Source organism: Hydrogenophaga luteola (genome assembly GCF_042648585.1).
Lineage (GTDB): Bacteria > Pseudomonadota > Gammaproteobacteria > Burkholderiales > Burkholderiaceae_C > Hydrogenophaga > Hydrogenophaga luteola.
Genome location: NZ_JBHRXX010000004.1, coordinates 1 through 54,561 on the forward strand (window position 1 = coordinate 1; position 54,561 = coordinate 54,561).

55 protein-coding genes (1 of these 55 only partly in view) are annotated in these 54,561 nt (G+C 69.2%); 38 read left to right on the forward strand and 17 right to left on the reverse strand.

Translation table 11 applies throughout. The annotated features are described in order from the left end of the window. The coding region (gene pgk, locus ACFOPI_RS09145) for a phosphoglycerate kinase (protein WP_382173173.1) at positions 1-464 on the forward strand (464 nt) is incomplete at its 5' end. A 10-nt stretch (positions 465-474) separates the two neighbouring features. On the opposite strand, the gene ACFOPI_RS09150 is transcribed toward pgk, so the two are convergent. Together ACFOPI_RS09150 and ACFOPI_RS09155 are read right to left on the reverse strand one after the other, a co-directional pair. Beyond that, positions 475-2,511, reverse strand: a complete 2,037-nt coding sequence (locus ACFOPI_RS09150; RefSeq protein WP_382173174.1) for a 4-oxalomesaconate tautomerase — start codon at positions 2,509-2,511, stop codon at positions 475-477. Between the two features lie 7 nt (positions 2,512-2,518). Next, a complete protein-coding gene (locus tag ACFOPI_RS09155; protein WP_382173175.1) occupies positions 2,519-3,475 on the reverse strand; it encodes a Bug family tripartite tricarboxylate transporter substrate binding protein in 957 nt (318 codons plus the stop codon). Between the two features lie 128 nt (positions 3,476-3,603). Here ACFOPI_RS09155 and ACFOPI_RS09160 point away from each other — a divergent pair, with 128 nt between their 5' ends. After that, positions 3,604-4,533, forward strand: a complete 930-nt coding sequence (locus ACFOPI_RS09160; protein ID WP_382173177.1) for a LysR family transcriptional regulator — start codon at positions 3,604-3,606, stop codon at positions 4,531-4,533. Between the two features lie 16 nt (positions 4,534-4,549). Here ACFOPI_RS09160 and ACFOPI_RS09165 read toward each other — a convergent pair whose 3' ends face one another. The 3 genes from ACFOPI_RS09165 to ACFOPI_RS09175 form a co-directional block, all read right to left on the reverse strand. Beyond that, on the reverse strand, positions 4,550-4,960 hold the full coding sequence (locus tag ACFOPI_RS09165) for a YbaN family protein (RefSeq protein WP_382173179.1): 411 nt from the start codon (positions 4,958-4,960) through the stop codon (positions 4,550-4,552). After that, complete coding sequence (locus ACFOPI_RS09170; protein ID WP_382173180.1) at positions 4,957-5,367, reverse strand: SirB2 family protein; 411 nt, start codon at positions 5,365-5,367, stop codon at positions 4,957-4,959. The genes ACFOPI_RS09165 and ACFOPI_RS09170 overlap by 4 nt, the downstream gene beginning before the upstream one ends. Before the next feature lie 118 nt (positions 5,368-5,485). Continuing rightward, positions 5,486-6,589, reverse strand: a complete 1,104-nt coding sequence (locus ACFOPI_RS09175) for an alkene reductase (protein ID WP_382173182.1) — start codon at positions 6,587-6,589, stop codon at positions 5,486-5,488. A gap of 140 nt (positions 6,590-6,729) precedes the next feature. Here ACFOPI_RS09175 and ACFOPI_RS09180 point away from each other — a divergent pair, with 140 nt between their 5' ends. Further along, positions 6,730-7,764, forward strand: coding sequence for an LLM class flavin-dependent oxidoreductase (locus tag ACFOPI_RS09180; protein ID WP_382173184.1), 1,035 nt, complete (start codon positions 6,730-6,732; stop codon positions 7,762-7,764). On the opposite strand, the gene ACFOPI_RS09185 is transcribed toward ACFOPI_RS09180, so the two are convergent. Continuing rightward, positions 7,727-8,611: an AraC family transcriptional regulator gene (locus ACFOPI_RS09185; RefSeq protein ID WP_382173185.1), complete on the reverse strand. Its 885-nt coding sequence runs from the start codon at positions 8,609-8,611 to the stop codon at positions 7,727-7,729. The two genes, ACFOPI_RS09180 and ACFOPI_RS09185, sit on opposite strands and share 38 nt — an antisense overlap. Before the next feature lie 130 nt (positions 8,612-8,741). Between ACFOPI_RS09185 and ACFOPI_RS09190 the strand changes: the two genes are divergently transcribed. Next, positions 8,742-9,509, forward strand: coding sequence for a hypothetical protein (locus tag ACFOPI_RS09190; RefSeq protein ID WP_382173186.1), 768 nt, complete (start codon positions 8,742-8,744; stop codon positions 9,507-9,509). 64 nt (positions 9,510-9,573) lie between these two features. Here ACFOPI_RS09190 and ACFOPI_RS09195 read toward each other — a convergent pair whose 3' ends face one another. Then, positions 9,574-10,860, reverse strand: coding sequence for an acyl-CoA dehydrogenase family protein (locus ACFOPI_RS09195; RefSeq protein WP_382173187.1), 1,287 nt, complete (start codon positions 10,858-10,860; stop codon positions 9,574-9,576). Positions 10,861-11,134: 274 nt separating this feature from the next. Between ACFOPI_RS09195 and ACFOPI_RS09200 the strand changes: the two genes are divergently transcribed. Genes ACFOPI_RS09200 through ACFOPI_RS09225 form a run of 6 tightly spaced genes read left to right on the forward strand, consistent with a single transcriptional unit; the run spans position 11,135 to position 16,836 of the window. Further along, positions 11,135-12,331 (forward strand): NAD(P)H-dependent flavin oxidoreductase, encoded by a 1,197-nt coding sequence (locus tag ACFOPI_RS09200; RefSeq protein ID WP_382173468.1) that lies wholly within the window; start codon positions 11,135-11,137, stop codon positions 12,329-12,331. Next, entirely contained in the window at positions 12,328-14,775 is a 2,448-nt protein-coding gene (locus ACFOPI_RS09205; RefSeq protein ID WP_382173188.1) for an adenosylcobalamin-dependent ribonucleoside-diphosphate reductase, read from the forward strand. The genes ACFOPI_RS09200 and ACFOPI_RS09205 overlap by 4 nt, the downstream gene beginning before the upstream one ends. Further along, positions 14,732-15,385 carry a nitroreductase family protein gene (locus tag ACFOPI_RS09210; protein WP_382173190.1) on the forward strand — a complete coding sequence of 218 codons (654 nt, stop codon included), beginning with the start codon at positions 14,732-14,734 and terminating at the stop codon, positions 15,383-15,385. The genes ACFOPI_RS09205 and ACFOPI_RS09210 overlap by 44 nt, the downstream gene beginning before the upstream one ends. Before the next feature lie 25 nt (positions 15,386-15,410). Continuing rightward, positions 15,411-15,815: a ribonucleotide reductase subunit alpha gene (locus ACFOPI_RS09215; protein ID WP_382173191.1), complete on the forward strand. Its 405-nt coding sequence runs from the start codon at positions 15,411-15,413 to the stop codon at positions 15,813-15,815. Positions 15,816-15,819: 4 nt separating this feature from the next. After that, positions 15,820-16,386, forward strand: coding sequence for a hemerythrin domain-containing protein (locus ACFOPI_RS09220; RefSeq protein WP_382173193.1), 567 nt, complete (start codon positions 15,820-15,822; stop codon positions 16,384-16,386). Between the two features lie 57 nt (positions 16,387-16,443). Continuing rightward, on the forward strand, positions 16,444-16,836 hold the full coding sequence (locus ACFOPI_RS09225) for a hypothetical protein (RefSeq protein WP_382173195.1): 393 nt from the start codon (positions 16,444-16,446) through the stop codon (positions 16,834-16,836). Between the two features lie 109 nt (positions 16,837-16,945). Here the strand turns inward: ACFOPI_RS09225 and ACFOPI_RS09230 are convergent, their stop codons facing one another. Together ACFOPI_RS09230 and ACFOPI_RS09235 are read right to left on the reverse strand one after the other, a co-directional pair. Further along, complete coding sequence (locus ACFOPI_RS09230; RefSeq protein WP_382173197.1) at positions 16,946-17,647, reverse strand: fumarylacetoacetate hydrolase family protein; 702 nt, start codon at positions 17,645-17,647, stop codon at positions 16,946-16,948. Between the two features lie 17 nt (positions 17,648-17,664). After that, positions 17,665-18,702: a cupin domain-containing protein gene (locus tag ACFOPI_RS09235; RefSeq protein ID WP_382173199.1), complete on the reverse strand. Its 1,038-nt coding sequence runs from the start codon at positions 18,700-18,702 to the stop codon at positions 17,665-17,667. 126 nt (positions 18,703-18,828) lie between these two features. On the opposite strand from ACFOPI_RS09235, the gene ACFOPI_RS09240 reads away from it, so the two are divergent. Beyond that, on the forward strand, positions 18,829-19,302 hold the full coding sequence (locus tag ACFOPI_RS09240; protein ID WP_382173201.1) for a MarR family winged helix-turn-helix transcriptional regulator: 474 nt from the start codon (positions 18,829-18,831) through the stop codon (positions 19,300-19,302). A 24-nt stretch (positions 19,303-19,326) separates the two neighbouring features. Here ACFOPI_RS09240 and ACFOPI_RS09245 read toward each other — a convergent pair whose 3' ends face one another. After that, the gene (locus tag ACFOPI_RS09245; protein WP_382173203.1) at positions 19,327-20,046 is read right to left on the reverse strand and encodes a siderophore-interacting protein; all 720 of its coding nucleotides are present in this window, start codon (positions 20,044-20,046) and stop codon (positions 19,327-19,329) included. A 97-nt stretch (positions 20,047-20,143) separates the two neighbouring features. Here ACFOPI_RS09245 and ACFOPI_RS09250 point away from each other — a divergent pair, with 97 nt between their 5' ends. The 7 genes from ACFOPI_RS09250 to mgrA all read left to right on the forward strand — a co-directional run bounded on the left by ACFOPI_RS09250 (position 20,144) and on the right by mgrA (position 26,799). Next, positions 20,144-20,581, forward strand: coding sequence for a MarR family winged helix-turn-helix transcriptional regulator (locus ACFOPI_RS09250; protein WP_382173204.1), 438 nt, complete (start codon positions 20,144-20,146; stop codon positions 20,579-20,581). Positions 20,582-20,674: 93 nt separating this feature from the next. Beyond that, positions 20,675-22,108: a pyruvate kinase gene (gene pyk, locus ACFOPI_RS09255; protein ID WP_382173206.1), complete on the forward strand. Its 1,434-nt coding sequence runs from the start codon at positions 20,675-20,677 to the stop codon at positions 22,106-22,108. 32 nt (positions 22,109-22,140) lie between these two features. Then, positions 22,141-22,782 (forward strand): alpha/beta hydrolase, encoded by a 642-nt coding sequence (locus ACFOPI_RS09260; protein ID WP_382173207.1) that lies wholly within the window; start codon positions 22,141-22,143, stop codon positions 22,780-22,782. 304 nt (positions 22,783-23,086) lie between these two features. After that, entirely contained in the window at positions 23,087-24,151 is a 1,065-nt protein-coding gene (gene fba / locus ACFOPI_RS09265) for a class II fructose-bisphosphate aldolase (protein ID WP_382173209.1), read from the forward strand. Positions 24,152-24,256: 105 nt separating this feature from the next. After that, on the forward strand, positions 24,257-25,165 hold the full coding sequence (locus ACFOPI_RS09270; RefSeq protein WP_382173211.1) for a phosphoribosylaminoimidazolesuccinocarboxamide synthase: 909 nt from the start codon (positions 24,257-24,259) through the stop codon (positions 25,163-25,165). A 26-nt stretch (positions 25,166-25,191) separates the two neighbouring features. Next, positions 25,192-25,659: a DUF2721 domain-containing protein gene (locus ACFOPI_RS09275; protein WP_382173213.1), complete on the forward strand. Its 468-nt coding sequence runs from the start codon at positions 25,192-25,194 to the stop codon at positions 25,657-25,659. A 99-nt stretch (positions 25,660-25,758) separates the two neighbouring features. After that, positions 25,759-26,799 carry an L-glyceraldehyde 3-phosphate reductase gene (mgrA, locus tag ACFOPI_RS09280; protein ID WP_382173215.1) on the forward strand — a complete coding sequence of 347 codons (1,041 nt, stop codon included), beginning with the start codon at positions 25,759-25,761 and terminating at the stop codon, positions 26,797-26,799. A 100-nt stretch (positions 26,800-26,899) separates the two neighbouring features. On the opposite strand, the gene ACFOPI_RS09285 is transcribed toward mgrA, so the two are convergent. Beyond that, the gene (locus tag ACFOPI_RS09285) at positions 26,900-27,790 is read right to left on the reverse strand and encodes a LysR family transcriptional regulator (RefSeq protein ID WP_382173216.1); all 891 of its coding nucleotides are present in this window, start codon (positions 27,788-27,790) and stop codon (positions 26,900-26,902) included. A 180-nt stretch (positions 27,791-27,970) separates the two neighbouring features. Here ACFOPI_RS09285 and ACFOPI_RS09290 point away from each other — a divergent pair, with 180 nt between their 5' ends. Then, positions 27,971-28,900, forward strand: a complete 930-nt coding sequence (locus ACFOPI_RS09290; RefSeq protein WP_382173218.1) for a dihydrodipicolinate synthase family protein — start codon at positions 27,971-27,973, stop codon at positions 28,898-28,900. A 58-nt stretch (positions 28,901-28,958) separates the two neighbouring features. After that, positions 28,959-29,927 (forward strand): Bug family tripartite tricarboxylate transporter substrate binding protein, encoded by a 969-nt coding sequence (locus tag ACFOPI_RS09295; RefSeq protein ID WP_382173220.1) that lies wholly within the window; start codon positions 28,959-28,961, stop codon positions 29,925-29,927. Positions 29,928-30,038: 111 nt separating this feature from the next. On the opposite strand, the gene trxA is transcribed toward ACFOPI_RS09295, so the two are convergent. After that, complete coding sequence (gene trxA / locus ACFOPI_RS09300) at positions 30,039-31,013, reverse strand: thioredoxin (RefSeq protein ID WP_382173222.1); 975 nt, start codon at positions 31,011-31,013, stop codon at positions 30,039-30,041. 141 nt (positions 31,014-31,154) lie between these two features. Here trxA and purE point away from each other — a divergent pair, with 141 nt between their 5' ends. From purE to ACFOPI_RS09320, 4 genes are all read left to right on the forward strand, one after another. Next, positions 31,155-31,643: a 5-(carboxyamino)imidazole ribonucleotide mutase gene (gene purE, locus ACFOPI_RS09305; protein WP_066259437.1), complete on the forward strand. Its 489-nt coding sequence runs from the start codon at positions 31,155-31,157 to the stop codon at positions 31,641-31,643. A 4-nt stretch (positions 31,644-31,647) separates the two neighbouring features. Beyond that, positions 31,648-32,883, forward strand: a complete 1,236-nt coding sequence (locus ACFOPI_RS09310) for a 5-(carboxyamino)imidazole ribonucleotide synthase (protein WP_382173224.1) — start codon at positions 31,648-31,650, stop codon at positions 32,881-32,883. 11 nt (positions 32,884-32,894) lie between these two features. Beyond that, positions 32,895-33,899 carry an L-threonylcarbamoyladenylate synthase gene (locus ACFOPI_RS09315; RefSeq protein WP_382173470.1) on the forward strand — a complete coding sequence of 335 codons (1,005 nt, stop codon included), beginning with the start codon at positions 32,895-32,897 and terminating at the stop codon, positions 33,897-33,899. Positions 33,900-34,007: 108 nt separating this feature from the next. Beyond that, on the forward strand, positions 34,008-34,253 hold the full coding sequence (locus tag ACFOPI_RS09320; RefSeq protein WP_382173226.1) for a hypothetical protein: 246 nt from the start codon (positions 34,008-34,010) through the stop codon (positions 34,251-34,253). Positions 34,254-34,272: 19 nt separating this feature from the next. Here the strand turns inward: ACFOPI_RS09320 and dacB are convergent, their stop codons facing one another. After that, positions 34,273-35,889 (reverse strand): D-alanyl-D-alanine carboxypeptidase/D-alanyl-D-alanine endopeptidase, encoded by a 1,617-nt coding sequence (dacB, locus tag ACFOPI_RS09325; RefSeq protein WP_382173228.1) that lies wholly within the window; start codon positions 35,887-35,889, stop codon positions 34,273-34,275. A 45-nt stretch (positions 35,890-35,934) separates the two neighbouring features. On the opposite strand from dacB, the gene tsaB reads away from it, so the two are divergent. The 4 genes from tsaB to ACFOPI_RS09345 all read left to right on the forward strand — a co-directional run bounded on the left by tsaB (position 35,935) and on the right by ACFOPI_RS09345 (position 38,980). After that, complete coding sequence (gene tsaB / locus ACFOPI_RS09330) at positions 35,935-36,687, forward strand: tRNA (adenosine(37)-N6)-threonylcarbamoyltransferase complex dimerization subunit type 1 TsaB (protein ID WP_382173229.1); 753 nt, start codon at positions 35,935-35,937, stop codon at positions 36,685-36,687. After that, positions 36,684-37,253 carry a ribosomal protein S18-alanine N-acetyltransferase gene (rimI, locus tag ACFOPI_RS09335; RefSeq protein ID WP_382173230.1) on the forward strand — a complete coding sequence of 190 codons (570 nt, stop codon included), beginning with the start codon at positions 36,684-36,686 and terminating at the stop codon, positions 37,251-37,253. The genes tsaB and rimI overlap by 4 nt, the downstream gene beginning before the upstream one ends. Further along, positions 37,250-38,125, forward strand: coding sequence for a uracil-DNA glycosylase (locus ACFOPI_RS09340; protein ID WP_382173231.1), 876 nt, complete (start codon positions 37,250-37,252; stop codon positions 38,123-38,125). Before rimI ends, ACFOPI_RS09340 begins: the two co-directional genes overlap by 4 nt. 87 nt (positions 38,126-38,212) lie before the next feature. After that, complete coding sequence (locus ACFOPI_RS09345; RefSeq protein ID WP_382173233.1) at positions 38,213-38,980, forward strand: alpha/beta fold hydrolase; 768 nt, start codon at positions 38,213-38,215, stop codon at positions 38,978-38,980. A 1-nt stretch (position 38,981) separates the two neighbouring features. On the opposite strand, the gene ACFOPI_RS09350 is transcribed toward ACFOPI_RS09345, so the two are convergent. Both ACFOPI_RS09350 and ACFOPI_RS09355 read right to left on the reverse strand, forming a co-directional pair. Next, complete coding sequence (locus ACFOPI_RS09350; RefSeq protein WP_382173234.1) at positions 38,982-39,869, reverse strand: DMT family transporter; 888 nt, start codon at positions 39,867-39,869, stop codon at positions 38,982-38,984. A gap of 33 nt (positions 39,870-39,902) precedes the next feature. Then, positions 39,903-40,328 carry a hypothetical protein gene (locus ACFOPI_RS09355; RefSeq protein ID WP_382173236.1) on the reverse strand — a complete coding sequence of 142 codons (426 nt, stop codon included), beginning with the start codon at positions 40,326-40,328 and terminating at the stop codon, positions 39,903-39,905. 224 nt (positions 40,329-40,552) lie between these two features. Between ACFOPI_RS09355 and ACFOPI_RS09360 the strand changes: the two genes are divergently transcribed. The 6 genes from ACFOPI_RS09360 to ACFOPI_RS09385 all read left to right on the forward strand — a co-directional run bounded on the left by ACFOPI_RS09360 (position 40,553) and on the right by ACFOPI_RS09385 (position 46,514). Further along, positions 40,553-41,116: a DUF4956 domain-containing protein gene (locus tag ACFOPI_RS09360; protein ID WP_382173238.1), complete on the forward strand. Its 564-nt coding sequence runs from the start codon at positions 40,553-40,555 to the stop codon at positions 41,114-41,116. Beyond that, entirely contained in the window at positions 41,106-41,930 is an 825-nt protein-coding gene (locus ACFOPI_RS09365; RefSeq protein WP_382173239.1) for a polyphosphate polymerase domain-containing protein, read from the forward strand. Before ACFOPI_RS09360 ends, ACFOPI_RS09365 begins: the two co-directional genes overlap by 11 nt. After that, the gene (locus ACFOPI_RS09370; RefSeq protein WP_382173241.1) at positions 41,927-44,125 is read left to right on the forward strand and encodes a CotH kinase family protein; all 2,199 of its coding nucleotides are present in this window, start codon (positions 41,927-41,929) and stop codon (positions 44,123-44,125) included. The genes ACFOPI_RS09365 and ACFOPI_RS09370 overlap by 4 nt, the downstream gene beginning before the upstream one ends. A 9-nt stretch (positions 44,126-44,134) precedes the next feature. Continuing rightward, positions 44,135-44,974, forward strand: a complete 840-nt coding sequence (gene pyrF / locus ACFOPI_RS09375) for an orotidine-5'-phosphate decarboxylase (RefSeq protein WP_382173243.1) — start codon at positions 44,135-44,137, stop codon at positions 44,972-44,974. Positions 44,975-44,987: 13 nt separating this feature from the next. Next, positions 44,988-45,617 (forward strand): glutathione S-transferase family protein, encoded by a 630-nt coding sequence (locus ACFOPI_RS09380; protein WP_382173244.1) that lies wholly within the window; start codon positions 44,988-44,990, stop codon positions 45,615-45,617. Positions 45,618-45,686: 69 nt separating this feature from the next. Continuing rightward, positions 45,687-46,514, forward strand: coding sequence for a MipA/OmpV family protein (locus ACFOPI_RS09385; RefSeq protein ID WP_382173246.1), 828 nt, complete (start codon positions 45,687-45,689; stop codon positions 46,512-46,514). A gap of 3 nt (positions 46,515-46,517) precedes the next feature. Here the strand turns inward: ACFOPI_RS09385 and uvrA are convergent, their stop codons facing one another. Further along, positions 46,518-49,562 (reverse strand): excinuclease ABC subunit UvrA, encoded by a 3,045-nt coding sequence (gene uvrA / locus ACFOPI_RS09390; RefSeq protein WP_382173248.1) that lies wholly within the window; start codon positions 49,560-49,562, stop codon positions 46,518-46,520. A gap of 148 nt (positions 49,563-49,710) precedes the next feature. On the opposite strand from uvrA, the gene ACFOPI_RS09395 reads away from it, so the two are divergent. Continuing rightward, positions 49,711-50,883, forward strand: coding sequence for an MFS transporter (locus tag ACFOPI_RS09395; protein WP_382173472.1), 1,173 nt, complete (start codon positions 49,711-49,713; stop codon positions 50,881-50,883). Between the two features lie 3 nt (positions 50,884-50,886). On the opposite strand, the gene ACFOPI_RS09400 is transcribed toward ACFOPI_RS09395, so the two are convergent. After that, complete coding sequence (locus ACFOPI_RS09400; protein ID WP_382173249.1) at positions 50,887-52,245, reverse strand: chloride channel protein; 1,359 nt, start codon at positions 52,243-52,245, stop codon at positions 50,887-50,889. Between the two features lie 140 nt (positions 52,246-52,385). Here ACFOPI_RS09400 and ssb point away from each other — a divergent pair, with 140 nt between their 5' ends. The 3 genes from ssb to ACFOPI_RS09415 form a co-directional block, all read left to right on the forward strand. Next, a complete protein-coding gene (ssb, locus tag ACFOPI_RS09405; RefSeq protein ID WP_382173251.1) occupies positions 52,386-52,886 on the forward strand; it encodes a single-stranded DNA-binding protein in 501 nt (166 codons plus the stop codon). Positions 52,887-53,021: 135 nt separating this feature from the next. After that, entirely contained in the window at positions 53,022-54,266 is a 1,245-nt protein-coding gene (locus ACFOPI_RS09410) for a sensor histidine kinase (protein ID WP_382173253.1), read from the forward strand. A 49-nt stretch (positions 54,267-54,315) separates the two neighbouring features. Then, positions 54,316-54,561 carry the 5' end (the start) of a DUF3422 family protein gene (locus ACFOPI_RS09415; RefSeq protein ID WP_382173254.1) on the forward strand. It continues 1,074 nt past the right edge of the window, so the window shows 246 of its 1,320 coding nt (coding positions 1-246); the start codon lies at positions 54,316-54,318; the stop codon falls past the right edge of the window.

A 54,561-nucleotide genomic window follows, 5' to 3' on the forward strand; every position in this document is an offset into this window, starting at 1 on the left:
TGCTGGGCGAAGCCACGGCGGTGATCGCCGCCATGAAGGCGCGCGGCGCCGAGGTGCCGATCCCTGAGGACGTGGTCTGCGCCAAGGCCTTCGCTGCCGACGCACCGGCGACGGTCAAGGCGGCGACCGACGTGGCCGACGACGACCTGATCCTGGACATCGGCCCCAAGACCGCGGCCAAGCTGGCCGAGCAGCTCAAGCAGGCCGGCACCATCGTCTGGAACGGCCCGGTGGGCGTGTTCGAGTTCGCGGCGTTCGAGAACGGCACCAAGGTGATCGCGCACGCCATCGCCGAATCGAGCGCCTTCAGCATCGCCGGTGGTGGCGACACGCTGGCGGCCATTGCCAAGTACGGCATCGAGAAGGACGTGGGCTACATCTCCACCGGTGGCGGCGCCTTCCTGGAAGTGCTGGAAGGCAAGACCCTGCCGGCGTTTGAGGTGCTGGCGCGCCGCGCCGCCTGACCAACCCCGCTCAGTCGGCGGCCATGTTCAGGCGCAGGCCGGTCTGACGCACCACATCCTGCCAGCGCTCGCCCTCGGCGAGCAGCAGGTCGTGCAGCTCACCCGGCGTTGAAGTCTGCACCTGCGCACCTTCGGCCTGCATGCGGGCCGCCACCTCCGGGTCGCGCAGTACTGTGTTGAGCGCGGTGTTGAGCTGGCGCGTCACGCTGTGCGGCGTCTTGGCCGGCGCGAACAGCGCGTACCACTGCGTCATCGCCACACCCGGCACCCCCGCCTCTGACAGCGTCGGCACATCGGGGCAGGCCGCCAGTCGTTCGGTGCCCGCCACCGCCAGGGCCTTCAGCCGCTTGCTGCGCAGGTACGGCAGGGCCGTGAACAGGCTCGGGAACATCAGCTGCACCAGGCCGTTGGCCACATCCGCAATCGCCGGTCCGGCGCCCGAGAAGTCGGCGCGGGTCAGGCGCGTGCCGGTCTGCAGCTGGAACAGCTCGGCAGCCAGATGCGGCACCGTGCCCTCACCGGCCGAGGCGTAGGCCATGGGCGACGGCGCGTCGCGCAGCAGCCGCACCAGCGAGGCCACATCGTCCACCGGCAGCGCCGCCGGCACCACCAGCAGGGTGGGTGAATAGCCGATCAGGCCCACCGGCGAGAAGTCTGCCACCGGGTCGTAGCGCAGCTTCTGCATCGCGGGGTTGATGCCGTGGGTGGCGATGTAGCCGAACATCAGGGTGTGGCCGTCGGGTTCGGCCGCGGCCACGTATTCGGCGGCGATGCTGCCGTTGGCGCCCGCCCGGTTGTCCACCACCAGCGGCTGGCCCAGCAGCGGCCCCAGCTTGCGCGTGAGCGTGCGCGCCATGGTGTCGTTGCCGCCGCCCGCGCTGGTGGGCACGATGATGTGCAGCTCATGCTGCGGGAAGTTGCGCACGGCGCTCGAAGCGGCGGGCGATGCGCTGCCGGGGACCGGTGCGGCGGGCGGGAACACGTAGCCTGGCAGGTGCAGCATGCCCTGCATGATCTTGCGCGCGGTGCGCACCAGCGCCGCGCTCTTGACCTCGATGGTCTCGCCCTCGCCTTCGATGTCCACCGCCACGTCGATCTGGCCGGCCGGGTGCAGCACCACCAACGCGTGGCGGCCCGCCTTGCGCGCGATGCCGCTGGCCACCGTGCCCGGCAAGGCAAACGCGGTGGCGACGCCGATGGCACCGGTGACCGCGTGCGAGGCGTGGCACTTGTGCGGCGTGAAGTAGCGCGAGGTGATGCTGTCAAGCGTGTCGCCGGCGCTGATCAGCACCGGCTTGGGCACCACGCTGTTCGTCACGTCGCCCAGGCCCATGCGCCGGCCGGCTTCCAGCCGCAGCGCCTCGATGCGCTCCAGCAGCGCCTTGTTGGCGTCCAGCTCGGCCGGCCGTTCGCGGCCGGTGAGGCCGAGGTCGATGGCGCGCAGCACCATCAGCGGCATCGCCGCGTCGATGCAGGTCACCTCCAGGCCGTCGATCAGGTCGATGCGCTGACCGGTGGGGAAGACCTGGCCGGTGACCGCGCCCCAGGCGTCCAGGAAGTTCAGCAGGATGGGCGCCGCAGTGCCGGCCACACCATCAATGCGCGCGTCGCCGTCGTAGCTGACCTTGCCGCCCGGCGTGCGGACCGTGGCCTCGATCTGCGAGCCGGTGTTGACGTTGTGGATGCGGACCGTGGTCGTGCCGTCTTGCGCGGAAATCAGCCCCTGTTCGATGGCAAACGGCGCCACGCCCGAGAGCATGTTGCCGCAGTTGGGGCGCGTGTCCACCGAGCGATGGCCGACGCCGACCTGGGCGAACAGGTAGTCCAGGTCACAGCCCGGCACGCTCGAGCGCGAGACGATGGCGACTTTGCTGTTGAGCGTGCTGCCGCCTCCCAGCCCGTCCAGCTGCAGCGGGTCGGAGGCTCCGATGGCGCCGATCAGTGCCTGGTCGCGCGCCTCGTCGCCTTCGGGCAACCAGTCGCGCAGAAAGAACGGGCCGCGCGAGGTGCCGGCGCGCATCAGCACGCAGGGAATCGAAAGTGACATGGCGTGCTCAATCCGCCGTGATCTTGGCCTTGACCACCACGTTCTTCCACTTGGCCAGCTCGGACTTCACCAGGCCGCCGAGCTCCTCGGGCGTGCTGGTCTCGACATCAGCGCCATGGTCTTCCATGCGCTTGATGACCTCCTTGTCGGACAGCACCTCGTTGATGGACTTGTTGAGCTTGGCCACCACGTCCTTGGGCGTCTTGGCGGGCGCGAAGATGGCGTACCACTGCTGCACCTCGACGCCGTCGACACCGGCTTCCTTCATGGTCGGCACGTCGGGCAGCAGCGGCGAGCGCTTCGGACCGGCGATGGCCAGCGCCTTGAGCTTGCCGCCTTTGACGTGCGGCAGCGCGGTGAACAGGCTGGGGAACATGAACTGCGTCTGGCCGCCCAGGGTGTCGTTGACGGCAGGGGATGAACCCTTGTAGGGCACGCCGATCATTTCGACACCCGCGTTCAGCTTGAACAGCTCACCGGCAAAGTGCGGTGCGGTTCCGTTGCCTGCGGTGGCGTACACATATTTTTCCGGTTTGGCCTTGAGCTGGGCGACGAGGTCTTTGACGTCTTTCACCGCCACATTGGCGTTGGCCACCATCAGCGTGCCCGAGTAACCCACCAGGGCCACGGGTTCGAAGTCCGTCACCGGGTCGTAGCGCAGCTTCTGCAGCGCCGGGTTCATGGCATGGGTGGCGATGTAGCCCAGCATCAGGGTGTGGCCGTCGGGTGTGGCCCGGGCCACGAACTCGCTGGCGATGGCGCCGTTGGCGCCGGCCTTGTTCTCCACGATCACGCTCTGGCCCAGCATGGGCGCCAGCTTCTGCGCGATGGTGCGGGCCATCAGGTCGTTGCCGCCGCCGGCCGCGGTGGGCACGACGATGGTGACGTTCTTGCTGGGGAAACCCTGGGCGTTGGCGGTGAGTGCGGTCAGGGCGAGGGCGATGGCGGTGAGGGTGGACTTCATGGGTTTGTCTCCGGTGTTGGGGGAAGTGGGCGAATGATCCGTCGCCCGGAGATGTCTGTGAATTGCATAGTTGGGATTGATTGATCCACAATGTGCATCAATCAGAAACCTCGTGTCCAGCACCTCTCATGTCCTCCCATTTCGATCTCAACGACCTCATGGCGTTCCGCGCGGTGGCCGAACTCGGCAACTTCCGCAAGGCCGCCGAATCGGTCCACATCTCACAGCCGGCCTTCAGCCGCCGCATCGACAAGCTGGAGCAGGCGCTGGGCGTGCGGCTGCTGGAGCGCAGTACGCGGCGCGTCAGTCTCACGGTGGTCGGGCGCGACTTCGACCGGCAACTGCGCCAGATCCTCGACGCGCTGGACACCACGCTGCTGGGCATCCGCGGCGTGGCCGCCACGCGCATGGGCGAGGTGACCATCGCGGCCGTGCCCTCGGCGGTGAACTACTTCCTCTCCAGTGTGATCGCGCGCTACCACGAGCGCTACCCGCGGGTGCGGGTGAAGATCATCGACGAGAGCGCCAACACGGTGCTGCTGGCGGTGGCGCGCGGCGAGGCCGACTTCGGCCTGAACTTCGTGGGATCGCAAGAGGGCGACGTCGAGTTCAAGCCGCTGGTGGAGGAGCAGTTCGTAGCGGCCTGCCGCCGCGACCATCCGCTGGCCAAGAAGCGCCAGGTGCGCTGGGCCGAACTCGCGCAGTACGACTACATCGCGGCCGACAAGGTCTCGGGCAACCGCCTGCTGCTGGACCAGGCCCTGGCCGGCATGGCCGAGCAGCCGCACAGCTTGTACGAAACGCGGCACGGCACGACCATGATCGGTCTGGTGGAAGCGGGGCTGGGCGTGGCGGTGGTGCCCTCGATGGCCATGCCGGCCAAAGACCACCCGCTGCTGGCCAGCGTGCCGCTGGTGGACCCGGTGGTCAAACGCATGGTGGGCCTGATCAAGCGCCGCTCCACCGTGCTCACGCCGGCGGCGCAGGAGTTCTACAACCTCTGTGCCGAGATGCAGACCGACAAGCCACGTCGACGCGCGCGCAAGACCGCGGCCTGAAACGGTCTGCGGTGGCTCAGGGCTTGCGCGTCGGAATGCGCAGCACCACCCAGGCGCCCACTGCGCCCAGCACCACCAGCACCACCTGCGCGATCCAGCGGTGGCGGAAGCTCCAGATCGAGAAGCTCACCATCACCAGCATCGAGACCACGGCGATGGTTTTGGTGCGCCGGGTCAGGCTGCGGTTCGCCTCCCAGTCGCGCAGCATCGGGCCGGTGAGCCGGTGGTTGAGCAGCCAGGCGTGCAGCCGCGGCGAGGCTTTGGCGTAGCAGGCGGCGGCGAGCAGGATGAAGGGTGTGGTGGGCAGACCCGGCACCACCACACCGATGAGCCCAAGCACCAGCGACACCGAGCCGGCCAGCCAGAGCAGAGCGCGCACCAGGCGCGAGTGGTGGACCGTTGCCGCACCCTGATCGCCTCGGCTCATGACGCGAACAGGCCCAGCGGGTGGCGCGCCATGGCGATGCTGGCCATGAACCCGACCACCGCCAGCGCGGCGATGAAACACAGGGCCTTGCTCGCGCGTGTGGGTGCCCGCTTGAGCGCCAGCGTGCCGAGCACGATGTAGACGATCAGCAGCACCAGCTTGGCCAGCAGCCAGTGGTTCTGCGTGGGGTTGAGCTGCAGCAGCCACCACAGCGTGCCGCCGGCCAGCAGCAGCAGCGAGTCGATGACCGGCGCCAGGCCACGCGCCCAGCCCGCCATGGGCCAGGCCTGCTTCGCCAGCACGCCCAGGCCGCGCGCGGCGAACCACAAGACGCTGAGCGTCACCAGGGTGATGTGCAGCGGCAGCAGCCAGGGATAGATCGCGGCGACCAGTTCGGGGGAGGGCATGGTCCGCGCATCATAGGTCGCAGCGCGGGGGCTCAGACGGGTCAGCCGCCGGGCCGCCCCAAGGCTGGCCCAGCCCCCTCGGGGGGCAGCGACCCGCGCAGCGGCGGAGCGTGGGGGCTCAAGCTTCCAGAAACGGGTAGTCGGTGTAGCCCTTCTCGCCGCCACCGTAGAAGGTCATCTTGTCGGGCTTGTTGAACGGGCCGCCAGCCTTCAGTCGCGCCACCAGATCGGGGTTGGCGATGTAGGCCTTGCCGAAGGCCACCAGGTCGGCGCCATCGGCCAGGGCCTGCTGCGCCAGCTCGAGGTCGTAGCCGTTGTTCACCATCCAGGCGCCGGTGCCGCCGGTCGCGCGGTAGGCGGCTTTGAACGCGGCGTAGTCGAACGGCCGGTCGGGCAGTTCGCGCGGGCCGCCGGTGGCGCCTTCGATCACATGCACATAGGCCAGCCCATACGGCGCCAGCTTGCGCGCCACGTGGTCGAACAGCGGCTGCGGGTCGTCGTCCACGATGTCGTTGGCCGGGGTCACGGGCGAGAGGCGGATGCCGGTGCGGCCACCGCCGATGGCTTCGGTCACCGCGGCCACCACTTCCAGCAGCAGGCGCGCGCGGTTGGTGATGCTGCCGCCGTAGTCGTCCTTTCGGTGGTTGGCGCCGGTCTTGAGGAACTGGTCGATCAGGTAGCCATTGGCGGCGTGAATCTCCACCCCGTCGAAGCCGGCGCTGATGGCGTTCTGGGCCGCATGCCGGTAGGCCTGCACGATGCCGGGGATTTCCTCGGCGTCCAGCGCGCGCGGCTCGGAGGTGTCGACAAAGGTCGGCACGCCGTCCTTGATCAGCACGGTCTTGGTGTGGGCGCGGATGGCCGAGGGCGCGACCGGCTTCTGGTAATGCGGCTGAAGCTCCACATGCGAGACGCGGCCCACGTGCCAGAGCTGGGTGACGATCTTGCCGCCCAGATCGTGTACGGCTTGGGTCACACGCTTCCAGCCGTCCAGCTGCTCGGTGCCGTACAGGCCGGGCACATCGGCGTAGCCCTGGCCCTCGGGACAGATGGCGGTGGCCTCGGTGATCAGCAGGCCTGCGCTGGCGCGCTGCGCGTAGTACTCGGCCATCAGCGGCGTGGGGATGGCCTCGGGCGCGCGGTTGCGCGTGAGCGGCGCCATGACGATGCGGTTGGCCAGGTGCAGGTCGCCGGCTTGAATGGGGTCGAAGAGGGTGGTCATGGTCGGTGGAGGTGGAATGGTTGGCAGAGCCTACGCCGAGCGGCGCGGCATTGCCATCACGTTCCGGACAGGGCTTGCGTTGCGTCAGGGTTTGATGGGATCGGCAGCGCTTGGGCGCCTGCAAGCCCACAATCGGGCGCATGAAAGCCCTGTCCTCCATCCGTTTGTCCATGCTCGACCTGGTCGCCGTGCGCGAGGGCGGCAGCGTTGCCGACGCGCTGGCGATTGCCCTGCGCACCGCGCAGCACGCCGAGCGCCTTGGCTTCACCCGCTACTGGCTGGCCGAGCACCACAACATGAGCGGCATCGCCAGTTCGGCCACGGCCGTGCTGGTGGGCCACATCGCGGGCGGCACGCAGCGCATCCGCATCGGGTCCGGCGGGGTGATGCTGCCCAACCACGCGCCGCTGGTGGTGGCCGAAGCGTTCGGCACGCTGGCCGAGCTGTACCCCGGGCGCATCGATCTGGGCCTGGGCCGCGCGCCCGGCACCGACCCGCTGACCATGCGCGCGCTGCGCCGCGACCGCGTCGAGACCGAAGAAGACTTCCCGCGCGACGTGGCCGAGTTGCAGCGCCTGCTGGACGACCCGCAACCCGGCCAGCGCCTGATCGCCATGCCCGGCGCGGGCACCAAGGTGCCGATCTGGCTGCTCGGCTCCAGCCTGTTCTCGGCCCAGCTCGCGGCCGAGCGCGGCCTGCCGTACGCCTTCGCCTCGCACTTTGCGCCGCGCTACCTGCTGCAGGCGCTGCAGCTGTACCGGCAGAACTTCAAGCCGTCGAAGACGCTGGACAAGCCCTATGCCGTCGTCGGCGTGCCGCTGATCGCTGCGCCCACCGACGACGAGGCGGAGTACCTGGCCAGCAGCACCTACCAGCGCGTGCTGGGCATCCTGACTGGCCGGCGCGGCCAGCTGCCGGCGCCGGTCGAGGGCTTCATGGACCGGCTGGACACGCAGGCGCGCGCGGCCATTGCCGACTTCCTGGCCTGCGCCGTGGTGGGCGGGCCGCAGACGGTGCGCGCCGGCCTGCAGCAGCTGGCCGACGCCACCCAGGCCGACGAGTTCATGTTGGTGAGCGACGTGTTCGACCCCGCGCTGCGGCTGCGCTCGCTGGACATCGCGGCCGAGGCGATGCGGGTCAGCGCGCCGGTGGCGCCGGCGGCAACGATCCCCTGAGCCACTCGCGCGGCGAGTGCCCGGTCTTGGCAGCGAAGGCGCGGCTCAGGGCCGAAGGGTTCGCGTAGCCCAGCTCGCTCGTCAGCTGCTTGATGGAGCTGCCCCGCGCCAGGCCCGTCTGGGCCAGCCCGATGCGCCAGTCGCTCAGGTAGTCCGCCGGCGTCTGGCCCACCAGTTGCCGGAACAGGCTGGTGAAGCCGGTGCGCGACATGCCGGCCACCACCGCCAGCTGCTCCACGCTCCAGGGTTCGCCGGGCGCGTCGTGCATGGCCACGATGGCCCGCGCCAGCCGCGGGTCCGACAGGCCCGTGACCAGCCCGGGCGGCACTCCGGCTTCGCGCGGGTGGTCGAGCAGCCAGCGCAGGGTCTGGATCAGCACCACCTCGAACAGCCGGTCGGCCAGCAGCCGGTGGCCGCAGCGCACACGGGCGGTCTCGGCGAACAGCAGCTCCAGTGAGGCGCCCAGTCCCTCCACCTCGTCCAGCGACAGCACGATGGCGCCGGGCAGGGTGCGCACCAGCGGGTGGGCTTGGCCGCCCTCGAACCACAGCTGCGCACAGGTGAAGTCGGCGCCTTCGATGGGCGGGTTGTGGAAGTGGTGGGCGATGGCGCGCGGGTAGAACAGCAGTGCGGGTGCGCGCAGGTGCAGGCGCAGCGGCACGGCCTGCCGCGGCGGGTGGGTTACATCGAGCGTGCCCCGGCGCAGCAGGTGCAGGTAGCCCATGCCCGGCGGCGGCGTGAAGCTCTGCACACCGCAGAGCGTGCCGGTGAACGACAGCTCGGCGCGCACGGGAAAACGCTCCAGCAGGCTGGACAGGCGGTCAATGGGCGGGGGCGTGACGGTCATGCCGGCGGTTGGACGAAAGGGTATGAATTCTGTACGAAATGATCCCATCTGAACAGGTTGCGGCCAGACACTGGGTGCCACGGATCGCCGCCCGGCGGTCCGCTTCCCATCCCCTACCCAGGAGTTCTCCATGCGTTCTGTCTGTCTGCCCACCCCCTTGAACACCGCCTTGCTGGCGGCCGCCCTCGTCACGACCGGCCCGGCCCTGGCCGACGGCGGCCACAGCCACAGCGGCGGCATCGCCAGCGCAACGGCCAAGGCCGTCCACGCGCCCTTCGACGTGGTGCACACCCGCATCACCACCGAGGACAACGCCTTGGTGTTCCACATGCAGGTCTCGGGCAAGGCCGGGCGCACGCGGCCGACGAAGTCGGGCCAGTTGGCCGGCAGCCGCGTGTTCTCCTACGTCTGGCCCACCAGCCTGGACCCGGCCGAGGTCGGCTTCGAGCCCAAGGCCGGCATCCTGGCCTTTGCCGTCACCGCCCACCCCGACTTCGACGACACGCCGCTGTTCGACGAGAACGGCGACGGCCACCTGAAGAACGACGGTGGCGTTTGGCACTCGCACTGGGTGGTGCTGCAGCCCGACGAGGCTTGCGGCAAAGGGTCGCTGAAGGTGGTCGACATCCCCGAAGGCAGCCAGCCGCGCCTGCCCAAGACCTGGCCCGGACTGCCGCTGCTGATCGACAGCCCCGGCTGGAGCCCGTCGTTCGAGCGCGGCAGCGTGAACGTACGCGTGCCATTCGACAACGTGTCGGCGCTGCAGGCCCTGAAGTTCGACGGCGTGACTGCGGCGCTGCGTGTGAACGCCAGCGTGCACGCACCCCTGCTGTGCGTGGCCCAGGTGTTCAAGGTGGCGTCGGGCGACCTGTCGCTGCCGGGAGCACTCGATCGCTGAGCATGCGCGCTGCGCGGGGACAGGAATCCCGCGCAGCGGCGGAGCGTGGGGGCCACAGCGCTGTTCAGTTCAGATGTGGTGGTGTGCGCATCTGCTCCGGCGTCGTGAAGTACGCCGACAGTGAGCCCAGCCGCTCGCGCGCCCGCGCGAACTCGTGCCGCGCCACACTGCGCAGGTGCACCTCGTCGGGTCCGTCGAGCAGGTGCAGCGCGCGGCCCCAGGTCCAGAACTGCGCCAGCGGCGTGTCGGGTGACAGGCCCATCGCGCCGAAGATCTGCATGGCGCGGTCCACCACGCGGGTCTGCAGGCCGGCGGCCACCACCTTGATCGCGGCCACCTGCGCGCGCACGGTGGCCGGTTCGGCCTGCTCCGGGTGGTCCAGCAGCCAGGCGCAGCGCAGCACCAGCAGGCGCGCCTGGTCGATCTCGATGCGCGAGTGCGCAATCCACTCCTGCACGTTGGCGTAGTCGGCCAGGTGATGGCCGAAGCTGCGCCGCTCCAGCGCGCGCTCGGTGGCCAGCGCCAGGGCCAGCTCGCACTGGCCGATGGTGCGCATGCAGTGGTGCACCCGGCCCGGGCCCAGCCGCGCCTGCGCCATCGCGAAACCGTGGCCCCATGTGCCCAGCAGATGGTCGGCCGGCACGCGTACGCCGCGCAGCACGATCTCGCAATGGCCTTCGGGCGCGTGGTGGTGCACCACGCTGATGTTGCGCACGATCTCCATCCCCGGCGTGTTCATGGGCAGCAGCACCATGCTGTGCTGGTGGTGCAGGTCGTCGCCTTCCCCGTCTGCGTTGCGCGCCATCACGATCAGCACGCGGCAATTCGGGTGCGCCACGCCGGTGATGAACCACTTGCGGCCACTGAGCACGAGTTCATCGCCCTCGCGTCGAACGGTCGTCTGCAGGTTGGTCGGGTCGGACGAGGCCACGTCGGGCTCGGACATGGCGAACGCCGAACGGATGTCGCCGTTCAACAAGGGCAGCAGCCACTGCGCGCGCTGCGCCGGTGTGGCGAAGCGGTGCAGCAGTTCCATGTTGCCGGTGTCGGGCGCGCTGCAGTTGAAGACCTCGGCGGCCCAGCTCAGCCGGCCCATGGCCTCGGCCAGCGGCGCGTAGTCGAGGTTGCACAGGCGTGTGCCGAGTTCGTCCTCGCGCAGGCCGGGCAGGAACAGGTTCCACAGGCCCTCTTCGCGCGCCAGGGTTTTCAGGTCTTCGAGGAAGGGCGGTGGGTAGTGCCCGTCCTGCACCGCCTGGTGCCAGGCCGCGTTGTGCGGCAGCACATAGGTCTGCAGAAACTGGTCCAGCTGGCGCAACAACGCCTGCGCGCAGGGGCTTTGTTCGAAGTCCATGGCCTGGATTCTGGAAAGGCCCTTTGAACCTTGGGGGCGCCTGGGCGACAGGCCGTGTCTGGAATACCCCATCCGACGGCCGGTTGGGGTGGTTCTTGACCCAGAACAAGGCGGCGCGGCGCCGTCGCCGGTAGTCTCCACCAGCGGTTTTTTGCGCCGTCCTATGGGAAATCAGACGATGAATGCACGAGATGTGATGGGGGCGGTGGCGCCTGGAGACGGCGAGACCGCCGAACGCGCGCGGGCGCTGCTGCGCCAGGCGGGCGAGAACGGCATGCGCCCCTGGCGGCTCAAGGGCCGCGAGCTGCTGCCGGTCGTGCAGGGCGGCATGGGCGTGGGCGTGTCGGCCGGCGGCCTGGCCGGCGCCGTGGCCGCGCTGGGTGGGGTGGGCACCGTGTCGTCGGTGGACCTGCGCCGCCTGCACCCCGACCTGATGGCCCAGACCAGCCACCTGGAAAGCGGCAAGGAACCCGACGCGCGCGAGCGCATCAACGCCGCCAACCTGGTCGCGCTGGACCGCGAGATCCAGCGCGCGCGCCTGATTTCGCAGGGGCGCGGCATGGTGGCGGTGAACATCATGAAGGCCCTGTCGGCCTACGAGATCTATGTGCGCCAGTCGCTGGAAAGCGGCGCCGACGCGGTGGTGGTGGGCGCGGGCCTGCCGCTGGACCTGCCCGAACTGGCCAAGGACCATCCCGGGACCGCCCTGATCCCCATCCTGTCCGACGCGCGAGGCGTGCAGCTGATCGTCAAGAAATGGGAGAAAAAGGGCCGCCTGCCGGACGCCATCGTCATCGAGCACCCCCGGCTGGCCGGGGGGCACCTGGGCGCGGCCAAGGTCGCCGACCTGCAGGACCCGCGTTTCAATTTCGAGAACGTGATCCCCCAGTCCCTGGAATTTTTCAAATCGGCTGGGCTGGAAGGAAAGATTCCATTGATCGCCGCCGGCGGCATTTCCAGCCGCGAAGACATCCTGCGTCTGCAGGGTCTGGGCACCGCCGCGGTGCAGATGGGCACGGCCTTCGCGGTGACGCAGGAATGCGACGCCGACCCCGCCTTCAAGCAGGTGCTGGCCAACGCGACGCCGGAAGACGTGGTGGAGTTCATCAGTGTGGCCGGGCTGCCTGCGCGAGGTGTGCGCACACATTGGCTCAACAAGTACCTGCGCGTGGAGCCCAAGCTCAAGGCCGTGGCGCACGTCAAGGACCGCTGCAACATGGCCTTCGACTGCCTGGCGCATTGCGGATTGCGAGATGGCAAGTCGGACATGGGCCAGTTTTGCATCGACCAGCAGCTGGCCCACGCTTGGGAAGGTGATCAGCAGCGCGGACTTTTTTTCCGGGGGGCCGGTGCCCTGCCGTTTGGCAAGGACATCCGTTCGGTCCATGATCTGCTGTCCTGGATGGTGGCCGGCAACCGGCCGGCGGAGCCTGTACCATCCGACGCCTTCAAAACCGGAGCCCTTGCATGAAGCGTGACCCCCAACCCGGAGCCCAGAATCTCCGGGAACCCCAGCCGATCAGCCTCGATGTGCTGGAAGAAAAATACCTGAAACCCGGGGAGACCGGCATCGACGACCTCTACCGCCGCGTGGCCCGCGCCCTGGCCTCGGTGGAAAAAGAGCCGATCCGCGCCGAATGGGAACGTAAGTTCCTCGACAACCTGTACGCGGGTGCCATCGGCGCCGGCCGCATCATGAGCGCCGCCGGGACCGACATCCAGGCGACCCTGATCAACTGCTTCGTGCAGCCCGTGGGCGACTGCATCCAGGGCTTCGACGACGAAGGCTTCCCGGGCATCTACGAGGCCCTGCGCGAAGCCGCCGAAACCATGCGCCGCGGCGGTGGGGTGGGCTACGACTTCTCGCGCATCCGCCCGCGCGGTGCCGAGGTCAAGGGCACGCACTCGATGGCCTCGGGGCCGTGCAGCTACATCAACGTGTTCGACCAGTCGTGCTCGACGGTCGAGAGCGCCGGTGCGCGCCGTGGCGCCCAGATGGGCGTGCTGCGCATCGACCACCCGGACGTGCTGGACTTCATCACCGCCAAGCGCACACCCGGCCGCTGGAACAACTTCAACGTGTCCGTGGGCGTGAGCGACGCCTTCATGGAAGCCGTGGCCGGCGACCAGCCCTGGGAATTGGTGCACAAGGCCAAGCCCGGGAGCAAGGTCATGGACAAGGGCGCCTACCAGCGCGCCGATGGCCTCTGGGTCTATCAGAGCGTGTCCGCGCGCGAACTGTGGGACACCATCATGAAGTCGGCCTACGACTTCGCGGAGCCCGGCATCCTGTTCCTGGACAAGATCAACCAGGACAACAACCTGCGCTACTGCGAAGGCATCGCCGCCACCAACCCCTGCGGCGAACAGCCGCTGCCGTCCTACGGCTGCTGCGACCTCGGCCCCATCATCCTCACGAACTTCGTGCGCAACGCCTTTGGTTTCGGCGGCGTGCCCTCGTTCGACTTCGCCGCCTTCGAGCAGGCGGTGGCGACCCAGGTGCGTGCGCTGGACAACGTGCTGGACGTGACCTTCTGGCCGCTGGAACAGCAGCGCAAGGAAGCGCAGGACAAGCGCCGCATCGGCGTCGGCTTCACCGGCATGGGCAACACCCTGGCCATGCTGTGCGTGCGCTACGACCGCGAGGACGGCCGCAAGGTCGCCGCGAAGATTGCCGAGCACATGCGCGACGCGGCCTACCGTGCCTCGATCGAGCTGGCCAAGGAAAAGGGCGCCTTCCCCAAGTTCGACGCCAACGGCTACCTGGAGCGCGGCACCTTCGCCAGCCGCCTGCCCGAGTCCATCCGCCAGGCCATCCGCGAACACGGCATCCGCAACAGCCACCTGCTCTCCATCGCCCCCACCGGCACAGTGAGCCTGGCCTTTGCCGACAACGCCTCCAACGGCATCGAGCCGCCGTTCTCCTGGATGTACCGCCGCAAGAAGCGCGAGCACGACGGCTCCACCCGCGAGTACGCGGTGGAAGACCACGCCTGGCGCCTCTACCGCGACCTCGGCGGTGACGTGGACCACCTGCCCGAGTACTTCGTCAACGCGCTGGCGATGACCGCGGGCGAGCACATCGCCATGATGGAAGCGGTGCAGCCCTTCGTGGACACCGCGATCTCCAAGACGGTCAACGTGCCGGGCGACTACCCCTACGAGGACTTCAAGAACCTGTACCTGCAGGCCTGGCGCGCCAGCCTCAAGGGCATGGCCACCTACCGGCCCAACACCATCCTGGGCTCGGTGCTCGACACCGGCGCGCCGGTGGTCGAGGCCAAGCCAGCCCCCGCGCCTGCGGCGGCGCCGGTGGACCCGATGCGTACCGTGATCGAGAGCCGTCCCAAGGGCGCGCTCTCGGCGGTGGCCGACAAGATCGAGTACTGGACGCAGGAAGGCCATAAGACCCTGTACATCGTGGTCTCCTTCCTGCCGGTGCCGGCCGCCGACGGCAAGGGCACGGTCGAGCGCGCCATCGAGTTCTTCATGCCCGTGGGCCAGAACGGTGAGTCGCAGCAGTGGATCACCTCCACCATGCGCATGCTGTCGCTGGCCGCGCGCGGCGGTTTCCTGGGCCGGGCGCTGTCCGACATGCGCAAGGTCGCCTGGGACCGCGGCCCGGTGCGCCTGGGCACCTACGAGAAGGCCGACGGCACCCACGTGCCGATGTGGCACGACTCGGAGGTGGCCGCCATTGCGTTCGCGCTGCAGAACATCATTGCCCGCCGCAACCAGCAGACCGACACCGCCGCAGTCGCCACACCCCACGCCCCGGCCGCGCCAGAGCTGGTGGGCATGTCGTCCAGCGTGATGGCCGGCAAGAAGTGCCCCGAGTGCGGCGCACACGCCATGATCCGCAAGGACGGCTGTGACTACTGCACCTCCTGCGGACACCTCGGCAGCTGCGGCTGAGCCCGACACCGGCGTGACCGACTGGGCGGCGCTGGCCGCCGAGCTGATGTCGGCGCGCCGCACGGTGCTGCCGTTCCGCCTGGGTGAGCCCGGCCCCGACGCCACGCAGCTGCAGGCCATCCTGTCGGCCGCGGCCTCGGCGCCCGACCACCGCAGCCTGCTGCCCTGGCGCTTCATCGCCGTGCCGGGCGACCAGCGCGAGGCCTTGGCCGAGGTGTTCGTGCAGGCCTTGCTGGAGCGCGATCCGCAGGCCGAACTACACGACATTGCCAAGGCGCGCGAGAAGGGATTCCGCTCGCCTTTCCTCGCGCTGCTGGTGGTCGACGAGACCAAGGGTGATGCCGAGATCGGCCTGGCCGAGCGGCTGATCTCCGCCGGCTGCGCGGCGCAGAACGTGCTGCTCATGGCCACGGCCCTGGGCTACGGCTCGGCACTCACCGCCGGACAGTCGGTGCGTTCGGCCGCGCTGCACCGCTTCTTCGGCCTGGGCGAGCGCGAGCAGGCCGTGTGTTTTCTGAGCATCGGCACCGCACTCTCGCGCGGCAAGACCGTCGTGCGCCCCACGGTGGCCGACTACGTCTTCACCCTGAACCCCGTCGGCCCTGGCTGACACGTTTTTCCCAACCGGATTTTTCATGGACATCCGCACCTTCGACGACTTGCTCGCCGCCGCGCGCGCCCAACCCCTGCCCCAGCGCCTGCTGATGGTGTTCGCCGCCGTCGAGCTGCCCGACGACGCCACGCCGGCCGAACGCGCCGCGTTCGACAAAGGCCAGGGCGGTGCGCTGGTGCCGCAGATGTGCGTCGACAAGAGCCCCGACGAGCTGGCCTCGTTCGAACAGCTCAAAGAGGAGGCTGCGGGCTTCGGCCAGCCCTGGGGCATGATCTTCGCGGCCGCCATGTCGGGCAGCGCTGGCCAACCACCCACCAGCGCCGACGCCGACGCGCCGCTGCAGAAGATGGTGGAGGCCATCCGCCAGGGCCGCATCCAGCACTTCATCCCGTTCGACCCGCAAGGGCGCGCGGTGCTGCTGGACTGACCCCATGGCCGGCATTCACCTGCACCAGATCACCCAGCCCGGGCAACAGGCTCCGAGCGTGGGTTTCGAGGCGCCGTTCGAGATGCTCGACGCCTGCCACGAGCGGGTCGAGCGCATGCTGCGCCTGTTGGGCAAACTGCGCGGCCACGTGAAGACCCACGGCGCCGACGCCCAGGCCCGCGACGCCGCGCGCGACGTCATGCGCTACTTCGACCAGGCTGGCCCGCACCACCACGAGGATGAGGAGCGCCATGTGTTCCCGGCGCTGCTCGCGCAGCGCGAGCCGGCGGTGGTTGCGGTGGTCATCCGCCTCAAACAGGACCACCGGGAGATGGCCGTGCAGTGGGCGCAGGTGCGCGCGGCCTTGTCGGGGCTGGTGGACGCCGGCGAAGGCTGGGCGGGGTTTTCAGCGGAGGACCAGCAGCGCTTCGACGCCTACGACGCGCTGTACCGGCGGCACCTGGTGGACGAGAACGGCGTGGTCTATCCGGCGGCGCGGGCCATTATCCGTGGGGAAGCGCTGCAGGCAATGAGCGCGGACATGATGGCCCGGCGGGGTGTTGCAGGCTAAGGCTTGGCATGACTTTTCTCTGCAAGAAGGTGCTCCCAGAGTGAACAGCGTTGTTGTGTGAAATCGAAACTGGAGCGATGTCAAATGCGAGTGATTTGTTCAGTTTTTCTTGCACTGCTGTTATCAGGCTGTGTCGTTTTCCTTGATCACCCGGATGCTGAATTCGTCCAAGGAGTGGTCGTTCGAAGTGACAACGGAAAACCCGTTCCCCACGCAGAGGTGGTGGTTTGGGAGGGACGCCGATTCTTCACACTCTTTCCAGTTTCCTATCCGCCGGCAGCAAAGGCGACCGCCGACGCCGATGGCGTGTTTTCCATTCGTGTGGCGAACCGTTGGCCAGCGCGAATCACGGCGCACGCAGGTGCCCTTTGGGGCTATGTGGAACCCGACCAAGCAGGTATACGGGCGGTTGTTTTGCGTTTGTCAGAGGAAAAGCCCGTCTGGCGGTAGCCTGCGTCAGCGCCAAGACGGCAAGGAGCCGCTGTCCTATTGACTCACGCATCGTATGCTCATGCGCTGATGTGCTTCCAAATCCAAAGGACAGCCCGTTGCCTTGTTGCTACTCACTGGGTCCGACGCTCAACGCCACCTCGGCCACCCCCTCCACCCGCCCCGTGATCCGGTCCCCGCTGACCACGGGGCCCACGCCGTCGGGCGTGCCGGTGTAGATCAGGTCGCCGGGTTGCAGGTGGTAGAACTGGGACAGGTCCGCGATGATCTCGCGGATGTTCCAGATCAGCTTGTCCACGTCGGACGACTGCTTCGTGGCCCCGTTGACCTCCAGCTCGATGGCGCCCTTTTCGATCACCACACCTTCCATCGGCACGATCTCGCTGCAGACCGACCCTTGTTCGATGTCCTTTCCCAGGTCCCAGGGCCGGCCCTTGTCGCGGGCGACCAGTTGCAGGTCGCGGCGCGTCATGTCCAGGCCGGCGGCGTAGCCGTAGATCACTTCATGCGCCTGGTCGGCACTGATACGGAAACCGGCCTTGCCCACGGCCAGCACGAGTTCCATCTCGAAGTGGTAGTTGTTCGTGCCGGGCGGGTAGGCCACGGTCGCGCCCGAGGGCGTGAGGGTCTGTGGCGACTTGGTGAAGTAGAACGGCCGCTCGGCGCTCTTGTCGACCGGCTTGCCCATCTCGACGGCGTGCGCGTGGTAGTTGCGGCCAACGCAGAAGATGCGATTAATCGGGAAGCGTTCGGCCCGGCCACGGATCGGCAGGGACTGGACGGCGGGTGGTGCGAAGAGGTACTGGGTCATCGGGTGTCTCTGAAAAATCAACGGGTCTCGTACACACCGAGCTTGCGGTGCAGCGGGGATTCGTCGGCGATGAAGACGAAGGCGGGCTGGTCGGCCGCGCGGTTGCTCAGCGTCACGGCCTCGTAGCCCGGCGCGCAGCAGGTGTCGGCCTCGACCAGCCCAAAGCGCTTGCCGCAGGTGGACACGTCGACGCCGCCTTCGATCAGGTGGAACACTTGCGCCGGCGAGCGTGCCGGCAGCGTGAGCGTCTGGCCGGGCCTGAGCATCAGCGCGTAGAAGCCCAGGATGTTCTCGGCGTCTTCGCCCGTCTCGGGGTTCACGTAGGTCACCTGCACGCAGTCGAGGTCGGGCTGGTTGTCGGCCATCGCCAGCAACGCGGCGCGCGTGTCCATCCAGGGGTAGCGCAGCATGGGGTAGCGCCGGTCGCTGCGGTTGAAGACCTGGGTGGGCACCACGCCGGCGCGGGTCCAGGCGCGGTCGCCGCTGCCGGGCTTGACGGTCTGGCGCTCACCGTTGATGTGGTAACTCGCCTCCATGTAATAGACCAGCGGCAGGTCCAGCACGTCCAGCCAGACCACCGGGTCGCTGCCATCGTGACCGTGCTCGTGCCACAGGCCTGTCGGCGTCAAGATCAAATCGCCGCGGCTCATCGGGCACTTCTCGCCGTCCACCGTGGTCCAGGCGCCTTCGCCCTCGACCACCATGCGCACCGCGTTGGGCGTGTGGCGGTGGCTGGGCGCCCACTCGCCGGGCAGCAGCAGCTGCATGCCCAGGTAGATCGCGGGACTGGCCTTCATGTTCTCCAGGCCGTGACCGGGGTTGGCCAGCACCAGCACGCGGCGCTCGGCCTTCTCGATCGGCGTGAGTTCGCCGGCCTTGAGCAGCAGCGGCTTGAGCGTGGCGTAGGGCCAGTGCACGGCCTGCGTGGCGCGCGTCGGCACTTTGGGCGGCAGCACGGCGCGCAGGCTGGGCCAAAGCGGCACCAGGTTGAGATTCTTGAGGTCGTCGCGGTAGTCCTGCGGCAGGTCTTCCAGGCGGCCGAGTGGGTGGCTCATGGCTTGTCTCCGTGCGATGGGCTTTGTTCGGCCGCATGCTGATAATGAGTATGCTGATGATAAGAGGGCGGTTAGACTGGGTCAACCACCGACCATCTGTTGTCCCCCACACCTGACCTGTTTGCCATGGACACCCCCGAAACCACCGGAATCCAGATCGACCAGCAGCCCGGCTACGCGATCCGGCGCCTGCACCAGATCGCGGTCGGCATCTTTCTCCAGGAGGCGGGAGAACTGGGCGTGACGCCGGTGCAGTACGCCGCCTTGCAGGTGGTGGGCAACCAGCCGGGCATCGATCAGCGCACGCTGGCCCGCAGCATCGCGCTGGACACCTCGACCACCGGTGGCGTGGTGGACCGGCTGGAGGCGCGGGGCTGGCTGGAGCGGCGCCTGTCGCCGCAGGACCGGCGCGCGCGCCAGCTGTTCCTGACCCCGGCGGGCGAGCAGGGGCTGGCCGAGACTGTGCCCGCCATGCTGCGCGCGCAGGAGCAGATCCTGGCGCCGCTGACTCCGCGCCAGCGCACCGAGTTCATGCGCCTGCTGCAGGTGCTGGTGACGCAGAACAACGACCTGAGCCGGGCACCAGCCGAGGCGCGGTAGGCGCGGTAGGCGCGGCTCGCCTTCTCAGGCCAGGTCTTCGTGAAAGTCGCTGGCGCCGGGTTTCCAGTAAGCCGAGACCTTGACATGGTTGCGTGGCCGTTCGCGTTCGTTCAGCAGGATGTCTCGCAGCCGCGTCATGCAACCGGCTTCGCCCGCGCACCAGATGAAGCCGTCGCCTGCGGGCAGGTCCACCGTGCGCACCGCCTCGCACAGCGCCTCGTCGGTCGGCAACCAGCGCAGCTTCAGACCAGGGCGCTCGGGCAGCGCCTGCAGGTCCTGCTCGTGCGGGGTGTGAAGCAGCACCGTAGTGGGCGTGCCCACCGGCAGTTCGTCGAGTCGCCGCGCGATGGCGGGCAGCGCCGTCGCATCGCCTGCCAGCAGGTACCAGGGCAGGTCGTCCGCAATGATGATGGATCCGCGGGGGCCGCCGATCACCGCCGCGTCGCCCGCCCGGGCGCGCTGCGCCCAGTCGCTGGCCGCACCCCCTGCGTGCAGGGCGAACACCAGGGTCAGCTCCTGGCGGGCCGTGTCGAAGTGGCGAGGTGTGTAGTCGCGCCGCTGCTCCTGTCCGTCGGCGTCGGTGAAGACGAACTTGACATGGTCGTCGAACGACAGCGAGACGAAGCTGGCCAGCGCCGGCCCGCCGAAGGTCACGGCCAGCAGGCCCGGGCTCAGTGGCTGGACATGGCGCACGCGCACGTCGCGGCGCAGCAGCTCGTGGCGCACGCGTCGCGTCGGGCCCATGGGGCGCTCTGTAGAAGAAACGGAAGAGGACATGGGATGGTCTAATTGATTGATAATGTCATCTATTCTGATGTAATAAGTTGATAAGGTCAACAAAATGACAAAGCTGTCCGACGACGACCTGATGGAGGCGGTGCACGACCTGATGCACCTGGCCCGCGCGCAGCTGCTGCGCCAGATGCCCGATGACGGGCTGGGGCCGATGGAAGGGCGGGCGCTGGGCTTCTTCGTGCGCCACCCGGGCAGCACGCAGACCGATCTGGTGCAGCACGCGGGGCGGGACAAGGGCCAGTTGGCGCGCCTGATCGCGGTGCTCAAGGACAAGGGCCTGCTGGTGGCCCGGCCGGACGAGCACGACCGCCGGGTGATCCGGCTCTACCCGACCGAAGCGGCGCAGCGCCGTCACGAATCCGTCATGCGCCAGCGCCGCCAGGTGGCGGCCCGGGCCGCCCGCGGGCTGGATGCGCCGGAACGGCAGGCGCTGCTGCGCGCGCTGCGCCACATGCAGGACAACCTGCGCGACGCCGGTTTGTAACCGAGGAGTAACTGGTTTCCTGGATAATTGAAACCAAATTACAGGGCGGCGTTCCCAGACCGGCCTGAAACATTCGCCATCCAGGAGACACCCATGCCCCAGCGCGCCACCAAAATCGTCGCCACCCTCGGTCCTGCGTCCAGCGATCCCGCCCTGCTCGAAGCCATGATCCGCGCCGGCGTCAATGTCGTCCGGCTGAACTTCTCGCACGGCAAGGCGCAGGACCACATTGACCGCGCCAACCTCGTGCGCGAGGCCGCGCGCCGCGCCGGCCGCGAGGTCGGCATCATGGCCGACCTGCAGGGCCCGAAGATCCGCGTCGGCAAGTTCGCCGAAGGCAAGGTGATGCTCGAACCCGGCCAGCCGTTCGTGCTGGATGCCTCGCGCACCGAGCCAGGCGACATCGGCGGCGTGGGCCTGGACTACAAGGAACTGCCGCGCGACGTGAAGGCCGGCGACACCCTGCTGCTCAACGATGGCCTGATCGTGATGACGGTGGACAAGGTGGTCGGCGACGCGGTGCACACCACGGTCAAGCTCGGCGGCGAGCTGTCCAACAACAAGGGCATCAACAAGCAGGGTGGCGGCCTGACCGCGCCCGCGCTGACCGCCAAGGACATGGAGGACATCAAGACCGCCATGAGCCTGCAGGCCGACTACGTGGCCGTGAGCTTCCCCAAGAATGCGACCGACATGGAACTGGCGCGCCAGCTGTGCAACATGGCTGCGGCCCAGTACAACCACAAGCCCGGCCTGATCGCCAAGATTGAGCGCGCCGAGGCCATCCCCGAGCTGGACAACATCCTGAGGGTGTCCGACGGCATCATGGTCGCGCGCGGCGACCTGGCGGTGGAAGTGGGCAACGCGGCGGTGCCCGGCCTGCAGAAGCACATGATCAAGCGCGCCCGCGAGATGGACAAGGTGGTGATCACCGCCACGCAGATGATGGAGTCGATGATCGTCAACCCGGTGCCCACGCGCGCCGAGGTGAGCGATGTGGCCAACGCCGTGCTCGACGGCACCGACGCCGTGATGCTCAGCGCCGAAACCGCGGCCGGCAAGTACCCGCTGGAGACGGTCCAGCAGATGGCCGCGATCTGCGAGGAAGCCGAAAAGACCGACCACGACCCGCTGGACGACGATTTCGTGGGCGCGCACTTCACCCGCATCGACCAGGCCATCGCCATGGGCGCGCTGTTCACCGCGCACCACCTCAAGGCCAAGGCCATCGTCGCGCTGACCGAGTCCGGCTCGACCGCGCTCTGGATGAGCCGCCACAGCGTGCGCATGCCGGTCTATGCCGTCACCTCCAAGCTGTCCTCGCAGCGCAAGATGACGCTCTACCGCAACGTGCGCCCGCTGCTGGTCGACACCAGCGCCGACCGCGACACCGCGCTGGCCGAAGCCGAGGCCGATCTCAAGCAGCGCGGCGTGATGCAGAAGGGCGATGTCTACGCGATCACGGTCGGCGAGCCCATGGGCACGCCGGGCGGCACGAACACCCTGAAGATCTGCAGGGCCACCTGAATCCGGGCCGGCCCCGCCTGCGTACCCGGGAGATGAGCCTTCTCCCGAACCTCCCCCGCCGCCGCTGGCTGGCCAGCCTCGGCCTGCTGCCCCTGTTGCAGGCCTGTTCACCGCTGTCGCTGATCAACGCCACGGTGCCAACCGGCACCCACCGCGCAATCACCGACCAGATCTACGGGCCCGACCCGAGACACCGTCTGGACGTCTACCTGCCCCCGCCGCCCGTGTCCGGTGCGCCCGCGGTGCTGTTCTTTTACGGTGGCACCTGGAGCAGCGGCCGGCGGCAGGACTATCGCTTCGTCGGCGAGGCGCTGGCCTCGCGGGGCATCGTGGCGCTGGTGGCCGACTACCGCCTCAGCCCGCAGGTGAGCTACCCCTCCTTCGTGCAGGACAGCGCGCTGGCGCTGCGCTGGGCCTGGGACCGGGTGGAGCGGCTGGGCGCATCGCCCGGGCGCCTGTTCGTGCTGGGCCACAGCGCCGGGGCCTACAACGCCGCCATGCTGGCCCTTGACCCACGATGGCTGGGGGCGGTCGGCCTGGCGCCGCGGCAGCTGGCGGGCTGGATCGGGCTGGCAGGGCCTTACGACTTTCTGCCCATCGAGGTGCGCGAAGCGCAGCTGGCATTCGACTGGCCGGGCACCCCGCTCGATTCCCAGCCCATGTTCCACGCCTAGAGGGCGCAGCCGGCGCAAACCCCGCCAGCCCTGCTGCTGGCCGCTCGCCAGGACACCCTGGTCGATCCGCTGCGCAACAGCCAGGGGCTGGCAAGAGCCCTGGCGCGGCAAGGGGTACCGGCCGACCTGGCGTTGCTGGAGCGGGTCAGTCACACCACACTGATTGGCTCGTTCGCGGTGCCGTTGCGCGGTCTGGCGCCGACACTGGACCGGGTGAGCGACTTCGTCAGGGGGCCGTTGGCCTGAGGGCTTTAAAATTCCCCTTAGTTACATACCGGTTACCAACTTTGACTAGGGGATTCTCATGGCGCTCGTTTCCATGCGCGAACTGCTCGACCACGCTGCGGCCAACGGCTACGGCATTCCGGCGTTCAACGTCAACAACCTGGAGCAGGTGCAGGCCGTCATGGCCGCGGCCGACGAAGTCGGCGCGCCCGTCATCCTCCAGGCCTCGGCCGGCGCCCGCAAGTACGCCGGCGAAGCCTTCATCAAGCACCTGATCCAGGCTGCTGCCGAGATGTACCCGCACATCCCCATGGTCATGCACCAGGACCACGGCACCAGCCTCAAGGTCTGCGAAGGCGCCATTGCGCTGGGTTTTGGCTCGGTCATGATGGACGGCTCGCTGATGGAAGACGGCAAGACGCCGGCCAGCTTCGACTACAACGTCGACGTGACCCGCAAGGTGGTCGAACTGGCCCACAAGACCGGAGTGACCGTGGAAGGCGAACTCGGCTGCCTGGGCAACCTGGAAACCGGTGACGCCGGCGAGGAAGACGGCATCGGCGCCGAAGGCAAGCTGGACCACAGCCAGATGCTGACCGACCCCGAGGAGGCCGCCCAGTTCGTCAAGGCCACCCAGCTGGACGCGCTGGCCATTGCCATCGGTACCAGCCACGGTGCCTACAAGTTCAGCCGCCCGCCCACCGGCGACATCCTGGCCATCAGCCGCGTCAAGGAAATCCACGCCCGCATCCCGAACACCCACCTGGTGATGCACGGTTCGTCGTCGGTGCCGCAGGAGCTGCGCGCCATCATCAACCAGTACGGCGGCGCGATGAAGGAAACCTACGGCGTACCGGTGGCCGAGATCCAGGAAGCCATCAAGCACGGCGTGCGCAAGATCAACATCGACACCGACATCCGCATGGCCATGACCGGCGCGGTGCGCAAGTTCATGGCCGAGAACCCCGAGAAGTTCGACGCTCGCGAGTGGCTCAAGCCCGCCCGCGAAGCTGCCAAGGCGGTGTGCAAGCAGCGCTACCTGGAATTCGGCTGCGAAGGCCAGGGCGCCAAGATCAAGGGCGAGACGCTCTCCGTGATGGCCGCCCGTTACGCCAGCGGAGAGCTGGCGCAGAAGGTGGTCTGATCCCGCCGGGACCGACCTGCGATAATCCGCCGGAATGGTTCAAAGCCCGTTGACTGTTCGGTCACCGGGCTTTTTTCTTGGCTGCCACTTTCCTTGCGACCGATCATGAGCACCGCCCTGCACACCTCCGCCCTCAAGTCCCTGCCCCTGCTCGCGCGCGGCAAGGTGCGCGACAACTACGCTGTGGGCGACGACCGCATCCTGATGGTGGCGTCCGACCGCATCAGCGCCTTCGACGTGATCATGGGCGAACCCATTCCCGGCAAGGGCGCGCTGCTGACCACGCTCAGCCTGTTCTGGTTCGACCAGCTCGGCCCCAAGGGCCTGAACATCTGTCCCATCCACCTGACCGGCGACGCGCCCGAGAGCGTGGTCTCGGCCGACGAGGCGGACCTGGTCAAGGGTCGTTCGATGCTGGTGCAGCGCCTCAAGCCCATCCCGGTGGAGGCTGTGGTGCGCGGTTACCTGGCCGGCAGCGGCTGGAAGGAATACCAGGAGAGCCACTCGGTCTGCGGCGTGAAGCTGCCCGAGGGCCTGCAGAACGCCAGCAAGCTGTCCGAGCCGATCTACACCCCGGCCGCCAAGGCCGAGATGGGCGAGCACGATGAGAACATCACGTTTGAAAAGACGGTGGAAATGGTCGGAGCCGACATCGCCGCGCAGATCCGCGACAAGGCCATTGCGCTGTACAAGGCCGCGGCCGAGATCGCGCTCAAGAAGGGCATCATCATCGCGGACACCAAGTTCGAGTTCGGCCTGGACAAGGCCGGCAACGTGGTGCTGATGGACGAGGTGCTCACGCCCGATTCCTCGCGCTACTGGCCCGCCGACCAGTACGCCGTGGGCAGCAACCCGCCCAGCTATGACAAGCAGTTCCTGCGCGACTGGCTGGAGACCGCCAAGGTCAATGGCCAGCCCTGGGACAAGGCGCCGCCCGCGCCGCGCCTGCCGCGCGAGGTGATCGAGAAGACTGCCGCCAAGTACCAGGAAGCGCTGACGCGGCTGATGGGCTGAGCGCTGAGCCGCATCCCTGCACCGCCATGAGCCTGCCCGTCGATGTCGCCTCGGTCACCCACAGCGTGCAGCTGGCCGTGGCCCCCGTGTTTTTCCTGACCGCCGTGGCCGGCATGATCAGTGCCGTGGCGGCGAGGCTGGCCCGCATCATCGACCGTGCGCGGGTGCTTGAAGAGCGGGTGCGCAGCTGCTCCGACCAGGAGCTGATCGCACGGCTGCTGCACGAGCTGGTGCTGTTGCGCAAGCGCGGTCGCATCGCCAACTTCTCCATCGGGTGCTTGGCGCTGTGCGGCTTTTTCATCGGCGTCACCATCGTGTCCCTGTTCCTGGGACAGACCTGGGAAATGCAGTGGTCGCTGGTGGCCGTGAGCTGCTTCCTGCTGGGTGTGGGCTCGTTCCTTTTGGCGCTGGGCTGTTTTCTGTGGGAAACCGTGCTGGCCACGCACCTTCTGAACTTCAAGGTGCTGGAGATGGGGCGCGAGTACCAGCGCTGAGCGCAGCGGCCCAGCGAGACAAGGGTTGTTCGGCCGGTGGCTCCGGTTACGGGGAGGTTACTGGGTAGAGTGCGGTCACCGAACACCAGGAGACGCCCCGTGTACACCGCCCATCCCCAGCGCTACGAGCGCATGCCCTACCGCACCGTCGGCAAAAGCGGCCTGAAGCTGCCCAGCATCACGCTGGGCCTGTGGCACAACTTCGGCGACACCACGCCGATGGAAACGCAGCGCGCCATGCTGCGCACCGCCTTCGACGCCGGCATCACCCATTTCGACCTGGCCAACAACTACGGCCCGCCGGCCGGCAGCGCCGAGACCAATTTCGGTGAACACCTGCGCCGCGATTTCCGGCCTTACCGCGACGAGCTCATCATCTCCAGCAAGGCTGGCTACGATATGTGGCCTGGCCCTTACGGGCAGGGCGGTGGCTCTCGCAAGTATGTGCTGGCCAGTCTGGACCAGAGCCTTAAGCGCATGGGGCTGGACTACGTGGACATCTTCTATTCCCACCGCTTCGATCCCGACACCCCGCTGGAAGAAACCATGGGCGCGCTGGCCACGGCGGTGCAGCAGGGCAAGGCGCTGTATGTGGGTATTTCCAGCTACTCCGCCGGCAAGACCCGCGAGGCCGCGGCCATCCTGCGGCAGATGGGCGTGCCGCTGCTGATCCACCAGCCGTCCTACAGCCTGCTCAACCGCTGGGTCGAGGAGGCGCTGCTCGACACCCTGCAAGCTGAGGGCATGGGTTGCATCGCTTTCAGCCCGCTGGCGCAGGGCCTGCTGACGAACAAGTACCTGAACGGCGTGCCGCAGGACGCGCGCATCCACCGCCCGGGTGGTGGCTCGTTCAAGCAGGAACACCTGAGCGAACAGAACCTGGCTCATGTGCGCGCACTCAACGACATGGCGCAGGCGCGCGGCCAGAGCCTGGCGCAGATGGCCGTGGCCTGGGTGCTGCGCCATCCGGGCATGAGCTCGGCGCTGATCGGCGCCAGCAAGCCCGAGCAGATCGCCGAGCTGGTCGGCGCGCTGCAGAACCTGCACTTCAGCGCCGACGAACTCGCCGCCATCGACCAGCACGCGGTGGACGGCGGCCTCAACCTCTGGAAGAAGCCTTCGACCGACCAGAGGCTGTGACGAGCGAAGTGCCTTCATCAGGGATGCGGTGGAACCGACTCCGCCGGGACACACGCATCGTCCCCCTCAGAGGGAAGCGCCGCAGGCACGCAGGGGGGATTCAAATGTCCTGGGCGAGCGCCAGCGACTCCTGCATCACCGCGCGTGTCGCCGGGCTGAGCGGGCCGGTGCGTGCCAGCGCCAGCGCGATGTGGCGCACGATGGGCGGGTCCACCAGGCGCGCGGCCTGGAAGCGGTGCTGGCTGCGCGCCACGTCGATGGCGTAGGACCCCAGCAGCGCGTAGGCGCCGCCCTGCGAGGCGATGCCCAGCTGCAGCGCCAGCGAGTCGGCCTCCAGCACCACGTTGAGCTGCACGCCGCGCTGGCGCGCGACCTGTTCCAGCTGGTCGCGCCAGCTGCTGGGACGGCAGAACGCCACCAGTGGCAGGCCATCCAGCGCCTTGAATTTCACCGTCGGTTTCGCGGTCACCGGGTCGCCCTCTGGGCCGACGAGGAAGGTCTGCGCCTCAGCCAGCGACAGCGCGTCGCTGCCGTTGGGCTGGCCGTGGCGGAACAGCAGGGCCAGGTCCAGGCTGCCGTCCTCCAGCCAGGTCTCCAGCTGCGCGCCCTGGCCCTCTCGCACGCTCAGCTGCACCAGCGGGTGCTGCTGGCGCAGGCGGGCGAACAGCGTGCTCACGAAGGGGTGGGCCAGCGAGGGGATGGTGCCCAGGCGCACGCGGCCCATGGTCTGGCCGGCGGTGGCGCGGACGTCGTTCTCCAGCTGCTCGGTGCTGCTGAGCCAGACTCGCACCTTGGGCGCGATGCGCTGGCCGAAGGCGGTGAGGGCGACGCCGCGCCCTGTGCGCTCGAACAGGCGCCCGCCGCACCGCTGCTCCAACTCGGCGATCTGCCGGCTCACATGCGGCTGGCTGGTGCCGTGCAGCAGCGCGACCTTGCTCAGGCTGCCGGTTTCGGTGGCGTCGAGGAACAGCTTCCAGAGCGCGGGATTCATGGATGAGATATGCGGAATGGGTATGTCTGAAATGTACCGTCAGACAGTTCCGCTATGACTGGCATTGGCCGACAGTCCGTTCCACGGCGGCGGACCTGCAGGGCCCCGCCGCCCAGGCGGTCACCGGGCAGAAAGCACGGCGGCTGTGCCGAACGAACCCATTCACCCGAGGACACCGACATGAAAGCCCTTGATCTGCGCGGCCTGAACCCCGCCCCCGTGACCCCCTTCACCCGTGACGGCGCTGTCGATTACGCGGCCATCCAGCGCCTGGGCCGCTGGCTGGCCAGCGTGGACGGCGTCAAGAGCCTGACCGTGCTCGGCCACGCCGGCGAAGGCACTTTCCTGGAACGCGACGAGCAGTTCAAGGTCATCGAAGCCTTCCGCAAGGCGGTGGACGACAAGCTGCCCATCATCGCGGGCATCACGCTCGAAGGCACGCAGGTGGCGGCCGCTGAAGCCAGGCGCGCCGTGGACGCAGGCGCCGCGGCCGGTCTGGTCTATCCCTCGCACGGCTGGCTGCGCTTCGGCTACCAGAAAGGCGCGCCGCAGGACAAGTACAAGGCCATCTACGAGGCCAGCGGCCTGCCACTGATCCTGTTCCAGTACCCCGACGCGACCAAGTGCACCTACGACCTGGAAACGCAGCTGGACATTGCCGCGCTGCCTGGCGTGTTCGCCATGAAGAACGGCGTGCGCAACATGAAGCGCTGGGACCGCGAGATCCCGGTCATCCGCGCCGAGCGCCCGGACCTGCAGATCCTGACCTGCCACGACGAATACCTGCTGCACACCATGTTCGACGTGGACGGCGCGCTGGTGGGGTACGGCTGCATCGCGCCCGAGCCGCTGGTCGAGATGATCAAGGCCGGCAAGGCCAAGGACTACAAGAAGGCGCGCGAACTGCACGACCGCCTGCTGCCGGTGACCGCCAACGTCTACCACCGCGGCTCGCACATGGAAGGCTCGGTGGCGCTGAAGTGGGCGCTGGTGGCGCGCGGCATCCTGGAGCACGCCACGGTGCGCAGCCCGTTGCTGCCGCTGGCCGAAGGCGCCGAGCAGGAAATCGCCGCCGCCATGCGTGCCGCCGGGCTGGGCCTGGCGCAGTGAGTCACCTATGGGCGCGTCGGGCCGGCGCGCCTACCATCCACCCGTGGAGACAAAAACCATGAAAACCAAGACCTGGATGGCCGCCCTGGTGCTGGGGCTGTCGCTGACGGCGCCGGTGCAGGCGCAGGGCAAGTTCCCTGAGGGCACGCTGAAACTGGTAGTGCCCTTTGCCGCCGGCGGTGGCGTGGACCAGGCGGCGCGGCTCTTGGGCCGGCAGCTGCAGGCCGACCTGGGCGTGACGGTGATCGTGGAGAACAAGGCGGGCGCCAGCGGCACCATCGGCGGCAAGGCCGTGCAGACCGCCGCGCCCGATGGCATGACCCTGCTGTTCTCGGCCGCCACCCATGTGCTGGCGAAACAGGTGCTGGCCAGTCCGCCCTACGACCCGCAGACCGACTTCGCGCCGGTGGCGCGCGTGGGGGAGGCGCCGCTGCTGCTGGTGATCCCGCCGACCGCACCGCAGAAGAACCTCAGGGAGGTGCTGGATGCGGCCCGCACGCAGCCGGACAAGTGGACCGCTGCCGTGCCGGCGCTGGGCGCGCCCAGCCACCTCGCCACGCTGCTGCTGGCTCAGCAGGGCAAGCTCACGCTGACCATGACGCCCTACAAAGGCACGGCGCCAGCGCTGGCCGACGTGGCCGGCGGACATGTGCAGCTGCTGATGGACTCGATCATTTCTCTGCAGGGCATGGCTCGTAGCGGCAAGGTCAAGCCGATTGCGGTGACCTCGACCCAGCGCAGCGGCGTCGCGCCCGAGGTGCCCACAGCCGTGGAAAGCGGCTTCCCGGGCATGGTCTACAACTCCTGGTACGGCGTCTGGGCGCCCAAGGGTACGCCGGCCGATCGCGTGCAGATCCTGAACAAGGCCATCAACAAAGCCACGGCCGGGCTGGCGCGCGCCGGCGCGTTCACCTCTTTGGGCATCCTGCCCGTGCTGGAGACGACAGACCAGTTCCGCCAGTTCGTGGCCGCCGATGTGGCGCGCAGCGCCGACCTGCTGAAGGAAGCGGGTTTCAGGCCTGAATAAGCCTGGCCGGAGCGACATGTCTGCGTCGAGAGATGCGGTGGAACCGGCTTCGCCGGGCCACTCGCATCGCCCCCTTGAGGGGGTGACGCCGCAGGCGGCGCAGGGGTGGGCTTAGTTCAGCGCCATGCTGAGCTTGCGCCGGTACTGCGAGACCAGCTGCGCCTGCGGGTCTTCCTGCACCGCCGCCTTACCGGCCAGCTCGATGCCGCCGGCGCTCTTGCCGGCCGCGGCCGGGTCGGCCTTGGGCTTGGGCGGGGTCATGAGTTCGAGAAGGCCGACGTAGGTCTTGCGCGGGGCCTCGTCGTCCCACTTCTTGTCGCGCATGATGATTTCCAGGAGCTCTTCCAGTGCGGCCGGCCATTCACCCATGGCGATCAGCACGCGGCTCTTGGCGAAGCGGGTCTCGAAGTCGCGCTTGTTCTGGCCGATCAGCTCGTCGAACTTCTCCAGCGGCCACTGGCCGCGCGGGTCGGTGCCGACGAATTCCAGCGCGTTGAGCCACTGGCTCAGGGCGTCGAAGCGCAGAGGCACCGGGATGCGGGCCATGGCCGGCGCCAGCGCGCCCGCCGCCTGCTCGAACAGGCCGTGGCTGATGCACTGGCGGACCAGCTCGAAGCGCAGGTCGTCGTTGTCGGGAGCCTGTTCGACGGCGCGGGCCAGCTTTTCCAGCGCCGAGGCGGGATCGGCCGCCTCGCCTTCTCCGCCCTGTGCCAGCATCTGCTGCGCCTCGTCGGCCTCTGCCAGCGCCGCCAGCTCGTCCTCGCTGGGCAGGTGCTTGTCCAGGAAGGCCTTGATCTGGCCTTCGGGCAGCGCGCCCATGAAGCCGTCCACCGGCTGGCCGCCGATCAGCAGCACGCAGGTCGGGATGCTGCGGATGCCGAAGGCCGCGGCCAGCTGCTGTTCCTGGTCGGAGTCGATCTTGACCAGCTTGAAGCGCCCGCCGTACTCGGCCTCGATCTTCTCCAGGATGGGGCCGATCACCTTGCAGGGGCCGCACCAGGTGGCCCAGAAATCGACCAGCACCGGGGTGTGCATGGAGGCTTCGATGACCTCGGCTTCGAAGTTGGCGACGGTGACGTTGATCATGGCGGGGAGCGTTGGAAATGGGGGGCGGACGGGCGCGAAACGTAAAATCCGCACTTTACCGGAGCCGCCTGCCGGCGTCCTCCGGCCTTCCCCGAGTCTTCTTCCAACAGCGCCAGCCTGGCGCTTACGAGAGCCTTCCCCATGAGCACACCCCTGGTTGGCGTCGTCATGGGTTCCAGCAGCGACTGGGACACCATGCAGCACGCCGTGCAGATCCTCAAAGACTTCGGTGTCGCGCACGAGGCGCGCGTGGTCTCGGCCCACCGCATGCCCGACGACATGTTCGCCTACGCCGAAGCCGCCGCTGGCCGGGGTCTGAAGGCCATCATCGCCGGGGCCGGCGGCGCCGCCCACCTGCCGGGCATGATCGCCGCCAAGACGGTGGTGCCGGTGCTGGGTGTGCCCGTGATGTCCAAGGCGCTGTCGGGCGTCGACTCGCTGCACTCCATCGTGCAGATGCCCAAAGGCGTGCCGGTCGCAACCTTCGCCATCGGCCCCGCCGGTGCCGCCAACGCGGCGCTGTTCGCCGTGGCCCTCTTGGCCAATGAAGACCCGGCCCTGCGCCAGTGGTTGCTGGCCTTCCGGGCCGAGCAGACCGAAGCGGCGCGCAACATGACCTTGCCTGTCTGATCCCATGAGCCTCAAACCCCTCCTGCCCGGCGCCCTTTCCGACCGTGGCCAGCAGATGACCCTGGGCGTGATGGGCGGCGGCCAGCTGGGCCGCATGTTCGTGCAGGCCGCCCAGGCCATGGGCTACTTCACCGCGGTGCTGGACCCCGATCCGGCCAGCCCGGCCGGCCTGGTGGCGCATTTCCACATCGAGACCGCCTACGACGACGAGCAGGGTCTGGCCCAGCTCATGCAGCGCTGCGACGCCATCACCACCGAGTTCGAGAACGTGCCTGCGCCCGCGCTGATCACCCTGGGCGCGCACCGCCCGGTGGCACCGTCGGCCAATTGCGTGGCCGTGGCGCAGGACCGCATCCAGGAAAAAGCCCACTTCGTGCAGTGCGGCCCCATCAGCGGTGTGTATCCCGCGCCCTATGCGGCCATCGAGACGCCCGAGCTGCTGGCGGCCGTGCCGGCCGACCTGCTGCCCGGCATCCTCAAGACCGCGCGCCTGGGCTACGACGGCAAGGGCCAGATCCGCGTGAAGGACCGCGCCGAACTGGCGGCGGCCTGGGACCGGCTGGGCCAAGTGCCCTGCGTGCTCGAAAAGCTGATGCCGCTGCAGAGCGAGTGCTCGGTCATCGTGGCGCGCGGCGCCGACGGCCAGGTGGTCGCTTTCCCGGTGCAGAAGAACACCCACCACGACGGCATCCTGGCCATCACCGAGGTGTTTGAAGGCGCCGTGCCGGCCGAACTGGCGGCGCGCGCGCAGGCCTCTACGGTGGCGATTGCTAACCACCTGAACTACGTCGGCGTGCTCTGCGTCGAGTACTTCGTGGTGGACAACGGCCAGGGTGGTTCGGACCTGATCGTCAACGAGATGGCGCCGCGGCCACACAACAGCGGCCACTACACGCAGAACGCCTGCGACCTCTCGCAGTTCGAGGCGCAGGTGCGAGCGCTGGCCGGTCTGCCGCTGCCCAGGCCGCGCCAGCACAGCCCGGCCATCATGGTCAACCTGCTGGGTGACCTCTGGTTCAACGCCAATGGCGTGCGCAGCGCTGCCAGCGAACAGCCGGTGGCGCCGCCCTGGGCGCAGGTGCTGGCCCTGCCGGGCACCCACCTGCACCTGTACGGCAAGCTCAGCGCCCGCCCGGGCCGCAAGATGGGCCATCTGAACATCACCGGCGCAAGCGTGGCGCAGGTGCGCGAGACGGCTTCCAAAGTCCTCGCCCTGCTCGGCCTGCCCGCGCTGGACTGAATCCCGTGCCCCTGACCCTGAACGCCCGCGACCCCGCGGCCATCGAGCAGGCCGCGTTGCGCCTGGCCGCGGGCGGCCTGGTCGGCATGCCGACCGAAACCGTCTACGGCCTGGCGGCCGACGCCGGCAACGCCAGCGCGGTGAGCGGCATCTTCGCGGCCAAGGGCCGGCCCAGCGACCACCCGCTGATCGTGCACATCCCCCCGGCCGACGCCGGTGACTGGCGCGCGGCGGTGGCGCCGCTGGCGCACGGCGTGCCGGACTTCGCCGTGGCGCTGATGGCCGCCTTCTGGCCGGGGCCACTGACCCTGATCCTGCCGCGTCGGCCCGAGGTGGCCGCGGTGGCGGCCGGTGGCCAGGACTCGGTGGGCGTGCGCTGCCCGGCGCACCCGGTGGCGCAGGCGCTGCTGAAGGCAGCAGGTCGGCACGGCGTGATCGGCGTGGCCGCGCCCAGCGCGAACCGCTTCGGCCGCGTCAGCCCGACCACGGCCGCGCACGTGGCCGAGGAGTTTGCCGAACTGGGCGACGATCAGTTGCTCATCCTCGATGGCGGCGCCTGCCCGGTGGGCATCGAATCGACCATCGTGGACTGCTCGCGCGGGCACCCGGTGCTGCTGCGCCCTGGCATGCTCACGCCGACGCAGATCGAGGCCGCCTGCGGTCAGCCCCTGCGCGAGCGCGACGAGACCGCGCCCCGCGCCTCGGGCACGCTGGAATCGCACTACGCACCGCGCGCCAAGGTGCGGTTGATGTCGGGCGAGCAGATCCAGGCCGCGCTCGATGTGCTGGGCCCGGACGCGAAGCACATTGCCGTGTACACCCGCACCACGCAGCGGGCCGCCCGCGCCGTGGTGCAGCGCCGCATGCCGGCGGACGCCGCCGCCTGCGCGCAGGAATTGTTCGCGGTGCTGCGCGAGCTGGACGCCACCGGCGTGAAGCTGATCTGGGTCGAGACGCCGCCAGAAGGCAGCGAGTGGGACGGCGTGCGCGACCGGTTGCAGCGCGCCGCGGCCTGACGCGGGCGAATCGCTCCCTCAAGTTCGGCGGCGGCCGGCCGATAGCTCTTGCAGGATGCCCGTCAGGGCGTCTGTACCACCGTCTGCCGAACCACCTGCGAGCCCGCCGTGAACCGCAACCACTTCGCTTTCCAGAGCGTCAGCGACGACCGCCTGGCCATCAACGACGCCACGAGACACCAGTACTACAGCACCATGCAGGCTGAGACCTGCGACGACGACATGGTGCTGGCCGCGCTCAACCGCCGCAAGGCGCGCGCGCTGATCGCTCGCCGCGACCACCGCCGGCTGGGCATCGGGCTGGTGGTGTTGGCGGTGTGTGCCGTGCCTGCACTGGTCTGGGTGCTGGCCTGAGCACCCGCCAGAGGCCGCTTCAGTCGGGCAGGGCCGCGGTCCACTCGACCAGGTTGTCGAGCGCCGGGCGCGCCGCCATGGCGTTCGGGTGGTTGATGAATCCGACCACCACGTAACGCCCCCCGTTGCCGGCGTTCACATAGCCGGCGATGCCGGTCACGTCGCGCAGCGTGCCGGTCTTGAGCCAGGCGTTGCCATAGGCCAGGCTGCCGGGTTCGCGGCCGACGCGGGCCGCCGTGCCCTTGACCCCGGCCACCGACAGCGACTGGACAAAGGTTGCGCCCCGCGGATGGCGGGCCGCGTGCTGCAGCAGATCGCCCAGGGCCTCGGGCGTGATGCGTTCGATGCGCGAGAGGCCGGAGCCGTTTTCCATCACCGGCACGGTGTGGCGGATGCCGAAGGTCGTTCTCCACCAGCGCGCGACGATCTCGCGCGAGCGCTCCAGCCGACCCTGGCGCTCGGGCGTGAGCCGGCCGCGCGGCACGGTCATCGAATCCACCCGCGCCGGCGCCAGCTGTCCCAGCGTGAGGAACAGCTGCTGCGCCATCACGTTGTTGCTCCACTGGTTGACGTCGGCAATGATGTCCGACAGCGGCAGCGATTTCGCCTCGTGCAGCAGGCGGGCGCGGGCCGGGGTGGCGCCCATGACCACCTTGCCGGTGAGCGCGCCGCCGCTGTTGCGCCACAGCCCTTCGAGCGCGCGCGCCGCGTAGCTGGCCGGGTCCTGGTAGGCCACGGGCCACTCCTTGTCGCCGCAGCCCACTGGGTAGCGGCCGGTGAATCGGATCGCGTTGACATCGTCGAAACGGGCACCGATGGCGCCGCGCCAGTCGCCGCAGCCACCACCGCGCGCCAGCGGCAGCGTGGCGTCCACCGCCAGGCCGGCCATCGGCGGCTCGCTGACCACGCGCGCCACGCCGGCGGCCGGGTCGGGGAAGAACTTGAGCACCACCGACTTGAAGTTCACCAGCAGCGCGTCGGGCCCGGCGTTGTAGGGTCGCAGCGCCTCGCCGTCGAAGGCGCCGGGGTCGCGCGGCGGCAGGTCGAAGGCGCTGTTGTCCAGCACCATGTCGCCCAGCACGACCACCACCCCCAGGGTCTGCAGCGCCTGGAAGGCGCCCTGGATGCGTTCAAGCACCAGCTTGGGGTCGCCGCCGCCCTTGATGTAGAGATTGCCTCGCAGCGTGCCCTTGTCCACCACGCCGTCGGTGTAGAAACGGGTGGACCAGGTGAAATCGGGGCCGAGCAGGTCCATCGCGGCGTACGTGGTCACCAGCTTCATCACCGAGGCCGGGTTGACCGGCTGTTCGGTGTTGAAGCGCACCCGGGCGGCACCGGGGCCGCCCACCGGCAGCACCAGGGCCGACATCGCAGTGGCCGGCACCTGGGCGCGTTGCAGGGCAGCCAGCACCGACGGCGGCAGGCCAGTCTGCACGGGGGGCGGAAGCGCCGCGGCGCGCGGCGGCGCGGCGGGGGCGGTGTTGGGCGGTGTGCCGGGGGCCTGCAGACCGGTTTCGGGGGTGAGGCGCAGTTCGCCGGCCGACAGTTCCTGTTCCTGCGCCTGTGCAAGCGCACCGCCGCTGACCAGGGGCAGCAGCAGGACAGTCAGCAGGGCGGCGTACAGGGGGTGTCGCATGGAGTGCCGATTATGGGTCCGGGCCCCTCACGGATAATCCCCCGAATGCCCGTTTCCGACCTGCGTTTTCTGGCGATCGACTCCAGCACCGACACCCTGACGGTGGCCCTGGGCTCGGGCGCACCCGGCGAGACGCCGCTGGCGTTCAGCGGCCCGGGTGCGGCCCAGGCCTCGGCCACGCTGCTGCCGGCCGTGCAGTCGCTGCTGGCGCAGGCCGGCTGGTCGCTGGCCTCGCTGGACGCCATCGTGTTCGGGCGCGGCCCGGGCTCGTTCACCGGCCTGCGCACCGCCTGTTCGGTGGCGCAGGGCCTGGCCTATGGGGCCGGCGGACGGCCGGTGCTGCCGGTGGACACCCTGCTGGCGCTGGCCGAATCGGCCCGGCTGCAGCGGATCGCCGACGGGCTGGCGGTGCCGAACACCATCGCGGCCCTGCTGGACGCGCGCATGGACGAGATGTATGTGGCCCTGTACGCCTGCGGCCCCGCGGGCCTGCAGACCGAGCCGCTGCAGGCGCCGCGCCTGTGTGCCCCGCAGGACCTGGGCACCTGGCTACTCTCCAGCGCGCCGGATGGGGGGCGCGACTGCCTGCGGGCCGGCAACGTATTCGAGGTGTATTCCGACCGGCTGGACCCGTCGGAGGCCCCGCAACAGCCGGCGCTGCCCACAGCCCAGGCCCTGCTGTCGCTGGCGCCGGCGCTGATGGCGGCGGGCCACGCTGTGGACGCGCGCGACGCGCTGCCGCTGTACGTGCGCGACAAGGTCGCGCGCACCACGTTGGAGCGGGAGGGTCGGGCATGACCGCACTCGCTTCGCCCTGGCCAGCAGCGGCCGCCGACCCCCAGCGCGGGCGTCGGGTGGCCTTCGAGCCCATGACGGACGCCGACCTGGACGCCGTCTGCGAGGTCGAGAAGACGGCGTACGCCCATCCCTGGTCGCGGCGCCATTTCGCTGATTCGCTGGCCAGCGGCTACCCCGCGGTGATGCTGCTGGCCGAGCCCCTGCCGGGCGAGGTGCCGCACCCGCAGCGCGGCGACGGCCGGGTGCTGCTGGGTTACCTGGTGGCCATGCCCGGCGTGGACGAGGTGCACCTGCTCAACATCACGGTCGCGCCTGCGCAGCAGCGCCAGGGCTGGGCGCGCTTCATGCTGGACGCCCTGGTGCTGTGGTCGCGCGGCCAGGGCGCACAGTGGCTGTGGCTGGAGGTGCGCGCGGGCAACGAACCGGCGCGCACGCTCTACAACCGCTACGGCTTCCAGCAGGTCGGCTTGCGCCGCGGTTATTACCCTGCCGGCGGGCTGCAGCGCGAAGACGCGGTGGTGATGAGCCTGGACCTGGCGCTCCGCGGCCCGGGAGACGGTGCATGACCGACGCCCACGACGACGCCACCTCGTTCGTGCCGCATCTGGATGCGCGCCAGCGCGCCATGCTGGCCGAGATGGGCGTGCGGGTCTGGGCGCCGCGCGCCGAGACGGCCGCTGTGGACGTTGCGCCAGCCCCCGTGCCAGAGGTGTCCGCCCCGGTGGCGCCCCCGCCGGTCGAGACCCGTCCTACCGCAGCTCCTGCGCCAGCCGCTGCGCCGAGGGCTGCGCCGGCCACATCGGCCGTTGCACCCGTGGCCGTGCCGACACCATCCGCGACCGCCGAACGCCTGCGCCCCGCCGGCGTGGCGCAGATGGACTGGCCGGCGCTGCAGGCCGCCGTGGCCGCTTGTGAGGCATGCGGTCTGTGCAAGACCCGGCGCAACACGGTGTTCGGCGTCGGCGACACGCAGACCGACTGGATGATCGTCGGCGAAGCGCCGGGCGAAAACGAAGACCTGCAGGGCGAGCCCTTTGTGGGCGCGGCCGGGCAGTTGCTGGACAACATGCTGCGCGCGGTCGGCCGCAGCCGCAGCGGCGAGGGCACGAAGGGCGCCTACATCGCCAACGTGCTCAAGTGCCGCCCGCCCGCCAACCGCAACCCGCAGCCACAGGAGGTCGCGCAGTGCGAGCCCTACCTGGCGCGGCAGGTGGCGCTGGTGAAGCCCAAGATCATCGTCGCGATGGGGCGCTTTGCGGTGCAGTCGCTGTTGCGCACCGAGGAGCCCATTGGCCGCCTGCGCGGGCGGGTGCACCGCTACGAGGGCGTGCCGGTGATCGTCACCTACCACCCTGCCTACCTGCTGCGCACCCCGGCCGACAAGGCCAAGGCCTGGGAAGACCTCTGCCTGGCGATGGAGACGGCCGAGGGTCTCTGACGGTTCGGGGGCAGGGGTTCCCCCGGGTTGGCGGCTGGCGCCGGGCGCGCGATCCTGCGGCTCACCACCAACGACGGGAGACCCCCCATGACCCAGCTCTTCGACGCCCCCCTCATCGGCACCGGCCCGCGCAAGGTGCTGTGCCTGCACGGCTGGTTCGGCCACGCCCGCGGCTGGGGGCCGATGGTCCAGCACCTGGACAAGGAAGCCTTCACCTACGCCTTCCTCGACCAGCGCGGCTATGGCCACCGCAAGGACAGCGGCGGCCCCTACACCATGGCCCAGATCGCGCAGGACGCGCTCGCGCTGGCCGACTCGCTGGGCTGGGAGCGCTTTGCCCTGGTCGGCCACTCGATGGGCGGGCTGGCGATCCAGCAGGTGCTGGCCGACGCGCCGCAGCGGGTTCAGGCCCTGGTGGGTGTGACGCCGGTGCCGGCCGGTGGCGTGCCCTTCGACGACGCGGGCTGGACCTTCTTCTCTGCCGCGGCGAAAGACGTGGGCACGCGCCGCGCCATCATCGACCTGACCACCGGCAACCGGCTTTCGGGCGTCTGGCTCGACGGCATGGCCCGGCGCTCGCTGCAGCATTCCGACGAAACGGCGGTGGCCGACTACCTGGTCGCCTGGGCGAAAACCTCGGTGCTGGGCCGGGTGCAGGGCCAGACCCTGCCGGTGCTGGTGATCGCGGGCGAACACGACCCCGCGCTCGGCGCCGAGACCTGCAAGGCCACCTGGCTGCAGCACTACCCCAACGCGACGCTGGAGGTGATGGCCAACGCCGGCCACTACCCGATGGACGAGACGCCGATCGCGCTGGCGACGTCCATCGAGCGCTTCCTGATGAAGGTGATGTGAGTCAGGTGGCCGCGGTGGAGCGCTGCGGCCACAGCACCGAGGCGATCGAGAGCATCACCAGCGCCACGGCCGTCCAGTCCTGCCAGTGCAGCACCTCGCCCAGCCACCAGGCACCACTGAACACCCCCAGCACCGGGATGAACATCACCGACAGCGTGGACGCGATGGGCGGCAGCTCCCGAGCCAGAACCAGCCAGGCCACCTGTGCAAAGGCGAACACGCCGACCGCGTTGTAGGCGATGGCCGCCCACTGCGCGGGGTTCGGAGCCATCCACTGGCCACGTTCGAACAGCAGCGCCAGCGTTGACATCCACAGCGTGGTCGCCACCGTCATCCAGAAGCTGATCGCCAGCGTGGGGGCGGCGATGCGGGTGCGGCGCATTTGCTGCGTGCCGACGGCCCAGGTGGCCGCGGCCACCAGCATCATCGCCACGCCCAGCGGGCGGCCCGAGAGGGTGGTGATCTCGTGCCACAGCAGCAGCACCACGCCCAGCGCCGCGGCGGCCACGCCGGCCCAGGCGCGCGGCGCCAGCCGCTGGCCGAACCACAGCGCCCCCATCACAGCCGAGAACACCGGCATGGTGTAGCCCAGGATGGCGGCGCGCCCGCTGGAGAGCGACTGGATCGCCAGGATTGCCAGCGTGTGCCAGAAGAACATGTTGAACACCGTGAGCACGGCCAGCTCGCGCCAGTGTTCGCGGCCGATGGTGAAGGGCACGCGGCGCAGCCACAGGAAGCCGCCCAGCAGGGGCAGCCCCAGCCACATGCACAGGCTGCGGAAAGTCAGCGGCGGAAAGCCGGTGACGCCGAACTTCATGATCGGCCAGTTGATGCCCCAGACCAGCGTGAGCAGGACGAGCAGGATCAGTTGCTGGCGGGACAGGCGCATCCCGCCGATGTTATCGGCTGGCCTGCGGTGGCGTCAGTCGGTGATGGTGATCTCGACGTCGTCGCTGTCACCGGTGTTGCCGTCGGCGTCGACCGCGCGGGCGAAATAGGAGACGGAGTCCGTGGCCGTCGACGGGATCGTGGTGGTGAACTGGTAGGGTGTGGCGTTGACGGTGCCCAGGAGCGTGCTGGCGCTCGAGTCGACGCGGTAGAAGCGCACGGCGCTGATGCCCAGGTCGGAACTGGGCACAGCGATCAACGTGATCGTCTCGCCCGCAGACGCACTGGAATCGGTGGTCGCCAGCACCACGGTCGGTGCGTCGTCGGTGGTGCCGCCGCCGCAACCGGCCAGGGCGAGCGACAGCAACGTGGTCGCCACGCCAAGGCGCAGCAGGTGCCGCCGTGGTGCGGTGTTGGGGAGGGGGTGGATGACCTGGGAAGGGGGCGGTGTGATGTTCATGGCCGGATGGTAGGAAGCCAGGTTCCGGCATGGGTGGTGTCTTTGTTTCTGGCCTGTAAACCTCCGGACGCACGCGGGCAGGCCCCGTGCTGTTCGCGTCGCTGTCCGTCCCCCGGCGACGATTCTTAAAGGGATTTAATAAAATCGCCGGCTTTGCCCATATCCGACGCTCCCCCGGTCGGTCGGGATTGTTCTCCTCCAACCCCTCTCCCGCTGGCCGGCCCATGGAAATCGTCTGGTACCTGGAATTCATCGCGCGGTTCTCGCTCAACCTGGGCGCGGCCAGCGTGCTGATGTTCGGCCTCTATTACAGAAGGCACCACAACCGCGACACGGCGGTCTCCGCCCTGCTGCTCAACGTGTTCGTGTTCGCCGTGCTCACGGTGCTCGCCGACGTGCAGTTCTCGCTGGCGGCGGGTTTTGGCCTGTTCGCGATCCTGGCGCTGTTCACGCTGCGCTCCGAGCAGCTGTCCCGGGTGGACATCGCCTACTTCTTCGGCAGTGCCTCGATGGCGGTGCTGTTCGCCATCAACGCGATCGACCGCGGCCTGATGGTCATCATCATCCTGGCCATGCTGGCCTCGGTCTACGTGCTGGACCACCCGAAGCTCAGCCGCCCGCTGCGCAGCACGCGCATCAAGCTGGACATGGACCGCAGCTTCGACGTGGGCGACGAGGCCGCGGTGGTCGAGGCCGTGGGGCGCCAGACCGGCCTGAAGGCGCAGCGCGTGCAGCTGGTGCGGGTGTGCGGCATCACCGAGACCGTGGAGCTGCAGGTTGAGTACTGACCATCCGGGCGCCGTCCCCGCGTCCTGGCTGTCCGGGTTTGCAGGCATCGGCCTGACCGAACTGAATGGGCAGGCCGCTTTGCTCAAGCGGCTCGAACGCAAGTACGTGCTGGACCTGGCGCGGCTGCACGACCTGTTCGATGTGCTGCGCTTCAGCCACACGGTGCTCGAGATCGATGGCCTGCGCTCGCACGGCTACCAGAGCCGCTACTACGACACTCCCGACCTGCTGTGCTTCCGGGCCCACAACCAGGGTCGGGCCAACCGGTTCAAGCTGCGCACCCGGCGCTACGAAGACAGCGGCCTGGCCTTCTGCGAGCTCAAGGAAAAGACCCGGGTGGCGGCGACCGCCAAGTCGCGGGTGCCTCTGACTGGCCCGGACGATCTGGGCGCCGACTTCGGCGGCCTGCTCGGCCGCATCCGGCAGATCGCCGGCGCGGCGGCCGACCGTCCCTTCCTGCCGACGCTGGACGTGGGTTACCGGCGCATCACCCTGTTCGACGCGCGCGACCAGACCCGGGTCACCATCGACTCCGGCCTGTCGTTCAGCCATCCCACCGACCTCAGGGTCCACCAGACAACGGCCAGCGTGATCGTCGAGGTCAAGTCGGCGCGGCCGATGTCGCTGACCGACCGCCTGCTGCGCGATGCCGGCCTGCGGCCGCAGGCGCAGATGTCCAAGTACTGCATCGGCCTGCTGGCCTGCGGGCTCTGGACCGGCGCCAGCCGCTTTGGCGCCAACCACCGGCGGCTGGGCTGCCACCCTATGGCGGCTGCCGCCCTGTCGGTGGCACCGGCGGGGGTGCCGGCATGAGTTTTCTGAACGGTCTGGGCCAGGCCCTGCGCGGGCTGGTGCTGCTGCTGGCTTGTGCCTGCTGGCCGGCGCAGGCGGTCGACATCATCAGCCCGCCGCAGTTCTCTCACGAGGCGGGGTTCCATCCCTACACCTTCAAGCTCAAGCTCTACCACCCCGACGCCGGGGTCTCGATCTTCTACACGCTGGATGGCTCGACGCCCTACGTGCAGTTCCCCTACGAGCGCAGCTTCCAGTACAAGACCGCCTACCGCCGCTCGCCGCGCAGCAAGGACGGTGTGCTGGAAAAAGGGCGGCTGGTCACGCTGCCCTACCGCGGGCCGATCAAGCTCTCGCGCGTGATGACCGGCGCGGGCCGCTACGCCCGCATCCCCACCAGCTACGGCGACCAGCCGGTGGCGCATCTGCCGCCAGCGCCACCCGGCGCGGACCCCTACGGGCTGCAGCGGGTGTGGGACGAGTTCCTGGAGTATTCGCGTGACGGGATCGGCGCCTGGTCGGGTGCGGACCCGGCGCAGGCGCTGGTGCATCCCCGCGCTGGCGATGGCCAGGTGGACCGCGCCGTGGTGGTGCGGGCGGTGGCGGTCGGTCCGCGCGGCGAGCGCAGCCACGTCGTGACCCGCAGCTTCTTCTTCGGCAACCCGGCGCGTTTCGGCCTGCCGGTGGTCGCGCTCACGGCCGATCCCGAGGACCTGTTCGGCTACGAACAGGGCGTGCTGGTGGCCGGGCGGCGCTTCGACACCTGGCGCGACCGGCATCCGCACCACACCGCCACCGCGGGCACGGCCGACGCCAACTGGCGCGACGAAGGCGACAGCTCCGAGCGCGCCGTGCACGTCGAATACCTGGGCATGGACAACGGGCGGTTGCAGCCCCGGCCGGCCGCGCAGTCGGCGGGCCTGCGGGTGCACGGGGCCTTCAGCCGGGCGGCGACCAACAAGTCCATGCGCCTGCACGCGCGCAAGCGCTACGGCCAGGACGACATGGACGTGTTCGGCAACATGGACCGGCCGTTCCCGGCCAAGCAGCTCATCCTGCGCAACGCGGGCAACGACCGCACAGGGGCTCTGTTCCGGGACGCCGTGCTGCACCGGGTGTTAGACGGTCTGCACCTGGAGGTCTCGCGCAGCCGACCGGTGTCTGTGTTTGTGAACGGTGAGTACTGGGGGCTGTTCAACCTGCGCGAGCGCCTGGGCGACGACCACTTCGCCGGGTTGGCCGGGGTCAAGGATTCGGACATCGAGCTCAGCCGCAACTATGGCGTGACCGAGGAGCAGCCGGGCATGGCGCCCGAATGGCTGGACCTGATCGGGCGCATCGAAGCCGCCTCGGCAGCGGGCCGCCCGGTGGGGCCGGTGGCCGAGGCTGAGATGGACCTGGCCAGCTACATCGACCTGCACATCGCGCAGATCTACGTCGGCAACATCGACTGGCCTTTCAACAACATGCAGGCCTGGCGGGTGCGTCCGTCGGCCTCGGTGCCCCCGCGGGCCCAGGCACACCGCAAATGGCACTGGCCGGCCAACGACATGGACGCCTCCTTCCACGTGCCGGGTACCCTCAAGCTGAGCGACACGCTGTCGGACCAGGGGCCGCGCGGCCGGCCGGATCTGGCCTGGAGCACCAGGCTGTTCCGCGCGCTGATGAAGGACCCGGCGTTCCGGACGCGGTTCCTGCAGCGCTATGTGGACCTGCTGAACACCCGTTTCGCACCGGAGCGCGTGCACCGCTTCGTCGACCAGTACCGCGGGGAAATTGCTGCCGAAGTGCCGCATCACATCAACCGTTGGCGCGTGCCGGCCGACGTGGCGGCCTGGGAGCGGTCGGTCCGCCACGTCAAGGGGTTTGCCAGCCAGCGGGTGGATGCCCAGTTGGCGGAGTTCCAGTCGCTGTTCAGGCTGGAGGCGCCGGTTGCGATCCAGCTGGGGCCACTGGTGCCCGGCGCGGTGCTGCAGGTCAATGGCCTGCGCCACGAGGGCGATCCGTCGCAGCCGGTGACCCTGCGGTACTTCAAGGGCATGGCGCTGAAGATCGAGGTGCTTGAAGGCCCATGCCGGCGCGTGCAGGGCTGGCAGGGGCAGGGCACCCGTGCGGCGTCGCTGGACCTGGTCGTGGACCAGCCGCTGGTGCTGCGGCCCGTGCTGGGCCCGTCCTGCGAGCCTCCGAGCGCCGCCGCGCGCCAGCAGGGTTCGTAAAATTCGGGGATGACCTTCCTCGACATGCTGGGCGCGGCAGAGCGCCAGAATCAGTCCCTGCTCTGCGTCGGCCTCGACCCCGACCCCGCGAAATTCCCGGCCGGCCTGAAGGGCGACGCCTCGAAGATCTACGACTTCTGCGCCGCCATCGTCGAGGCCACGGCCGACGCAGTGATCGCCTTCAAGCCGCAGATCGCCTACTTCGCCGCGCACCGCGCCGAAGACCAGCTCGAGAAGCTCATGCGGCACATGAAGGCGGTGGCGCCGCAGGTGCCTGTGATCCTGGACGCCAAGCGCGGCGACATCGGCAGCACGGCCGAGCAGTACGCGATCGAGGCCTTCGAGCGCTACGGCGCCGATGCCGTGACCCTCTCGCCCTTCATGGGCTGGGACTCGGTGCAGCCTTACCTGAAATACGAAGGCAAGGGCGCCTTCCTGCTGTGCCGCACCTCCAACCCCGGCGGGGACGACCTGCAGAACCAGCGCCTGGCCTCGGTCGACGGCCAGCCACGCGTCTACGAACACATCGCGAAGCTCGCGCAAGGCCCGTGGAACCTCAACGGTCAGTTGGGCCTCGTGGTGGGTGCCACCTACCCGGCCGAAATCGAGCGGGTGCGCGAGCTGGCGCCGACCCTGCCGCTGCTGATTCCCGGTGTGGGCGCGCAGGGTGGCGACGCCGTGGCCACCATCCGCGCCGGTCACCGCGCGCAGGACGGGGCGACCACCGGCCCGGTGATCGTCAACAGCTCGCGCGCCGTGCTCTACGCCTCTGGCGGTGCCGATTTCGCGGCCGCCGCGCGCGCCGAGGCCCTTCGCACGCGCGAGGTGCTGAACGCGGCCAAGGCCTGAGCGGGTGCCGGCCATGAAGCTCTATGTGTCGCCCCGGGCCCCCAATCCGCGCCGGGTTCAGATGTTCCTGGCCGAAAAGGGCATCGACCTGGCGGCGGCCGGCATCGAGCTGGTGAACGTCGACCTCAACGCGCAGGAACACAAGAGCGCCGCCTTCCGGGCCAAGAGCCCGCTCGCGCGCATCCCCGCGCTGGAGTTCGACGACGGGCGCGTGCTGACCGAAACCCGGGCCATCTGCACCTGGGTCGAAGGGCAGCACCCCGAGCCCAACCTGATGGGCGTGGACGCCACCGAGAGGGCATTCATCGAGATGGCCGACCGGCGCATCGAGTGGTACTTCCTGCTGCCCATCGCCAACTGCGTGCGCCACACCCACCCCGGCTTGGCGCCGCTGGAGCAGCCGCAGTTTCCCGAGTTCGGACGCTCGCAGGGCGAGAAGCTGCGCGAGACGGCCGCCTGGCTGGACGCCGAGCTGCAGCACCAGCCCTGGATCGCGGGCGAGCGCTTCACCATCGCCGACATCACCGCGTTTTGCGCCATCGAATTCGCCAAGCTGATGCGCTTCAACGCCGGCGAGCAAGGGTTTCCCGCCTTGCAAACCTGGCGCGACCGGGTGGCGCAACGGCCTGCCGCGCGGGCCTGAAGCGAATGCCGGACGCGCCGCCGGGGGATTCCGCGGGGCCTTCATATTGGGTGGCTATGATCTGCGCCCATGCTGTCCATCTGTCATCGCTGGGGCCTGGGTCTGGTTTTGGGTGCTTCCACCGTCGCCGCTTCCGCCGCCGACGATGACTGGCTCACCATCGAAGGCGACTACCTGATCGGCGCCTCGGTCGTGTCCGGCAACGGCCACATCGGCGACGCGCCGGTGCGCTACGACTTCAAGCCCATGTGGGCCTTCCGGCTGGGGCCGTTCCGGGTGTCGCGCTCGCGGGCCTCCAGTCTGCTGAAGGCAGGCCGGAACGAAGAGCTGGAAACCGGCGTGAGCGCCGATTTCGGTATCTTCAATGACTGGCGCCTGGGTGCGTCCCTGCGCATGGACAACGGGCGCGACTTCGGTGGCGATCCCCGCTTCCGCGGGCTGCCCGACATCCCGTCCACCCTGCGGGCCCGCATTTCCACCGGCTCGTCGCTGGGCGAACGCTGGAGCTGGAGCACCAGCATCGACAAGGATCTGCTGGGACGGCGGGGCGGCTCGCGGCTGTCGGCCGGGCTCGGCTACCGCCATCCGCTGACGGAGCACAGCTACTGGGACTTCGGGCTGGGCGCGACCTACGGCAACCAGACCTACCTGCAGACCCACTACGGCATCACGCCCGAAACGGCTCAGAGCGTCGGGCGCTCGCCCTACACGCTCAGCAGCGGCTGGGAGAACATGCGCGCCAGCCTGCAGTACACCCATGTGCTGAGCGAGCACTGGGTGCTGTTCGGTGGCCTGGACCTCTCGCGCATGCTGTCGGCGCCCTCGCGCAGCCCGCTGGTGGGCCGCAAGACCACGCACTCGATCAGCGCTGGCATCGCTTTCAGAGGCAAGCGCTGATCCTCAGCGCTTGAGCAGCCGCGCCAGGTACCGCCCGGTGTGGCTGGCCTCGCAGGCCGCAACGGTTTCCGGCGTGCCCTGCACCACCACCGTGCCGCCGCCCGAGCCGCCCTCGGGGCCCATGTCGATCAGCCAGTCGGCGGTCTTGATCACGTCGAGGTTGTGCTCGATGACGACGATGGTGTTGCCGGCGTCGCGCAGCTGGTGCAGCACCTTGAGCAGCAGTTCGATGTCGGCGAAGTGCAGGCCGGTGGTCGGTTCGTCCAGGATGTAGAGCGTGCGGCCGGTGTCGCGCTTGCTCAGTTCCTGCGCCAGCTTGACGCGCTGCGCCTCGCCACCCGAGAGCGTGGTCGCGCTCTGGCCCAGGCGCACGTAGCTCAGGCCCACGTCCAGCAGGGTCTGCAGCTTGCGGTGCAGCGTGGGCACGGCGCTGAAGAACTCGGCCGCATGTTCGACCGTCATGTCCAGGATCTGCGCAATGTTGCGGCCCTTGTACTGGACCTCCAGCGTTTCGCGGTTGTAGCGCTGGCCGTGGCAGACCTCGCAGGGCACGTACACATCGGGCAGGAAGTGCATCTCCACCTTGACCACGCCGTCGCCCTGGCAGGCTTCGCAGCGGCCGCCGGCCACGTTGAAACTGAAGCGCCCAGGCCCGTAGCCGCGCTCGCGCGCCATCGGCACCTCGGCCATCAGCTCGCGGATGCCGGTGAACAGCCCCGTGTAGGTGGCCGGGTTGCTGCGCGGCGTGCGGCCGATGGGGCTCTGGTCGACGTTGATGACCTTGTCGAAGTGTTCGATGCCTTCGATCGCCTCGTGTTCGGCCGGCTCGTCGTGCGAGCGGTAGAGCGTGCGCGCCACCGCGGCGTACAGCGTGTCGTTGACCAGGGTGGATTTGCCAGAGCCCGAGACTCCGGTCACACAAGTCAGAAGGCCGACCGGGAAGGCCACGTCCACGCCTTTCAGGTTGTGGCCCTTGGCGCCGCGCACGCGGATTTCCTGCAGCTCGCCTAGGGTGGCCTCGTGCGCGGCCTGGCGTTCGGCGCGGCGCTCGGCGGCAGGGCTCATGGGAAAACGGGACTTGACCGGCGGGGTCTTTCCGTCGGGTTTGATGACTGGCAGCCAGGGCGTGCGCCGCGCGGGCACGGCGATTTCTTTCACGCCGCTGAGGTACTGGCCGGTGAGCGAGTTCGGGTCGGCCATCACAGCGGCCGGCGTGCCCTGCGACATCACGCGGCCACCGTGCACACCGGCGCCCGGGCCGATGTCGATCACGTGGTCGGCGGTGCGGATCATGTCCTCGTCGTGCTCGACCACCAGCACGGTGTTGCCCAGGTCGCGCAGGTGCTGCAGCGTGCCGATCAGGCGGTCGTTGTCGCGCTGGTGCAGGCCGATGCTGGGCTCGTCGAGCACGTACATCACGCCGCTCAGCCCGCTGCCGATCTGGCTGGCCAGGCGGATGCGCTGCGCTTCGCCGCCGCTCAAGGTGTCGGCGCTGCGGTCCAGGCTCAGGTAGTTCAGGCCCACGTCGTTGAGGAACGTCAGGCGCTGGCGGATTTCGTTGACCACGCGCGCGGCGATGTCGGCCTTCGCGCCCTGCAGTTCGAGGCGGCGGAAGTAGTCCAGCGCCTCGCCCAGAGTGATGTGGCTGACCTTGTAGATCGGCTGGCGCTGTTCGCCGTCGCCCACGAACACATGGCGCGCTTCCTTGCGCAGGCGCGTGCCGCCGCATTCAGGGCAGGGTTGCGTGCTGCGGTACCGCGCCAGTTCCTCGCGCACCGCGACCGAATCGGTCTCGCGGTAGCGGCGCTCGAAGTTGCGGATGATGCCTTCGAAGGGGTGCTTCTTCGCAATCTTCTTGCCGGCGCGTTCACCCGATTCCAGCGCGTAGCTGAACTTGATCTCTTCCTCGCCCGAGCCGTAGAGCAGCACCTGCTGCACCTTCTCGGGCAGGCTTTCCCAGGCGGCCTCGGCGTCGAAGCCGTAGTGCGCCGCCAGGCTCTCGATCATCGCGAAGTAGTAGCCGTTGCGCCGGTCCCAGCCCTTGATGGCGCCGCTGGCCAGGCTGAGCGTGGGGAAGGCGACCACGCGCTCGGCGTCGAACACCTCGGTGTGGCCGATGCCGTCGCAGGCCGGGCAGGCGCCCAGCGGCGAGTTGAACGAGAACAGGCGCGGCTCCAGCTCGCCCACGGTGTGGGTGCAGACCGGGCAGGCGAACTTGGCCGAAAACGCCAGTTCGGCGCCGCTGTCCATGTCCACCGTCAGCGCGCGTCCCTCGGCCAGGCGCAGCGCGGCCTCGAAGCTTTCGGCCAATCTTTGGCGTTGTGGATTCGCACCCTCTTCTTCGGCCGAACGCACCTTGATGCGGTCGATCACCACATCGATGTTGTGCTTCTCGGTCTTCTTCAGCGCCGGCAGGGCTTCTGCCTCCACCACCTCGCCGTTGAGGCGGAAGCGTACATACCCCTGGGCCTGCATCTCGGCGAACAGCTCGGCGAACTCGCCCTTCTTCTCGCGCGCCACCGGCGCCAGGATCATCAGCTTCGTGCCCTCGGGCAAGGCCAGCACCGTGTCCACCATCTGCGCCACGCTTTGCGAGGCCAGCGGCAGGTCGTGGTCGGGGCAGTAGGGCGTGCCGGCTCGGGCGTACAAGAGGCGCAGGTAGTCGTGGATCTCGGTGACTGTGCCCACGGTCGAGCGCGGGTTGTGGCTGGTGGCCTTCTGCTCGATGGCGATCGCGGGCGACAGGCCCTCGATCAGGTCCACGTCGGGCTTGTCCATCAGCTGCAAGAACTGCCGCGCGTAGGCCGAGAGGCTCTCGACGTAACGGCGCTGGCCTTCGGCGTAGAGCGTGTCGAACGCCAGGCTGGACTTGCCCGAGCCCGACAGCCCGGTGATCACCACCAGCGACTGCTTGGGGATGTCCAGGTCGATGTTCTTGAGGTTGTGCGTGCGCGCGCCGCGCACCGAGAGGGTGGTGGCGGTGGGGTGGGCGGCGGGGGCGGGGAGCTTGGAATCCACAGGGCGGGCGTCAGAAAAGCAACCTTGCATGATAAGCGGCGGCACTTGGCCGCGCCCGGTCCGGCCATGGTCGCGCGGCCTTTCGGACACAATACGCAGCTTCCGTCCCGTCCCGCCCGTGCCCTCTCTGAACACCGCCACACCGATGACCGCAGCCCCGGCGGCCGACGCCACTCGAATGACCGCTGGCGAGCGCCGGGCCAGTCTCTCGCTCGCTGCGATCTATGCGTTGCGCATGCTGGGTCTGTTTCTGGTGCTTCCGGTGTTCGCCATCGAGGCGCGGCACTACCCAGGTGGAGACAACCCCGGGCTGGTCGGCCTGGCGATGGGCGCCTACGGACTGACCCAGGCGATGCTGCAGGTGCCGCTGGGCATGGCCTCCGACCGCTTGGGGCGCAAGCCGGTGATCCTGTTCGGGCTGGCGCTGTTTGTGCTGGGCAGCCTGGTGGCGGCCTGGGCGCCGAGCCTGCCCTGGCTGGTGGCCGGGCGCGCCATCCAGGGCGCGGGCGCCATCTCGGCGGCCGTCACCGCCCTGCTGGCCGACCTCACGCGCGACCAGGTGCGCACCAAGTCGATGGCCCTGGTGGGCATCAGCATCGCGCTCATGTTCGCCCTGTCGCTGGTGCTGGCGCCGGTGCTGGTGCCCCACATCGGCCTGTCCGGCCTGTTCATGCTGACCGCCGGCCTGGCGCTGACCGGCATGGCGGTGGTGGCCTGGGTGGTGCCGCCCGAGCCGGTCGAGCATGTCGACGCCGGCCGCGGCGGGCTGCGCCAGGTGCTGGCCCACGCCGAGCTGCTGCGGGTTGACGTGGGCGTGTTCGTGCTGCACGCGGTGCAGATCGCGATGTGGCTGTCGGTGCCTGCGCTGCTGCGCGAGGCCGGGGTGGATGGTCCCGCGCAGTGGAAGGTCTACCTGCCCGCGGTGCTGGGCTCGCTGCTGATCCTGGGCGGTTTTCTGTTCCGGCTGGAGCGCAAGGGCCACTTCAAGGCGGTCTACCTGGGCACCATCGCCCTGATCGCGCTGGTGCAGCTGGGCTTCCTGTGGGCCCTGCAGGGGCCGTCGGTGTGGGCGGTGTCGGTGCTGCTGTGCCTGTATTTCGTGGGCTTCAATGCCCAGGAGGCCAGCCAGCCCAGCCTGGCCTCGCGCCTGGCCGAACCGCGCCAGCGCGGCGCGGCGCTCGGGGTCTACAACACCCTGATGTCGCTGGGCATCTTTGCCGGCGGCAGCCTGGGTGGACTCGTCGCCAAGACCTGGGGCAGTGCCGGCATCTTCCTGTTCAGTGCGGGCCTGATGCTGTGCTGGCTGGCGGTGGCCTGGCCGATGCGGCCACCGGCGCAGCCTAGCGCCTGAGTCTCAGGTCGGCCGGCCGTCGGTGGCCGGTGCGCCATCGCGCCAGGAGCGCGTCATCAGTTCGGCCAGCGTGCCGTACAGCGGCCGGCTGATCATGCGCGAGATGCCGCTGGCCAGCAGCGCGCAGGTGATCAGGCTGAGCACCATGCTGTGGCCGTCGGTCATCTCCATCACGATGATCATGGCGGTGATGGGCGTCTGCGTGACACCCGCCAGAAACCCGCACATGCCCAGCGCGATCAGGGCCGCGGTGTGCGGCGAGTCGAACAGCCACGCCACGTCGGCGCCCAGCCCGGCACCAATGGAGAGCGAGGGTCCGAACATGCCTGCCGGCACGCCGGCCCAGGACGAGAGCCACGACGCCACGAACTTCAGGCCGGTGAACACGAAGGGCGTCTGCCCTTCGGTGCCGGCGCTGGCCGCGGCCAGCAAGGCGTGGGTGTGTTGGTGACCGATGCCGGCCGTTTCGCCGTCGGTGACCACCGCGATCACTGCAACCACGAAGCCGCAGGCCGCGGCGAAGGCCACCGGCCGTTTGCGTCGGTAGGCGCAGTAGCGGTCGGGCAGGCCGGTGAAGGAGGCCAGCAGCAGGCGCGACATCAGACCGCCCAGCAGGCCGGCGAACACCGACACCACCAGCGCGGGGCCGATCAGGTTCCACCAGGTCAGGTTCTCGGCCCTCACCCGCCCGAAGTAGGAGAGGCTGCCGAAGGCCGAGACCGACACCAGGCCGCCGACCACGATGGCCGCCAGCATCAGGCCGCTGCTGCGCTCCTGCAGCTTGCGCGAGAGCTCCTCGATCGCGAACACGATGCCGCCCAGGGGGGTGTTGAAGGCTGCAGCCAGGCCGACCGCGCCGCCGGCCACCAGCAGCTCGCGGGCGCTGATGCCGCTGTTCGGGGACAGCCATCGACGCGCCGCCAGCATCACGCCGGCGCCGATCTGCACCGACGGTCCCTGGCGGCCCACCGACAGCCCGGCCAGCAGGCTGGCGGAGACTCCGGCGATCTTGAGCATGGACAGGCGCCAGGAGGCGTAGGCGCCGCGCGAGGCCAGCGGCGTCTCCGGCGCCAGCGCCACCAGTACCTGGGGCACGCCCGAGCCGGCGACGCCCGGCGCCCAGCGGCGCACGGCCCAGACGATCAGCGCCGTCATGGCCGGGGTCCACAGCAGCGGTGCCCACCACACAGCCTCGCGCCCGGCCTGGTAGAGGCCGAAGGTCGCGTCCGCCAGCAAGGTGAAGCCCACGATGGACAGGCCCGCCAGCACGGCGAACGCGATCACCACCACCCGGTCCCGCCATTGCCGGCCGTCGGCGATCTCGGTGCGCAGGTTCTGCAGGAAGTCCGGCTCTCGTCTCATCGCACCCGAGTGTAGAGGTCGTCCGCCCGTTCCTGTCTGCGCCGGTCAGCGGATTGGTCGGCCGATGCGATTGCGGCACAATGGTCGACCGACCGGCGGCCGGTCCTCCCGCGCCGCCCCCATTTCTCAGGGCTCATCTCATGGCATCCGTCAACAAAGTCATCCTCGTCGGCAACTGCGGCCGCGACCCCGAAATCCGTTACCTGCCCTCGGGCCAGGCCGTGGCCAACGTGAGCGTGGCCACCTCCAGCCGGCGCAAGGACCGCAACAGCGGCGAGACCATCGAAGACACCCAGTGGCACCGCGTCACCTTCTACGACCGCCTTGCCGAAATCGCCGGTGAGTACGTCAAGAAGGGCCGCCCGATCTACGTCGAGGGCCGCCTGAAGTACGGCACCTATGTGGACAAGGCCACCGGCGTCGAAAAGAACACCGTGGACATCATCGCCACCGAACTGCAGCTGCTCGGCGGCCGCGAAGGCATGGGTGGTGGCGAAGAGGGTGGTGGTGGCGGTGGCTACAGCCGCCCGGCCGCCGCACCGCGCCAGGCGCCTGCCGCCCGTCCGGCACCGGCCCCCGCCCCGGCGGCCGCCCGTCCGGCCAGCGGCTTCGACGACATGGACGACGACATTCCGTTCTGATTCGGAGAAAAAGGCTCCACCGCGCCAGGCCCGCTCCCTCTCCGGGATGCGGGCTTTTTTGTCGGCTCGGCGCGGTGTCCGGGGTCAAGTCCGGGTGCGAACTGCCGAGGTAACAGGCTTCACTTGGGTCATCGCATGCATCAGGAACAGCACGTGCTTCGGCAGGGCCTGCTCGAACTGGCCGGCGACACCTCGGTCGGCCAGCGCTGCTGCGAGAACATGGTGTCCCGGCTCGGGAGGCTGCTGGGCGTCCGGTATGTGTTCGTGGGGGTCATCGGCCCCGGGGAGGACGAGACGGTCCACGCCCTGGCCACTGCCATTGGCGGCGCACTCTCGCCCAACTTCAGCTACGACCTGTCGGGCTCTCCCTGCGAGAGCATCGTCGGCAAGGGCATGTGTGTCTACTCCCGCGACGTCTGCGCCGAGTTTCCGCAGGACGCGCTGCTCAAGGAGATGGGCGTCAGCAGCTACCTGGGGGCGCCCATCTTCGACACCCAGGGCCAGGGCATCGGGCTGCTGGTGCTGCTGGACGACAAGCTGCTGCCGGACTCCGCGGAGCTGCGGGCGCTGGTCCAGATGCACGCGGCGCGCGCCGGGGTCGAGATCGACCGGATGCGCTACGAGCAGCGGCTCGAATCGCTGTCGGCCTCGCTGACCCAGGAGGTCGCCCGGCAGACGGCCCACCTGGAAGAGGCCAACCGGCAGCTGGCCTCGTTTGCGTATTCCATTTCGCACGACCTGCGCACGCCCCTGCGGCACATGATGGGCTACGGCGAGCTGATGCTGGGTCTGGACAGCGTCGGGCAGGACCCCGAGGCCCGGCGCTGCGTCGAGGCCGTGCTGCAGGCGGGCTCGAAGATGGCGGTCATGATGGAGGCGCTGCTCGACTATTCGAGCAACCGCCAGGCCGAGCCCCGCTGCCAGTGGGTCGACCTGCCGGCGCTGATCGAGGACATCGCCGCCCAGCTGCTGGGCGGTGCCGAACGGCCGCCGCGGCTGGAGTGGCCAGACGAGGCGCGGGTGTGGGCCGATCCGGCGCTCATCCGCATCGTGCTGCAAAACCTGCTGGGCAACGCGATCAAGTACAGCAGCAAGCACCCCAGCCCGCAGGTCTCGGTCACCTGCCGCGCGGGCATCGACATGGACGAGATCGCGGTCGAGGACAACGGCATCGGGTTCGACATGCAGCACGCCGACCGGCTGTTCGGCGTGTTCCAGCGGCTGCATGCCGAGAGCGACTACCCCGGACATGGCATCGGGCTGGCGAACGCCCTGGGCATCGTCCGGCGGCACGGTGGGCAGATCGGCTTCCACGCCCGCCCCAACGAGGGTGCGCGGTTCGTGGTGTCGCTGCCCAGACCGCCGCAATCGCGCGGCTGAGCGGCGTGTGCCGGGGCTGGTGACAGAGGGGTTTCGGCACAATCGCGCCATGGACACCGCCCAACCACAGCTGCCGACCAACGACCCCCTGCGCGAGATGCTGCACAACGAGGTGCACGCCCGCCCGCCGGCGCGCATCCGGTTGCCGGCGCTGGTGGTGTTCATCGCCGTGACCAACGACGGCGTGAGCCGCGAGCAGGAGCTGGCGCACCTGCGCCGCCTGCCGGGCCAGCAGGACCTGCAGGCCGAGCAGCTCAGTGGCAGCTTCCTGCGCCTGCGGCTGCCGGGCTACACG

Excerpts from the sequence above, each read along its gene's own strand:
- ACFOPI_RS09150 (WP_382173174.1), bottom strand. The coding sequence starts at position 2,511 with ATGTCACTTTCGATTCCCTGCGTGCTGATGCGCGCCGGCACCTCGCGC.
- ACFOPI_RS09155 (WP_382173175.1), bottom strand. The coding sequence starts at position 3,475 with ATGAAGTCCACCCTCACCGCCATCGCCCTCGCCCTGACCGCACTCACC.
- ACFOPI_RS09160 (WP_382173177.1), top strand. The coding sequence starts at position 3,604 with ATGTCCTCCCATTTCGATCTCAACGACCTCATGGCGTTCCGCGCGGTG.
- ACFOPI_RS09165 (WP_382173179.1), bottom strand. The coding sequence starts at position 4,960 with ATGAGCCGAGGCGATCAGGGTGCGGCAACGGTCCACCACTCGCGCCTG.
- ACFOPI_RS09170 (WP_382173180.1), bottom strand. The coding sequence starts at position 5,367 with ATGCCCTCCCCCGAACTGGTCGCCGCGATCTATCCCTGGCTGCTGCCG.
- ACFOPI_RS09175 (WP_382173182.1), bottom strand. The coding sequence starts at position 6,589 with ATGACCACCCTCTTCGACCCCATTCAAGCCGGCGACCTGCACCTGGCC.
- ACFOPI_RS09180 (WP_382173184.1), top strand. The coding sequence starts at position 6,730 with ATGAAAGCCCTGTCCTCCATCCGTTTGTCCATGCTCGACCTGGTCGCC.
- ACFOPI_RS09185 (WP_382173185.1), bottom strand. The coding sequence starts at position 8,611 with ATGACCGTCACGCCCCCGCCCATTGACCGCCTGTCCAGCCTGCTGGAG.
- ACFOPI_RS09190 (WP_382173186.1), top strand. The coding sequence starts at position 8,742 with ATGCGTTCTGTCTGTCTGCCCACCCCCTTGAACACCGCCTTGCTGGCG.
- ACFOPI_RS09195 (WP_382173187.1), bottom strand. The coding sequence starts at position 10,860 with ATGGACTTCGAACAAAGCCCCTGCGCGCAGGCGTTGTTGCGCCAGCTG.
- ACFOPI_RS09200 (WP_382173468.1), top strand. The coding sequence starts at position 11,135 with ATGCGCCCCTGGCGGCTCAAGGGCCGCGAGCTGCTGCCGGTCGTGCAG.
- ACFOPI_RS09205 (WP_382173188.1), top strand. The coding sequence starts at position 12,328 with ATGAAGCGTGACCCCCAACCCGGAGCCCAGAATCTCCGGGAACCCCAG.
- ACFOPI_RS09215 (WP_382173191.1), top strand. The coding sequence starts at position 15,411 with ATGGACATCCGCACCTTCGACGACTTGCTCGCCGCCGCGCGCGCCCAA.
- ACFOPI_RS09220 (WP_382173193.1), top strand. The coding sequence starts at position 15,820 with ATGGCCGGCATTCACCTGCACCAGATCACCCAGCCCGGGCAACAGGCT.
- ACFOPI_RS09230 (WP_382173197.1), bottom strand. The coding sequence starts at position 17,647 with ATGACCCAGTACCTCTTCGCACCACCCGCCGTCCAGTCCCTGCCGATC.
- ACFOPI_RS09235 (WP_382173199.1), bottom strand. The coding sequence starts at position 18,702 with ATGAGCCACCCACTCGGCCGCCTGGAAGACCTGCCGCAGGACTACCGC.
- ACFOPI_RS09240 (WP_382173201.1), top strand. The coding sequence starts at position 18,829 with ATGGACACCCCCGAAACCACCGGAATCCAGATCGACCAGCAGCCCGGC.
- ACFOPI_RS09245 (WP_382173203.1), bottom strand. The coding sequence starts at position 20,046 with ATGGGCCCGACGCGACGCGTGCGCCACGAGCTGCTGCGCCGCGACGTG.
- ACFOPI_RS09250 (WP_382173204.1), top strand. The coding sequence starts at position 20,144 with ATGACAAAGCTGTCCGACGACGACCTGATGGAGGCGGTGCACGACCTG.
- pyk (WP_382173206.1), top strand. The coding sequence starts at position 20,675 with ATGCCCCAGCGCGCCACCAAAATCGTCGCCACCCTCGGTCCTGCGTCC.
- ACFOPI_RS09260 (WP_382173207.1), top strand. The coding sequence starts at position 22,141 with ATGAGCCTTCTCCCGAACCTCCCCCGCCGCCGCTGGCTGGCCAGCCTC.
- fba (WP_382173209.1), top strand. The coding sequence starts at position 23,087 with ATGGCGCTCGTTTCCATGCGCGAACTGCTCGACCACGCTGCGGCCAAC.
- ACFOPI_RS09270 (WP_382173211.1), top strand. The coding sequence starts at position 24,257 with ATGAGCACCGCCCTGCACACCTCCGCCCTCAAGTCCCTGCCCCTGCTC.
- ACFOPI_RS09275 (WP_382173213.1), top strand. The coding sequence starts at position 25,192 with ATGAGCCTGCCCGTCGATGTCGCCTCGGTCACCCACAGCGTGCAGCTG.
- ACFOPI_RS09285 (WP_382173216.1), bottom strand. The coding sequence starts at position 27,790 with ATGAATCCCGCGCTCTGGAAGCTGTTCCTCGACGCCACCGAAACCGGC.
- ACFOPI_RS09290 (WP_382173218.1), top strand. The coding sequence starts at position 27,971 with ATGAAAGCCCTTGATCTGCGCGGCCTGAACCCCGCCCCCGTGACCCCC.
- ACFOPI_RS09295 (WP_382173220.1), top strand. The coding sequence starts at position 28,959 with ATGAAAACCAAGACCTGGATGGCCGCCCTGGTGCTGGGGCTGTCGCTG.
- trxA (WP_382173222.1), bottom strand. The coding sequence starts at position 31,013 with ATGATCAACGTCACCGTCGCCAACTTCGAAGCCGAGGTCATCGAAGCC.
- purE (WP_066259437.1), top strand. The coding sequence starts at position 31,155 with ATGAGCACACCCCTGGTTGGCGTCGTCATGGGTTCCAGCAGCGACTGG.
- ACFOPI_RS09310 (WP_382173224.1), top strand. The coding sequence starts at position 31,648 with ATGAGCCTCAAACCCCTCCTGCCCGGCGCCCTTTCCGACCGTGGCCAG.
- dacB (WP_382173228.1), bottom strand. The coding sequence starts at position 35,889 with ATGCGACACCCCCTGTACGCCGCCCTGCTGACTGTCCTGCTGCTGCCC.
- tsaB (WP_382173229.1), top strand. The coding sequence starts at position 35,935 with ATGCCCGTTTCCGACCTGCGTTTTCTGGCGATCGACTCCAGCACCGAC.
- rimI (WP_382173230.1), top strand. The coding sequence starts at position 36,684 with ATGACCGCACTCGCTTCGCCCTGGCCAGCAGCGGCCGCCGACCCCCAG.
- ACFOPI_RS09340 (WP_382173231.1), top strand. The coding sequence starts at position 37,250 with ATGACCGACGCCCACGACGACGCCACCTCGTTCGTGCCGCATCTGGAT.
- ACFOPI_RS09345 (WP_382173233.1), top strand. The coding sequence starts at position 38,213 with ATGACCCAGCTCTTCGACGCCCCCCTCATCGGCACCGGCCCGCGCAAG.
- ACFOPI_RS09350 (WP_382173234.1), bottom strand. The coding sequence starts at position 39,869 with ATGCGCCTGTCCCGCCAGCAACTGATCCTGCTCGTCCTGCTCACGCTG.
- ACFOPI_RS09355 (WP_382173236.1), bottom strand. The coding sequence starts at position 40,328 with ATGAACATCACACCGCCCCCTTCCCAGGTCATCCACCCCCTCCCCAAC.
- ACFOPI_RS09360 (WP_382173238.1), top strand. The coding sequence starts at position 40,553 with ATGGAAATCGTCTGGTACCTGGAATTCATCGCGCGGTTCTCGCTCAAC.
- ACFOPI_RS09370 (WP_382173241.1), top strand. The coding sequence starts at position 41,927 with ATGAGTTTTCTGAACGGTCTGGGCCAGGCCCTGCGCGGGCTGGTGCTG.
- pyrF (WP_382173243.1), top strand. The coding sequence starts at position 44,135 with ATGACCTTCCTCGACATGCTGGGCGCGGCAGAGCGCCAGAATCAGTCC.
- ACFOPI_RS09380 (WP_382173244.1), top strand. The coding sequence starts at position 44,988 with ATGAAGCTCTATGTGTCGCCCCGGGCCCCCAATCCGCGCCGGGTTCAG.
- ACFOPI_RS09385 (WP_382173246.1), top strand. The coding sequence starts at position 45,687 with ATGCTGTCCATCTGTCATCGCTGGGGCCTGGGTCTGGTTTTGGGTGCT.
- uvrA (WP_382173248.1), bottom strand. The coding sequence starts at position 49,562 with ATGCAAGGTTGCTTTTCTGACGCCCGCCCTGTGGATTCCAAGCTCCCC.
- ACFOPI_RS09395 (WP_382173472.1), top strand. The coding sequence starts at position 49,711 with ATGACCGCTGGCGAGCGCCGGGCCAGTCTCTCGCTCGCTGCGATCTAT.
- ACFOPI_RS09400 (WP_382173249.1), bottom strand. The coding sequence starts at position 52,245 with ATGAGACGAGAGCCGGACTTCCTGCAGAACCTGCGCACCGAGATCGCC.
- ssb (WP_382173251.1), top strand. The coding sequence starts at position 52,386 with ATGGCATCCGTCAACAAAGTCATCCTCGTCGGCAACTGCGGCCGCGAC.
- ACFOPI_RS09410 (WP_382173253.1), top strand. The coding sequence starts at position 53,022 with ATGCATCAGGAACAGCACGTGCTTCGGCAGGGCCTGCTCGAACTGGCC.